General features: G+C 71.3%; 53 protein-coding genes and 3 pseudogenes (1 of these 56 cut by a window edge). 35 read left to right on the top strand and 21 right to left on the bottom strand.

The window, feature by feature from the left end; all coding sequences use genetic code 11:
* A protein-coding gene (locus AB0472_RS40010) for an endonuclease/exonuclease/phosphatase family protein (RefSeq protein ID WP_366364279.1) crosses the window boundary here: on the bottom strand, positions 1–1,198 show its 5' portion. 629 nt of this gene lie to the left of the window's left edge; only the first 1,198 of its 1,827 coding nucleotides appear in the window; it begins with the start codon at positions 1,196–1,198; its stop codon lies beyond the left edge, outside the window.
* Between the two features lie 342 nt (positions 1,199–1,540).
* On the opposite strand from AB0472_RS40010, the gene AB0472_RS40005 reads away from it, so the two are divergent.
* The 5 genes and pseudogenes from AB0472_RS40005 (at position 1,541) to AB0472_RS39985 (ending at position 7,974) form a co-directional block, all read left to right on the top strand.
* A complete protein-coding gene (locus AB0472_RS40005; protein ID WP_366364278.1) occupies positions 1,541–2,971 on the top strand; it encodes a hypothetical protein in 1,431 nt (476 codons plus the stop codon).
* Positions 2,972–3,372: 401 nt separating this feature from the next.
* Positions 3,373–4,106 (top strand): annotated as a pseudogene (locus AB0472_RS40000) (alkaline phosphatase PhoX); the annotation flags it as partial.
* Between the two features lie 493 nt (positions 4,107–4,599).
* Entirely contained in the window at positions 4,600–6,189 is a 1,590-nt protein-coding gene (locus tag AB0472_RS39995) for a TROVE domain-containing protein (protein WP_366364277.1), read from the top strand.
* A gap of 106 nt (positions 6,190–6,295) precedes the next feature.
* Entirely contained in the window at positions 6,296–6,943 is a 648-nt protein-coding gene (locus AB0472_RS39990; protein ID WP_366364276.1) for a GntR family transcriptional regulator, read from the top strand.
* Positions 6,944–6,957: 14 nt separating this feature from the next.
* Positions 6,958–7,974: a 1-aminocyclopropane-1-carboxylate deaminase gene (locus AB0472_RS39985; protein ID WP_366364275.1), complete on the top strand. Its 1,017-nt coding sequence runs from the start codon at positions 6,958–6,960 to the stop codon at positions 7,972–7,974.
* A 44-nt stretch (positions 7,975–8,018) separates the two neighbouring features.
* Here AB0472_RS39985 and AB0472_RS39980 read toward each other — a convergent pair.
* The 8 genes and pseudogenes from AB0472_RS39980 to AB0472_RS39945 all read right to left on the bottom strand — a co-directional run.
* Positions 8,019–8,420: pseudogene (locus AB0472_RS39980) on the bottom strand (alpha/beta hydrolase); the annotation flags it as partial.
* Between the two features lie 27 nt (positions 8,421–8,447).
* Positions 8,448–9,629 (bottom strand): TerD family protein, encoded by a 1,182-nt coding sequence (locus AB0472_RS39975; protein WP_366364290.1) that lies wholly within the window; start codon positions 9,627–9,629, stop codon positions 8,448–8,450.
* 69 nt (positions 9,630–9,698) lie between these two features.
* A complete protein-coding gene (locus AB0472_RS39970) occupies positions 9,699–10,688 on the bottom strand; it encodes a zinc-dependent alcohol dehydrogenase family protein (protein ID WP_366364274.1) in 990 nt (329 codons plus the stop codon).
* A complete protein-coding gene (locus tag AB0472_RS39965) occupies positions 10,685–11,521 on the bottom strand; it encodes a carbohydrate ABC transporter permease (RefSeq protein WP_366364273.1) in 837 nt (278 codons plus the stop codon). The genes AB0472_RS39970 and AB0472_RS39965 overlap by 4 nt, the downstream gene beginning before the upstream one ends.
* Positions 11,518–12,459 (bottom strand): sugar ABC transporter permease, encoded by a 942-nt coding sequence (locus AB0472_RS39960; RefSeq protein ID WP_366364272.1) that lies wholly within the window; start codon positions 12,457–12,459, stop codon positions 11,518–11,520. The genes AB0472_RS39965 and AB0472_RS39960 overlap by 4 nt, the downstream gene beginning before the upstream one ends.
* Positions 12,456–13,826 (bottom strand): sugar ABC transporter substrate-binding protein, encoded by a 1,371-nt coding sequence (locus AB0472_RS39955; RefSeq protein ID WP_366364271.1) that lies wholly within the window; start codon positions 13,824–13,826, stop codon positions 12,456–12,458. Before AB0472_RS39955 ends, AB0472_RS39960 begins: the two co-directional genes overlap by 4 nt.
* A 118-nt stretch (positions 13,827–13,944) precedes the next feature.
* Positions 13,945–14,715 (bottom strand): DeoR/GlpR family DNA-binding transcription regulator, encoded by a 771-nt coding sequence (locus tag AB0472_RS39950; RefSeq protein WP_366364270.1) that lies wholly within the window; start codon positions 14,713–14,715, stop codon positions 13,945–13,947.
* A 254-nt stretch (positions 14,716–14,969) separates the two neighbouring features.
* The gene (locus AB0472_RS39945) at positions 14,970–15,779 is read right to left on the bottom strand and encodes an NAD(P)-dependent oxidoreductase (protein ID WP_366364269.1); all 810 of its coding nucleotides are present in this window, start codon (positions 15,777–15,779) and stop codon (positions 14,970–14,972) included.
* A gap of 251 nt (positions 15,780–16,030) precedes the next feature.
* On the opposite strand from AB0472_RS39945, the gene AB0472_RS39940 reads away from it, so the two are divergent.
* Both AB0472_RS39940 and AB0472_RS39935 read left to right on the top strand, forming a co-directional pair.
* Positions 16,031–16,972 (top strand): 5-dehydro-4-deoxyglucarate dehydratase, encoded by a 942-nt coding sequence (locus AB0472_RS39940; RefSeq protein ID WP_366364268.1) that lies wholly within the window; start codon positions 16,031–16,033, stop codon positions 16,970–16,972.
* 29 nt (positions 16,973–17,001) lie between these two features.
* Positions 17,002–18,159: a hypothetical protein gene (locus tag AB0472_RS39935; RefSeq protein ID WP_366364289.1), complete on the top strand. Its 1,158-nt coding sequence runs from the start codon at positions 17,002–17,004 to the stop codon at positions 18,157–18,159.
* On the opposite strand, the gene AB0472_RS39930 is transcribed toward AB0472_RS39935, so the two are convergent.
* A complete protein-coding gene (locus tag AB0472_RS39930) occupies positions 18,102–19,337 on the bottom strand; it encodes an MFS transporter (RefSeq protein WP_366364267.1) in 1,236 nt (411 codons plus the stop codon). The two genes, AB0472_RS39935 and AB0472_RS39930, sit on opposite strands and share 58 nt — an antisense overlap.
* A gap of 186 nt (positions 19,338–19,523) precedes the next feature.
* On the opposite strand from AB0472_RS39930, the gene AB0472_RS39925 reads away from it, so the two are divergent.
* From AB0472_RS39925 to AB0472_RS39915, 3 genes and pseudogenes are all read left to right on the top strand, one after another.
* Positions 19,524–19,964 (top strand): DUF6010 family protein, encoded by a 441-nt coding sequence (locus AB0472_RS39925; protein WP_366364266.1) that lies wholly within the window; start codon positions 19,524–19,526, stop codon positions 19,962–19,964.
* Positions 19,961–20,542 carry a TIGR03086 family metal-binding protein gene (locus AB0472_RS39920; protein WP_366364265.1) on the top strand — a complete coding sequence of 194 codons (582 nt, stop codon included), beginning with the start codon at positions 19,961–19,963 and terminating at the stop codon, positions 20,540–20,542. Before AB0472_RS39925 ends, AB0472_RS39920 begins: the two co-directional genes overlap by 4 nt.
* Positions 20,543–20,555: 13 nt before the next feature.
* Positions 20,556–20,651: pseudogene (locus AB0472_RS39915) on the top strand (MBL fold metallo-hydrolase); the annotation flags it as partial.
* 65 nt (positions 20,652–20,716) lie between these two features.
* On the opposite strand, the gene AB0472_RS39910 reads toward AB0472_RS39915, so the two are convergent.
* On the bottom strand, positions 20,717–20,893 hold the full coding sequence (locus AB0472_RS39910) for a hypothetical protein (protein WP_366364292.1): 177 nt from the start codon (positions 20,891–20,893) through the stop codon (positions 20,717–20,719).
* Positions 20,890–21,252 (bottom strand): hypothetical protein, encoded by a 363-nt coding sequence (locus AB0472_RS39905; RefSeq protein ID WP_366364291.1) that lies wholly within the window; start codon positions 21,250–21,252, stop codon positions 20,890–20,892. The genes AB0472_RS39910 and AB0472_RS39905 overlap by 4 nt, the downstream gene beginning before the upstream one ends.
* Positions 21,253–21,588: 336 nt before the next feature.
* On the opposite strand from AB0472_RS39905, the gene AB0472_RS39900 reads away from it, so the two are divergent.
* From AB0472_RS39900 to AB0472_RS39845, 12 genes are all read left to right on the top strand, one after another.
* Complete coding sequence (locus tag AB0472_RS39900; protein ID WP_366364264.1) at positions 21,589–22,317, top strand: GntR family transcriptional regulator; 729 nt, start codon at positions 21,589–21,591, stop codon at positions 22,315–22,317.
* Positions 22,314–23,225, top strand: a complete 912-nt coding sequence (locus AB0472_RS39895; protein WP_366364262.1) for a dihydrodipicolinate synthase family protein — start codon at positions 22,314–22,316, stop codon at positions 23,223–23,225. The genes AB0472_RS39900 and AB0472_RS39895 overlap by 4 nt, the downstream gene beginning before the upstream one ends.
* Positions 23,222–24,967 carry an L-arabinonate dehydratase gene (gene araD, locus AB0472_RS39890; protein WP_366364260.1) on the top strand — a complete coding sequence of 582 codons (1,746 nt, stop codon included), beginning with the start codon at positions 23,222–23,224 and terminating at the stop codon, positions 24,965–24,967. The genes AB0472_RS39895 and araD overlap by 4 nt, the downstream gene beginning before the upstream one ends.
* 105 nt (positions 24,968–25,072) lie before the next feature.
* On the top strand, positions 25,073–26,008 hold the full coding sequence (locus AB0472_RS39885; protein WP_366364258.1) for a sugar ABC transporter permease: 936 nt from the start codon (positions 25,073–25,075) through the stop codon (positions 26,006–26,008).
* Positions 26,005–26,889 (top strand): carbohydrate ABC transporter permease, encoded by an 885-nt coding sequence (locus tag AB0472_RS39880; RefSeq protein ID WP_366364256.1) that lies wholly within the window; start codon positions 26,005–26,007, stop codon positions 26,887–26,889. Before AB0472_RS39885 ends, AB0472_RS39880 begins: the two co-directional genes overlap by 4 nt.
* 70 nt (positions 26,890–26,959) lie before the next feature.
* Entirely contained in the window at positions 26,960–28,108 is a 1,149-nt protein-coding gene (locus tag AB0472_RS39875; RefSeq protein WP_366364254.1) for a Gfo/Idh/MocA family oxidoreductase, read from the top strand.
* A 98-nt stretch (positions 28,109–28,206) separates the two neighbouring features.
* Positions 28,207–29,541 carry a sugar ABC transporter substrate-binding protein gene (locus AB0472_RS39870; protein WP_366364252.1) on the top strand — a complete coding sequence of 445 codons (1,335 nt, stop codon included), beginning with the start codon at positions 28,207–28,209 and terminating at the stop codon, positions 29,539–29,541.
* 108 nt (positions 29,542–29,649) lie between these two features.
* Positions 29,650–30,423 carry a rhamnogalacturonan acetylesterase gene (locus AB0472_RS39865; RefSeq protein ID WP_366364250.1) on the top strand — a complete coding sequence of 258 codons (774 nt, stop codon included), beginning with the start codon at positions 29,650–29,652 and terminating at the stop codon, positions 30,421–30,423.
* Positions 30,424–30,475: 52 nt separating this feature from the next.
* Complete coding sequence (locus AB0472_RS39860; RefSeq protein ID WP_366364248.1) at positions 30,476–31,759, top strand: pectate lyase; 1,284 nt, start codon at positions 30,476–30,478, stop codon at positions 31,757–31,759.
* A gap of 109 nt (positions 31,760–31,868) precedes the next feature.
* On the top strand, positions 31,869–32,990 hold the full coding sequence (locus AB0472_RS39855; protein ID WP_366364246.1) for a pectinesterase family protein: 1,122 nt from the start codon (positions 31,869–31,871) through the stop codon (positions 32,988–32,990).
* Between the two features lie 22 nt (positions 32,991–33,012).
* Positions 33,013–34,125 (top strand): chondroitinase-B domain-containing protein, encoded by a 1,113-nt coding sequence (locus AB0472_RS39850; RefSeq protein WP_366364244.1) that lies wholly within the window; start codon positions 33,013–33,015, stop codon positions 34,123–34,125.
* A 130-nt stretch (positions 34,126–34,255) separates the two neighbouring features.
* Positions 34,256–35,053, top strand: coding sequence for an HAD family acid phosphatase (locus tag AB0472_RS39845; RefSeq protein WP_366364242.1), 798 nt, complete (start codon positions 34,256–34,258; stop codon positions 35,051–35,053).
* 120 nt (positions 35,054–35,173) lie between these two features.
* Here AB0472_RS39845 and AB0472_RS39840 read toward each other — a convergent pair whose 3' ends face one another.
* Positions 35,174–36,004 carry a hypothetical protein gene (locus tag AB0472_RS39840; protein WP_366364240.1) on the bottom strand — a complete coding sequence of 277 codons (831 nt, stop codon included), beginning with the start codon at positions 36,002–36,004 and terminating at the stop codon, positions 35,174–35,176.
* Positions 36,001–36,573: a SigE family RNA polymerase sigma factor gene (locus tag AB0472_RS39835; RefSeq protein ID WP_366364238.1), complete on the bottom strand. Its 573-nt coding sequence runs from the start codon at positions 36,571–36,573 to the stop codon at positions 36,001–36,003. The genes AB0472_RS39840 and AB0472_RS39835 overlap by 4 nt, the downstream gene beginning before the upstream one ends.
* Positions 36,574–36,856: 283 nt before the next feature.
* Between AB0472_RS39835 and AB0472_RS39830 the strand changes: the two genes are divergently transcribed.
* Positions 36,857–38,308, top strand: a complete 1,452-nt coding sequence (locus AB0472_RS39830) for an NCS2 family permease (protein WP_366364236.1) — start codon at positions 36,857–36,859, stop codon at positions 38,306–38,308.
* Positions 38,309–38,389: 81 nt separating this feature from the next.
* Here AB0472_RS39830 and AB0472_RS39825 read toward each other — a convergent pair whose 3' ends face one another.
* A complete protein-coding gene (locus AB0472_RS39825; protein ID WP_366364234.1) occupies positions 38,390–39,847 on the bottom strand; it encodes a penicillin-binding transpeptidase domain-containing protein in 1,458 nt (485 codons plus the stop codon).
* Positions 39,848–39,941: 94 nt separating this feature from the next.
* The gene (locus AB0472_RS39820) at positions 39,942–40,715 is read right to left on the bottom strand and encodes an IclR family transcriptional regulator (protein ID WP_366364232.1); all 774 of its coding nucleotides are present in this window, start codon (positions 40,713–40,715) and stop codon (positions 39,942–39,944) included.
* Between the two features lie 167 nt (positions 40,716–40,882).
* Here AB0472_RS39820 and AB0472_RS39815 point away from each other — a divergent pair, with 167 nt between their 5' ends.
* From AB0472_RS39815 to AB0472_RS39795, 5 genes are all read left to right on the top strand, one after another.
* Complete coding sequence (locus AB0472_RS39815) at positions 40,883–42,412, top strand: aldehyde dehydrogenase (NADP(+)) (protein WP_366364230.1); 1,530 nt, start codon at positions 40,883–40,885, stop codon at positions 42,410–42,412.
* Between the two features lie 155 nt (positions 42,413–42,567).
* Positions 42,568–43,176: a DUF1349 domain-containing protein gene (locus tag AB0472_RS39810; RefSeq protein ID WP_366364228.1), complete on the top strand. Its 609-nt coding sequence runs from the start codon at positions 42,568–42,570 to the stop codon at positions 43,174–43,176.
* A gap of 73 nt (positions 43,177–43,249) precedes the next feature.
* A complete protein-coding gene (locus tag AB0472_RS39805) occupies positions 43,250–43,747 on the top strand; it encodes a GNAT family N-acetyltransferase (protein ID WP_366364227.1) in 498 nt (165 codons plus the stop codon).
* A gap of 80 nt (positions 43,748–43,827) precedes the next feature.
* A complete protein-coding gene (locus AB0472_RS39800; RefSeq protein ID WP_366364225.1) occupies positions 43,828–44,544 on the top strand; it encodes a DsbA family oxidoreductase in 717 nt (238 codons plus the stop codon).
* A 96-nt stretch (positions 44,545–44,640) separates the two neighbouring features.
* Entirely contained in the window at positions 44,641–45,702 is a 1,062-nt protein-coding gene (locus AB0472_RS39795; RefSeq protein ID WP_366364223.1) for an aminotransferase class V-fold PLP-dependent enzyme, read from the top strand.
* Between the two features lie 60 nt (positions 45,703–45,762).
* Here the strand turns inward: AB0472_RS39795 and thpD are convergent, their stop codons facing one another.
* The 5 genes from thpD to AB0472_RS39770 all read right to left on the bottom strand — a co-directional run bounded on the left by thpD (position 45,763) and on the right by AB0472_RS39770 (position 50,269).
* Positions 45,763–46,650, bottom strand: a complete 888-nt coding sequence (thpD, locus tag AB0472_RS39790) for an ectoine hydroxylase (protein WP_366364221.1) — start codon at positions 46,648–46,650, stop codon at positions 45,763–45,765.
* Between the two features lie 2 nt (positions 46,651–46,652).
* Positions 46,653–47,051, bottom strand: coding sequence for an ectoine synthase (locus AB0472_RS39785; RefSeq protein WP_366364219.1), 399 nt, complete (start codon positions 47,049–47,051; stop codon positions 46,653–46,655).
* 31 nt (positions 47,052–47,082) lie between these two features.
* The gene (gene ectB, locus AB0472_RS39780) at positions 47,083–48,354 is read right to left on the bottom strand and encodes a diaminobutyrate--2-oxoglutarate transaminase (RefSeq protein ID WP_366364217.1); all 1,272 of its coding nucleotides are present in this window, start codon (positions 48,352–48,354) and stop codon (positions 47,083–47,085) included.
* Between the two features lie 11 nt (positions 48,355–48,365).
* Complete coding sequence (gene ectA / locus AB0472_RS39775; protein ID WP_366364215.1) at positions 48,366–48,881, bottom strand: diaminobutyrate acetyltransferase; 516 nt, start codon at positions 48,879–48,881, stop codon at positions 48,366–48,368.
* Positions 48,882–49,171: 290 nt separating this feature from the next.
* A complete protein-coding gene (locus AB0472_RS39770; protein ID WP_366364213.1) occupies positions 49,172–50,269 on the bottom strand; it encodes an aminotransferase class V-fold PLP-dependent enzyme in 1,098 nt (365 codons plus the stop codon).
* A gap of 218 nt (positions 50,270–50,487) precedes the next feature.
* On the opposite strand from AB0472_RS39770, the gene AB0472_RS39765 reads away from it, so the two are divergent.
* The 7 genes from AB0472_RS39765 (at position 50,488) to AB0472_RS39735 (ending at position 55,780) form a co-directional block, all read left to right on the top strand.
* On the top strand, positions 50,488–51,342 hold the full coding sequence (locus AB0472_RS39765) for an ABC transporter substrate-binding protein (RefSeq protein ID WP_366364211.1): 855 nt from the start codon (positions 50,488–50,490) through the stop codon (positions 51,340–51,342).
* Positions 51,339–52,175 (top strand): amino acid ABC transporter permease, encoded by an 837-nt coding sequence (locus AB0472_RS39760; RefSeq protein ID WP_366364209.1) that lies wholly within the window; start codon positions 51,339–51,341, stop codon positions 52,173–52,175. Before AB0472_RS39765 ends, AB0472_RS39760 begins: the two co-directional genes overlap by 4 nt.
* On the top strand, positions 52,172–52,945 hold the full coding sequence (locus tag AB0472_RS39755) for an amino acid ABC transporter ATP-binding protein (RefSeq protein WP_366364207.1): 774 nt from the start codon (positions 52,172–52,174) through the stop codon (positions 52,943–52,945). The genes AB0472_RS39760 and AB0472_RS39755 overlap by 4 nt, the downstream gene beginning before the upstream one ends.
* A 43-nt stretch (positions 52,946–52,988) precedes the next feature.
* Positions 52,989–53,294: a hypothetical protein gene (locus AB0472_RS39750; protein ID WP_366364205.1), complete on the top strand. Its 306-nt coding sequence runs from the start codon at positions 52,989–52,991 to the stop codon at positions 53,292–53,294.
* A complete protein-coding gene (locus AB0472_RS39745; protein WP_366364203.1) occupies positions 53,291–53,572 on the top strand; it encodes a hypothetical protein in 282 nt (93 codons plus the stop codon). The genes AB0472_RS39750 and AB0472_RS39745 overlap by 4 nt, the downstream gene beginning before the upstream one ends.
* A 5-nt stretch (positions 53,573–53,577) precedes the next feature.
* Positions 53,578–54,669 carry an amidohydrolase family protein gene (locus tag AB0472_RS39740; RefSeq protein WP_366364201.1) on the top strand — a complete coding sequence of 364 codons (1,092 nt, stop codon included), beginning with the start codon at positions 53,578–53,580 and terminating at the stop codon, positions 54,667–54,669.
* Positions 54,670–54,811: 142 nt separating this feature from the next.
* On the top strand, positions 54,812–55,780 hold the full coding sequence (locus AB0472_RS39735) for an SCO1860 family LAETG-anchored protein (RefSeq protein WP_366364199.1): 969 nt from the start codon (positions 54,812–54,814) through the stop codon (positions 55,778–55,780).
* The last annotated feature ends 36 nt before the right edge of the window (positions 55,781–55,816 follow it).

Raw genomic sequence — 55,816 nt, 5'->3', positions numbered from 1 at the left:
AGACCTGGCGGATGTTGCCGCCGGGCTCGCCGCCGTCCTGGTCGTTGACCGGGTCGATGGAACGCCACTGGTACGTCGGGCCGCCGGCCGCGACGATCGCGTCGATCAGCTTGTTCACCGTCACGTCGGCGGCGACCGTGCCGTCGTCCGTCGCGCCGTTGTCGTCCTGGATCTCCTCCAGGGACACGATGTCGGGCGACCGGAGGTTGTTCACGATCGCGGCCGCGTGCGCGGCGAAGGTGCCGTCCGAGGGGTCGAGGTTCTCGACGTTGTAGGTCGCCACCGCCAGCTGGCCGGGCGACTGCTTCTTCGTCGTCTCGCGCTGCAGGCCACCGCTCTTCAGGGTGCCCAGCGAACTTGCGACGAGGGTGTAGCCGCCGAACTGGTTGTAGTCCAGCGGGCCGGTCGTGGCGCCGGTCAGGGTGTCGCCGACGTTCGCCGCCGGGAAGTCGGCGGTCGGGCCGAGGGACTGGATCTGCAGGCGGCCGGTGTTCTGGTCGCGGTAGGAGCGGTAGAGCGAGCCGCCGCGGTCGGTGCGGTTCTCGTGCGGCTTCACGGTGACCCACAGCTCGGCGTACGGGTCGGTGGCGGTGACCACGCGGGCGTCCTCGACCTGGACGTTCATGCCCTCCAGGGACTCGTAGTAGTCCAGGGCGTACTTCTCCGGCTGCAGGGTCAGGCCGTTGATCGAGTTGCTCGCGGCCGTGTCACCCGTGGGGGTGTACGCGCTCGGCACCGACTTCTTGTCGATCACGACGGGTGCCGGGACCGCGTTGCCGGTGGAGACGGTGGTGACCGTCGGCTTGGTGATCTCGGTCAGCGACTGGTTGCCGGTGGTGGCGCCGCCCGGGACGTACTCGGAGACCGTGCCGGTGACCGTGACGGAGTCGCCGACCGCGACCTTCGGGACGGAGCTGGTGAAGACGAAGACGCCCTCGCTGGTGGCCGGGTTGTCGTCCGGCGTGGGGTCCTGGATCCAGAAGCCTCTGGAGGAGCCGTAGGTGCGCGTGCCCGTGACGATGCCGGGGACGTCCGTCACCTTCTGGCCGGCGTACGGCGAGGTGCGCGTGGTGCCCTGGACGTCGTGGATGCGCAGTCCGTCGGCCTGGGCGGGCGAGGTGAGGGCGACGGTGGACGCCGCGCTGCAGACGGCGGCGACGGTGAGCGCGGCGAGACGCGCGGAAGACCTGCTCGGCAAGGGAATCCCTCCGGGGACATACGGAAGCGCCGGGACGAGGGCGTTTTATGGAGCGTTCATGACATGTCCATGAGCGCTGTATGACATGTATATGACACACGAAGACGTCGAGTGAACAGTTGTCCCCTCGTTTTCTACGCGCGTCAATCTCCAGCCTGGCCACGGCAGTTGTCAAGGTTTCAGCCAGGCGCGAGGCCGGGCGGGGAGATGAACCGGTCGGCATGGGTGGAAATCCGTCTAGGCTGAGCGGCTGAGCCGTACGGCGTCCAGGTGGTCGTACGGCCGTCGATACGGTGTCCATGTCGCCGTACGACCGTTGAGGCGTCCGAGGAGAACCAGCCGATGTCTGACAGCGCCCCCCTGCCCCCGGTGCGGTTGCGTTCCGAAGCGGAGCTGGCGCACGCCGCGCTGTCCACGCCGCTGCTCACCCGGGCCGCCCGGCTCGCCCGCTGGGCCGGGCCCGACACCCGCGTGGACGCGGGCGGCGAACTGGTCGAGGAGCAGCTCCCGGCCGCCGCCGAGGCGCTCGGGCTCACCGGCGAGGACGCCGTCGCCCACGCCGGTGAGGCCTGGCGGGTCGCCGTGGACGCGGGACTGGTCGAGATCGCCGACGAGGAGGCCGGGACGGTGGCGGCGGGGGAGGAGCTGGCGCTGCTCACCGGGGGCTCGCCGCACGACGTCCTCGCGGTGTGGCAGGCCGCGCTGGAGACCGTCATCGCCGACGCGAGCGTGCCCGACCTGGACGGAATTGTCGGCGCGCTCGACGAGGGCGGCGAGGTCGATTTCTCGTCACTCGGCTGGGACCCCGAGGCGGAGGCGGACTTCCTCGACGGCGTCCTCGGCAACCTGTACCTGCTGACCGTGAGCGAGGGCGGTCCCGGCGAGGCACCGGTGCCGCTGCCCGCGCTCGCCGCGTCGATGATCGTGCCCAGCGACATGGGGGAGCCGACCAACGACGTCCTCGAACAGGTCTCCGACGCGATGATGCGGCTCGACGACCAGTTCCGGCTGCTCGAACCGGTCGGACTCGTCGAGTACCAGCCGGTGGACGAGGCGCTGATGGCCGACGCGGAGGAGGAACCGGCGGCGGGGCCGGTCGACGACGCCGACGTCTCCCGGTACGGCATGGTGCGGCTCACCCCGCTCGGCGCGTACGGGCTGCGGGCGCGGCTGCTGGAGGCCGGCTTCCAGGCGCCGGCGGTCGGGGAGCTCGCCGACAAGGGCGCGGACGCGCTGCTCGACGGTACGGCGACGTTTCCGCAGGGGGCCGCGCAGGCCGAGACGGAGCAGTGGCTGGCCCGCCGGGAATCCCTCGCGGCGGCCCGCGAGCTGCTGGCCGCCGCGCGGGGGGCGGACGCGGGTGCCCCGCTGCGGCGGCTGCGCTGCCAGCAGGCGCTGTCCCTGCTCGGCGCCGAGGCCGAGCCCGCCCTCCGTGAGGTCCTCGACGACCCCGAGCTGGGCGGCCTCGCGAGGGTCTGGCTGGCCGAACGCGGCGCCGCCGACGTGCCGGCGCCCTCCCAGGACCTGATCTTCTGGCTCACCATCGACACGGTGGCCGCGCAGCTGGCCGCCGAAGGGAACTCCGAGGAACTCCAGGCGCTGGTGGAGGGCCTGGCCCGGCAGCACAGCGGCTTCTTCGCCGAGGCGTGGCGGGTCGGCCACCCCGACACGGCCGACGTCCTGGAGGCGATGGGCCGTCTCCACCCCGACAAGAAGGTGGCCAAGGAGGCCCGCAAGGCGGCGTTCAAGGCACGGTCGCAGCACGGGGGGTAGGGGCCGGCGGGGCGGGGGTGCGTGGAGGTCGGGCACCGTCGGCCGCGCGGTGTCCGGCTGAGCGCCGTCGCGGCGGGCCATGAGGATGCGGCGGGGCGCGGTGTTGTGGTGCGTGCCGGTGCGACGGGGCGCTGGGGGGCGGGCACCGCGGGGCAGCGCCGCCTGGGCCGAGCGCCGTTGCGGCCGGAAAGAAGGTCGGCCCGGGAAGGGACGTCGTAACCCTCTGCGGGGTGTTCTTGGGGCGGCCTGTGGGTTGGCGTGGGGCGGGGATTGCGGATTCATGGAAGAGACGTCCGCGATGTCGCCCCGTGTTCAACCGGCCTTCAGGGGTGGGCGGGAGCGCGTGCGCCGAGTTGAGGTTCGCCACCCTCCACGGCACTCCGACCGGCACAGGAGACACCATGTCGCTCACCCGCAGGGACTTCGCCGCGAGATCCGCGATCACCGGTGCCGGTGTCGCGCTGGCCGGCAGCGTCGGCGCGCTCGCCACCGCTCCGAACGCCCTCGCCGCCACCGAGGCCGGTGCGGCCGAGGCGGCGCACGGGCACGGCCACGGGCACGGCGGCGTCGGCTACGGGCCGCTGCTCCCCGACCCCGACGGCATCCTCGCGCTCCCCGCCGGCTTCAAGTACCGCGTCATCACGTACCGCGGCAGGACCAGGCTGGGTCGGGCGAGTTCACCCCCTCCCACCACGACGGCACGTCCGCCTTCGACGGCTCGCGCGGCGCCACCCTCCTCGTCAACAACCACGAACCGGCCGGCCCGCGCGCCGACTGGGAGTGCCCGGTCCCGCTCACCGAGGGCCTCGTCTACGACCCGGCCGCGGCCGGTGGCTGCACCGTCGTCGAGGTCCGCCCCGGCGGACCCGTCGCCGAGTGGGTCGGCATCGCCGGCACCGCCACCAACTGCGCGGGCGGCAAAGCCCCGTGGGGTACCTGGCTCACCTGCGAGGAGACCGAGGACAAGGCCGGCACCGACGGCTTCACCAAGGACCACGGCTACGTCTTCGAGGTCGACCCCGAGGACCGCCGGGCCGACCGGGACCCCAAGCCGGTCAAGGCACTGGGCCGCTACGCCCACGAGGCCGTCGTCGACGCCGAGCGCGGCCACCTCTACCTGACCGAGGACGCCTCCAACGCGAACGGCCCCGGGCCCTGGAAGCGCCGGCAGCGCGGCTGGTTAATTCACTCGCTCGGCCCGCGGAACGCCTCCTAGAGTTGTGCATGTCCAGGTGCGAAGGCAGGACCTACTTCCACTCATAATGGGGCGGCCGCGGGTTCGAGTCCCGCCACCGGTACAACGCGCCGGTGTAGCTCAGGGGTTAGAGCACCTACGTCGGTTCCGCCGACTTCGATCTCTGGACATCGAAAACTTCATGCACCTCCCGGTGCGTGTGCTTGATCTCGGGAGGCGCAGCTCATGGTGGGTGTCCGGTGCGCAGGCAGCGGTTACTTCAGGTTCTGGTCCCCGAAAGGGGGTGCGGGTTCGATTCCCGTCATCGGCCTGCGGCCGGTGTGGCGAAATGGCAGACGCGCCAGTTTACGGTCCGTCGCCGATCCCTGAACTCGGACACCCTCCTTCTGCTGCGCCTCCTCCGAAACTCCAATGAATTCGGGGGGAATTCACCATGGCGCGATTCAACACCAAGGCGGCCCGGGCCCAGCCGATTTCCCGGGTCACCTCCACGGGACGCGTGCTCCGTACCTTCCAGGGCGGGCTCGGCCGGGAGCGGGACGCGCGGTCTGAGCTCTTCCTGCTCGCCGTCGCCAACTTCGTCTCGCAGCAGACCTTCTACGAGTCCGGCGCGGCCCGCGACGACCGGTTCACGGGGCTCCTGCGCGAGCTCGCCGTCACCGACCCGGCCTGGACGGCCGGTCTGCTCGGCTGGCTGCGCGGCGAGGGCAACATGCGGACCGCCTCGATCGTGGGTGCCGCCGAGTACGTGCACGCCCGCCTGGCCGTGGGGGCCACCGGCGGCCCCTCGAACCGTCAGGTCGTCGCCTCCGTGCTCCAGCGGCCCGACGAGCCCGGCGAACTGCTCGGCTACTGGACGGCGACGTACGGCCGTGCCGTTCCCAAGCCCGTCAAGCGCGGGATCGCCGACGCCGTACGACGCCTGTACCACGGCAGGTCGCTGCTCAAGTACGACACCGCGTCCAAGGGGTACCGCTTCGGCGACATCCTCAACCTGGTGCACGCGGCGCCGGACCCGGACAAGCCGTGGCAGGGCGAGCTGTTCCGGTACGCGCTGGACCGCCGGCACAACCCGGACACCGCCGTTCCGCCCGCGTCGAGCCCGGTGCTCGGCGCGCACCGGGAGCTGATGGCGCTGCCCGTCGCCCGGCGGCGCGCCGTCGTCACCGGGCCCGGCGGCGCCGAGCGGCTCGCGGCGTCCGGTCTCACCTGGGAGGCACTGGCCGGCTGGCTCCAGGGCCCGATGGACAGGGCCGCGTGGGAGGCGGTCATCCCGTCCATGGGGACCATGGCACTCGTCCGCAACCTCCGGAACTTCGACGAGGCCGGCGTCCGTGACGAGGTCGCGGCCACCGTCGCGGCCCGGATCGGCGACCCGGCGGAGGTGGCGCGGTCGCGGCAGTTCCCGTTCCGGTACCTCGCCGCGTACCAGCACGCGCCGTCGCTGCGCTGGTCGTACCCGCTGGAGCAGGCGCTCGGCCACTCGCTGGCCAATGTGCCCGCGCTGCCGGGGCGGACGCTGGTGCTCGTCGACCGCTCGGGCTCGATGTTCTACTCGCGCCTGTCCGACCGCTCGGAGCTCAACCGGGCCGACGCGGCGGCGATCTTCGGTACGGCGCTCGCGCTGCGGGCGGCGGAAGCGGACCTCGTCGAGTTCGGTACGACGAGCCGGCGGCTGACGTTCGGCAGGGGCGAGTCGGTGCTGAAGGTCCTGGGCCGCTTCGGCGACCTGGGCGGCACCGACACCACCTCGGCGATCCGCTCCCACTACCGGGGACAGGACCGGGTGCTGATCGTCACCGACGAGCAGTACGCGTTCAGCCGGCACGGCGACCCGACCCACCAGGTCCCGGCGCACATCCCGGTCTACACCTGGAACCTGGCCGGCTACCGGGTGGGCCACGGACCGACCGGCACGGGCAACCGCCACACCTTCGGCGGCCTCTCGGACGCGGCTTTCCGGATGGTGCCGTTGCTGGAGGCGGCCCGGGACGCCGCCTGGCCGTGGGAGACGGCGGCCTGAGGGCCGCCTTCCGAACGTGACCCGCACCTTCACGGGGGGTGCGGGTCACACCCCTGCCCGCCGCCCCCTTGCCCTCGCCGGTCACTGATATCTAACATTTCAGTTCATGGAGGCCCTGCGACCCGTCACCCGCACCCTGCTCCGCGACCGCGCCTGTGCCGCGATCCGGGACGCCATCGTCGCCGGTGAGATCGAACCGGGCGCGGTGGTGCGCGACGCCGAACTCGCCGAGCGGCTCGGGCTGTCCCGGGCGCCCGTGCGGGAGGCGTTCGCGCGCCTCGTCGACGAGGGGCTCCTGGAGAGCAAGCCGCAGAGCTACACCCGGGTCACTCCGGTGGTGGCCGCCGACGTACGGGACGCGGCGGCCGTGGTCGGCGCCATGCACGAACTGGTCACCCGGGCCGCCGTACCCCGGCTGCGGGACACCGACCTGGAACTGATGCGGGTGTCCAACGTCCGGTTCGCCGCCGCCGTACACGCCGGTGACGTGGACGGGGCCCTGCGCGCCGACGACGAACTGCACGACGTACTGGTCCGGGTGGCCGGCAATCGCGCGGCCGCCGCCACCGTCGCCCGCTACACCCCGCTCATCCGCCGTCTGGAACGCCGCCGCTTCGGCGAGGGCGGCTCCTGCCGCTCGGCCGGACTGCACGAGAGGCTGATCGAGGCCTGTGCCGCCGGTGACACGGAGGCGGCGGTCCGCGTCACGGCGGACATCTGGCGCGGCCTCGCAGACCCGGTCGCCCCCGACTGACCCCAGGAGCTCCCATGTCCCTGTCCTCCTACGACCGTTACCCCCTCCTCTTCGGCCCCTCGCCCGTGCACCCCCTGGAGCGCCTGACCGCCCGTCTCGGCGGTGCCGCGCTGTGGGCCAAGCGGGAGGACTGCAACTCCGGGATCGCGTACGGCGGGAACAAGACGCGCAAGCTGGAGTACCTGGTCGCGGACGCGCTCGCCAAGGGCTGCGACACCCTCGTCTCCATCGGCGGGGTGCAGTCCAACCACACCCGCCAGGTCGCCGCCGTCGCCGCCCGCGCCGGGCTCGGGTGCGTGCTGGTGCAGGAGAGCTGGGTGGAGTGGCCGGACCCGGTGTACGACAAGGTCGGCAACATCCTGATCAGCAGGCTGGCAGGCGCCGACGTCCGCCTGGTCCGCGCCGGGTTCGGCATCGGCTTCAAGGAGAGCTGGGAGCTGGCGCTGCGCGAGGTCGAGGAGTCCGGCGGCAAGCCGTACGCCATCCCGGCCGGCGCCTCCGACCACCCGCTCGGCGGCCTCGGCTTCGCCGGCTGGGCGTACGAGGTCGCCGAGCAGGAGGAACGGCTGGGCGTCTTCTTCGACACGGTGGTCGTCTGCTCGGTGACCGGGTCCACGCAGGCCGGGATGGTCGCGGGGTTCGCCGCGCTGGCGGAGGCGGGCGGCCGGGCGCGCCGGATCATCGGCATCGACGCCTCGGCGAAGCCGGCCGAGACCCGTGTACAGGTGGCGCGCATCGCCCACCGGACCGGGCAACTGATCGGAGTGAAGCGGGAACTGACCGTCGACGACGTCGAGTTGGACGAGCGCTACCACGCGGGCGTCTACGGCATCCCGGACGACGCCACCCTGGAGGCGATGCGCCTGGCCGCCCGCACGGAGGGGATGGTGACGGACCCGGTGTACGAGGGCAAGTCGATGGCGGGGCTGATCGACCTGGTCGAACGCCGTGAGATCGGCGCCGACTCCACCGTGCTCTACGCCCACCTGGGAGGGCAGCCGGCGCTGAACGCGTACAGTGCGCTCTTCTAGGAGATCGCTTCCAGGGCTGTTCCGGCAGCGGGCGAGCGAGAGCCCTACGTGGCGAGGAACGACAGCAGAGCGGCGTTCACCTCTTCGGCGTGCGTCCACAGCAGGCCGTGCGGGGCGCCCTCGATCTCCACGTACTCGGCCGACGGCAGCAGCGCGTGGAACGGACGCCCGGTCGCGTCGATCGGCAGGATCCGGTCGCCGGTGCCGTGCAGGATCAGCGCCGGGACGTCGACCTTCGCCACATCGGCGCGGAAGTCGGTCATCCACGTCGCCACGCAGGCCACGGACGCGTGGGCGGAGGCGCCGGCCGCGACGTTCCAGCTGTTGCGGACGGCCTCCTCGCTGATCCGGCTGCCCAGCGTTTCGTCGAGGTTGTAGAAGTCCTGGTAGAACGCGGTGAAGTAGGCGTACCGGTCCTTGCCGACCGCGTCCAGGATGCCCTCGAAGACCGCCTGGTCCTCGCCGCGCCCGGGTCAGAGCGCCTCCGCCCCCGGCTTCACCATGTTCCGTACCGTCCGGGCCTTCACGAACGAGCCCATCGCCGTCATGTCCCACTCGCCGGTGAACTGGCGGATCAGCTTCGCCATCATCACGCCCGTCTGCGCCTCGGCGTTGGTGAGGTCGAAACGGACCAGCTCCTCGCCGGTCGCGGCGTCCAGCAGACGGCAGTACGCCTTGGCGACCTCGGTGAACTTCTGGCCGGAGAACGAGTTGACGGTGAAGACCAGGCCGGTGACCTCCGGGGGGATCCGGCCGAGGTCCACCGCGATCACCTCGTCGTCACCGCCTCCCTCACCGGTGAGGTTGTCACCGGAGTGCTTGATCGCGCCGCCCAGGATGGACAGCTTGCCGAAGTAGCAGCTGTCGACATGGTCGCGCTGCGGGCCGTACGCGATGACCGACGCGTCCAGGTCGATGTCCTTGCCGCGGAACGCCGGCTCCCAGCCCAGGCCCATCTTGACCTGGGAGAGCAGCGGGCGGCCGTCCTTGACCAGGGACACGGTCTGGTTCTTCTGGAGGCTGACCCGGCCCTTGTCGAGGTTGATCTTCCCGGCGCCGGGGGCCGGCGTCGCGGGCGGGGCGGGCGGGGCGGGCGGTGCCGGGGGAGCGGCGGGCGTGACGGGCGCGGCGGGCTGGGCCGCGGGGGCCGGCGCCGGGGTCGGTTCCTCCACCGTCACACCGAAGTCGGTGGCGATGCCGGCCAGTCCGTCGGCGTACCCCTGGCCGACCGCACGGGCCTTCCACGCGCCGCCCCGCAGGTAGATCTCCACGACCACCAGGGCGGTCTCCGTGCCCAGCTGCGGCGGCGTGAAGGTGGCCAGCACCGAGCCGTCGTCCGCGTTGCGGATGGTGGCCGTCGGCTCGATGCCCTGGAAGGTCTGGCCCGCGGCGTCGGGGCTCGCGGTGACGACGATCTTCTCGATGCCGGGCGGCACGGCCGCCGTGTCGACGGTGATCGCGTCCGGGGCCGTACCGCCGCCGGAGCGGTACGTCACACCCGGGCCGCCGGGCTGGTTGTAGAAGATGAAGTCGTCGTCGGAGCGCACCTTGCCGTCGCCCGTGAGCAGCAGGCCCGACACGTCGAGCCGCACGGGGGCGGCGACGTCCACCGCCACCCGGGAGACCGGAAGAGGGATGTTCGAGCCAGGGGTCATAGCTGTCATGCCTGGTGAACGAACGACCCCGCTTTACCGTTCCCTTAAACTTCTCGGGCACCACAACGTCTACGGCACCACAACGATCTTCCGTCCCACGCCCGCCGCGAACTGTTCCAGCGCCTGCGGGTAGCTGTCGAGGGGCAGCCGGTCGCTGATGAAGACCTCCGGGTCCAGGACCCCGTTCGCGAACAGCTCCGCCGCCCGCTCGTAGCTGTGCAGCACGGCCATGGAGCCGGTGATGGTGATCTCCTGGTTGTAGATGCGGTACGGGTCGATCGTCACCCGGGCCGCGTAGTCGGCGACGCCGAACTGCAGGAACGTCCCGGCCTTGGCGACCCGGCCCAGGCCGTCCTGGATCGCGGCCGCGTTCCCGGTCGCGTCGATCACCACCTCCCAGCCCCGCGGCCGGTCCAGCTCGTCCGCGTTCGCGGCGGCCGCCGAGACGCCCAGCCGGCGGGCGGTCTCCAGGCGGGCCGGGTTCAGGTCGACCACGTCGACGCTCGCCGCGCCGGTCCGCTTGGCCAGCTCCAGCATCATCAGGCCCATGGTTCCGGAGCCGTAGATGAGCACGTGCGCGCCCAGGCGGGAGTTGAGGATGTCGTAGCCGCGCACCGCGCACGACAGCGGCTCGACCAGGGCCGCGTCCTGGGTGCGGACGTGCTCGGGGAGCTTCACGCAGTTGGCGACGGGGGCGACGGCGTACTGCGCGGCACCGCCGGGTACCGTCACACCGATCGCGGCCCACCGCTCGCACAGGTTGTTGTGGCCGTCGCGGCAGTAGCGGCACTCGTGGCAGTACAGGGACGGGTCGACCGCGACCCGGTCGCCGACCGCCACCTCGGTGACCTGGGCGCCGACGCCGACCACCTCGCCGGCGAACTCGTGGCCCGGCACGATCGGCAGCTTGGGCGCGAACTCGCCCTGGAGGATGTGCAGGTCGGTGCCGCACAGCCCGCAGGCGGCCACCTCGACGACGACGTCGCGGGGCCCCGGCGTGGGGTCCGGGACCTCGGTGACGACGGCACGGCCCACGGACTCGATGACGGCGGCCTTCATTTCACGGCTCCCAACGACAGGCCCTGGACCAGTTTGTCCTGGGCGGTGAACCCCGCGGCGAGCACCGGCAGGGAGACGACGAGCGACGCGGCGCACACCTTCGCCAGGAACAGGCCCTGGCTGGTGATGAAGCCGGTCAGGAAGACGGGGGCGGTCTCGGCGACCACGCCCGTCAGCACGCGCGCGAAGAGCAGTTCGTTCCAGCTGAAGATGAAGCAGATCAGCGCGGTGGCGGCGACGCCCGGGAGGGAGATGGGGGCGACCACGCGCGCGAGGATCGTCGGCAGCCGGGCCCCGTCCACCCGTGCGGCCTCGATGACCTCGACCGGGACCTCGGCGAGGAAGGACTGCATCATCCACACCGCGATCGGGAGGTTCATGGAGGTGTAGAGGATGACCAGGAGCCAGATGTTGTCGAGCATCCCGGCGTTCTTCGCGAAGAGGTAGATCGGCAGCAGGCCCGCCACGGCCGGCAGCATCTTCGTGGAGAGGAAGAAGAACAGGACGTCCGTCCACTTCCTGACCCGCCGGATCGACAGCGCGTACGCCGCCGGGAAGGCCAGCAGCAGGACGAAGAGCGTCGAGAACACCGACGCCATCGCCGAGTTGATCAGTGCGGGCCACGGGCTCGCGCCACCGCCGACGCCGAAGAACTCGCGGTAGCTGTCCAGGGTGAGGGCGGCGGTGAAGGACGGCGGGTTGGTCGCCGCGTCCGACTCGGAGTGGAAGGACGTCAGCGCCATCCAGGCGATCGGCAGGAAGAACACGATCCCGGTCAGCCACGCGACCAGCCCGAGTCCGCCTCGCCGTACGGCGTTCAGGGCGGTGTTCATGCGCGCGCCACCTCCTCGCGGAACAGCGACGACACCACACGCAGGGCGAAGGTCGCGATGATGATCGAGCCGATGACCACCACGACGCCGGCGGCCGAGGCGAGGCCGTTCTCGTGGGCCTGGTAGAAGCTCTGGTAGACGGTGTAGGGGAGGTTGGCGGTGCCCAGGCCGCCGGAGGTGATCGTGAAGACCGCGTCGAAGTTCTGCACGATGTAGATCGAGCCCAGCAGGCCGCCGAGTTCGAGGTAGCGGCGCAGATGCGGGAGGGTCAGGTAGCGGAAGATCTGCCAGTCGCTCGCGCCGTCCACCCGGGCCGCCTCCAGCTGCTGCTGGTCGCGGCTCTGCAGTCCGGCCAGCAGGATCAGCATCATGAACGGCGTCCACTGCCACACCAGCGCGGCTTCGACCGCGAGCAGCGGATTGTCCGAGATCCAGTCCGGCTGGGGGCCGCCGACGTAGTGCAGCAGGCCGTTGAGCAGGCCGTACTCGGGGTTGTAGAGGACGTGCTTCCACAGCAGTGCGGCCGCGACCGGGACGATCAGGAACGGCGCGATCATCAGGGTGCGGACCGCACCGCGGCCCCGGAACCTGCGGTTCAGCAGCAGCGCCACCACCAGGCCCAGGACCAGGCTGGCCAGCACCACGGTGACCGTCAGCAGGACCGTCGTCCACACCGAATGGCGCAGGTCCGGGTCGGTCAGGACCTGGCGGTAGTTGTCGAAGCCGGTGAAGTGGCGGTCCTTCGGGTAGAGCGCGTTCCAGTCGAAGAACGAGATCACCACGGTCGCCACGAACGGCAGCTGGGTCACCACGATCATGAAGACCAGCGCGGGCAGCAGCGGGGCCCGGGTGGCCCAGGCCCGCAGACGGTCGGACGGGAGCCGGGGCGCCGGCCGCGCGGAGGCGGCGGCGACCCGGGGGGAGACGGTGGCGGTCATGATCCCTCGTACTTCTTGCCGACGGCCTCGGCGAGCTTCTGGGCCTTCTTCAGCGCATCGGCCACGGACTGCTGCCCGGCGACGGCGGAGCTGATCTCCTGGGAGACCTTGGTACCCAGGTCGGTGAACTCGGGGATGTCGACGAACTGGATGCCGGGCGCGGGCCGCGGCTGCACGCCCGGGTCGTTGGGCTTGGCACCGGCGATGGCGTCCCGGGTGACGTCCGCGAAGGCAGCAGCCTCCTTGCGGTACTGCGGGATGTCGTACGTCGAGGTGCGCTTGCCGGCCGGCACGTTGGCCCAGCCCGCCTTCTCGCCGACGAGCTTCTCGTAGTCCTTGCTCGACGCCCACGAGATGAACTTCCAGGCGTCGTCGGGGTTCTTGGAGGCCTTCTGGATGCCCCACGCCCAGGTGTAGAGCCAGCCGGAGCTGTCCGTCCTGTCGACCGGCGCCGGGACGTAGCCCATCTTGCCCTTCACCGGGGAGCCGGTGGCCTCCAGCGAACCCGCGCCGGAGGTGGCGTCGTACCACATCGCGGTCTTGCCCTGGGTCGTGTCGTTCAGGCACTCGGCGAAGCCGGACTGCGCGGCGCCTGCCTCACCGTGCTGCCGGACCAGGTCGACGTAGAACTGCGTGGCCTTCTTGAACTCCGGGGCGTCCAGCCGCGCCTTCCAGTCCTTGTCGAACCAGGTGCCGCCCATGGTGTTGACGACCGTGGTCAGCGGCGCCAGCATCTCGCCCCAGCCGGGCAGCCCGCGCAGACAGATGCCCTTCATCCCGGGCTCCGCGCCGTCCGCCTTGGCGGCCAGGTCGGCGACCTGCTGCCAGGTGGGGTGGGCCGGCATGGTCAGCCCCTTCTTCTGGAAGACGTCCTTGCGGTACATCAGGAAGGACGACTCGCCGTAGAAGGGCTCGCCGTAGAGCTTGCCGTCCGCCGCGGTGAGGGCCTGCTGCATCGGCTTGAGGATGTCCTGCTGGTCGAAGGCGGTGTCCTTTTTGACGTACGAGTCGATCGGCTCCAGCCAGCCGTTCTTGGCGTAGATCGGGATCTCGTAGTTGGAGAGGGTGGCGACGTCGTACTGGCCGGCCTGGTTGGCGAAGTCCTGGCTGATCTTGTCGCGGACGTCGTTCTCCGGCAGCACGGTGAAGTTCACCTTGATCCCGGTGTCCTTGGTGAAGTTGTCCTTGGTGAGCTTCTGCAGCTCCACCATCTGCGGGTTGTTCACCATCAGGACGTTGATGGAGTGGGCGGAGGAACCGCCGCCGGCGCCGGCGCCCGAGCAGCCGGCGAGCAGCGAGGTGGTCAGCGTTCCTGCGGCGGCCACCGCAAACAGGGTGCGAGGCGTTCGTCGGCTCTGGGTTCGCATGGGGTGCTCCTGGAGAACTGATGGGTGGATCTGAAGAACATATGGGTACATAAGGGGCGCGCCTGGGTGGGCGGGTACCGTTCGGGGACTGCGGACGGACGGTTCGGTCGGCTCGGTGTCAGACGCGGAGGACCTGCGGGCCCTGGAGCGAGTAGCGGTGGGCCTCGGAGGCGGGCAGCAGGGTGCTGGTGACGATGGTCTCCAGCTCGCCGATCTCCGCGAACCGGCAGAAGCTGACCGCTCCGAACTTGGTGTGCACGCCGGCGAACACGGTGCGGCGCGCGGCCCGGATCGCCTGTGCCTTCACCTCGCTGACCGCCGGGTCGGGCGTGGTGAGACCGTGGTCGCGGGAGATGCCGTTGGCGCCGATGTATGCCAGGTCGATGACGAAGCCGGCGAGCATCTTCGTCGTCCAGTGGTCGACGGTGGCGAGGGTGCCGGAGCGGACCCGGCCGCCGAGCAGCAGGACGGAGACGTTCTCGGACTCCGCGAGCGCGCCCGCCACCGGCAGGGACGCGGTGACCACGGTCAGCGGCCGGTCCGTGGGCAGCGCCTCGGCGATGAGCTGGGGGGTGAAGCCCTCGTCGACGAAGACGGTCTCCGCGTCGCCCAGCAGTTCGGCGGCGGCGGACGCGATCCGGCGCTTCTCCGGGACGTGGCTGGTCGACCGGAACGCGAGGGTGGTCTCGAAACCGGCGCTCTCCACCGGGTAGGCGCCGCCGTGGGTGCGCCGCACCAGCCCGTGGTCCTCCAGGGCGCGCAGATCGCGCCGGATGGTCTCCCTGGCCACGCCCAGTTCCGCGGCGAGCGCGGTGACGTCCACGGAACCGGTGGTCCGGGCGGCCCGCACGATCTCGCGCTGGCGCTCTTCCGCCGTCCTGGTGCTCATGCCGTCACCCACCTCCCTGTGGAACTGCCCGTTCGGGCCATGGGGGAAGTTGTACCTCCGGCGCACGTCGCTGACCAGGCCTGTTGCAAACCCGATGCTGCCCGTATGTGCCCGGTTGTGCCGGGGCGTGCCCGTCTCGGACCTGGGGCGCTGCTGTGGCTGACGTGAGATCGGGCATGATCCGTGCCCGAATACGGCGGCGGGCGGGCCCGTTCGGTGCCCGCCCGCCGCCGTGTCCGGCATCCCGTACGCCGTCAGTACGGCCAGACGGGCGGGTCGTTGACGAACCGGCCGCCCAGATGGGTGTGGGCCGGGTTCTCCGGGTCCAGCTCGCCGTGCTCGGCGATCAGCTTCTCCGCGAACCGCTCGGAGTCGTCGCGCGGCTCGTAACCGAGGGCCCGGGCGCCGGCGAGGTCCCACCACAGCCGGGTGTTGGCGGAGGAGCCGTAGACGACGGTGTGGCCGACGTCCTCGGCGGTCAGTGCCGCGTGGAAGAGGCGGGCGCCGTCGGCAGGGCTCATCCACACCGAGAGCATCCGCACGTCGGCCGGCTCGGCGAAGCAGGAGCCGATGCGGACGGAGACCGTCTCCAGGCCGTGCTTGTCCCAGTACAGCTGGGCGAGGTCCTCGCCGAACGACTTGGACAGGCCGTAGAAGGTGTCCGGGCGGCGCGGGGTGTCGACCGGGATCAGCGGATCGCCCGCGCGCGGGGCCGGGGTGAAGCCGACGGCGTGGTTGGAGGAGGCGAAGACGACGCGCGGCACGCCGGCCTCGCGCGCGGCCTCGTACAGGTTGTAGGTGCCCTCGATGTTCGAGCGGAGGATCTTCTCGAACGGTGCCTCCAGAGAGATCCCCGCCAGGTGCAGGACCGCGTCCACGCCCTGTACGGCGGCCCGCAGCGCCTCCCTGTCGCCGAGGTCGGCGGTGATCGCGTCCGGCGCGCCCTCGACCGGGCGCACGTCGAACAGGCGCAGCGCGTAGCCGTACTCCGGGAGCAAGGACCGCATCAGGGTGCCGAGTCCGCCGGCGGCACCGGTGAGCAGTAGCGTGCGGGGCGTGGGCATGCACGGTCTCCTTGGATCGACACCGGTCGCGTACGTGTCTGGCATTCACATTCATGGACACGCTAGGGAGGGGCGGCGCGCCGAGTCAAGTGTGCCGTGGAGTGCGGCAATCCGCTCGACTGTTGGTCGTTTGTCGCCTTGACCGGCACTAAGGGCGCCTCGTAACGTGGTCGCGTTCATGAATATGGACGCCGATCAGGGACATGCATCAGCAGCACGATCTGCGTCGACCGCCTCGACAGGGAGCGCCCGTGACGCCAGCACCTCTCGCCGCCCGGCTCCGTGACCCGCGCGGGCCGCTCTTCTTCCCCGTCACCGCCTACGGCCCCGACGGCTCCCTCGACCTCGACGCCTACCGCGAGCACGTCCGCCGGGGCGTCGAGGCCGGTGCCGCCGCCGTCTTCGCCTGCTGCGGCACCGGGGAGTTCCACGCGCTGCTCCCGGAGGAGTTCGAGGCCTGCGTGGGCGCGGCCGTGGCGGCGGCCGGCGGACGGGTACCGGTGGTGGCCGGCGCCGGCTACGGCACCGCACTCGCCGTACGCTACGCGCGTCTCGCCGAGGCCGCGGGCGCCGACGGCCTCCTCGCCCTGCCGCCCTACCTGGTGGTCGCCGGCCAGGAGGGACTGCTCCGGCACTACCGCGAGGTGGCGGCCGCCACCGGCCTCCCGGTGATCGTCTACCAGCGCGACAACGCCGTGTTCACCCCGTCCACCGTCGTCGAACTCGCCCGCACCGAGGGCGTCATCGGCTTCAAGGACGGCCTGGGCGACCTGGACCTCATGCAGCGCATCGTCAGCGCGGTCCGCACCGAGGCCCCCGGCGACTTCCTCTACTTCAACGGCCTGCCCACCGCCGAACAGACCCAGCTCGCCTACCGGGCCATCGGCATCGACCTCTACTCCTCCGCCGTCTTCTGCTTCGTCCCCGAGATCGCCCTCGCCTTCCACGCCGCCCTGCGCGAGGGGGACCGGGCGACGGCCGACCGCCTGCTGGACGGCTTCTACCGTCCGTTCGTCGAACTCCGCGCCCAGGGCCGGGGCTACGCCGTCTCGCTGGTCAAGGCGGGCGTACGGATGCGCGGCCTGGACGTCGGCGAGGTCCGCCCCCCGCTGCACGAGCCGGCCGAGGACCACGTGAAGCAGCTCGCCCAGCTGATCGAGCGCGGGTACGCACTGCTGGAGGAGGACGCGTGAAGCACTCCGGAGCGAGCCGGGCGGGGCGCCTGAAGACGTCGGCGTTCGTGTACCCCTGGGACGTCAACGGCGACCCGGCGGCCCCGGAGCGCATCGCCCGGCTCGGCGTCGACCAGGTGACCCTGGCCTCCGCCTACCACTCCACCCGCGCCCTGACCCCCCGCCACCCCCGCCACCGCATCGTCACCGCCGAGCACGCGGCCGTCTACTACCCGGTCGACGACCGCTGGTCGGGCCGCGCGCTGCGCCCCTTCCCGGCCGGCGACTGGGCCCCCGGCGACGCCCACGGCGAGGCGGCCGACGCCCTGCGCGAGGCCGGCCTCGACGTCCACACCTGGGTGATCCTCGCCCACAACTCCCGCCTGGGCGCCGAGCGTCCGGACACCTCCGTCGTCAACGCCTACGGCGACCGCTACCCCTGGGCACCCTGCATCGCCCAGCCCGCCACGCGCGCGTACCTGGCCGACCTCGCCGCCGAGGCCGCCGTCCGCCCCGGTGCGGCCGGCACCGAACTGGAGTCCCTCGGCTGGTACGGCCTCCAGCACCTGCACGCCCACGACAAGACTGCCGGGGTCGGCCTGGGCGATGCCGGCCAGTACCTGATGGCCCTGTGCTTCTGCCCCGCCTGCCGGACCGGGTACGGCGAACAGGGCCTGGACGCCGACGAACTGGCCGCCGCCGTACGGGACGCCCTGGAACCGCTGTGGCGGGGCACGGGCGACGACGCCGGGTGGCCGACGGTGGCGAAGCTGCTCGGCGAGCCGGTCGCCGCGGCCACGCGCGCATGGCGCGACGGACAGGCCCGCACGCTCCAGGAGTCGGCCGTGGCCGCGGTCCGGGCGGCGGCCCCCGAAGGCTTCCAGGTACTGCTGCACGCCGACCCGGTGACCTACCACTGCGGAGCCAACGCGGGCGTGGACCCGGCCCGGATCCTGTCCGTCGCGGACGGCGTCGTGGTCCCCTGCGCCTCCGGCACGGCCCTGCTCGCACCCTTCGCCGCACACGCGCGCCCGGACACCGTCCTGGCCGCCAACTTCACGGTGGTCTCCGGCATGGGCGGCAGCCCCGCGACCCTCGCGGCCGACGCGGACCGCGCCCGCGCCCAAGGTGCGACCGAACTGCGGCTCTATCACGCCGGGTTGGCGTCCGACGGCGACCTGGCGGCGGTGCGGGAGGCGCTGCGCTGACCGAGTGACCCGGCGGTGAGGAGCAGCGCCCCGCCGAGCACGGGCAACAGCTGCCGGTGGTCGACGAGTTCGACGAGGGCGGCCCCGACGGCCAGTCCCAGCACGTTCGGTGTGAACATCAGCGTGTCGGCCGTCGCGGTCGCCCGCCCCAGCGCGGCGGCCGGGATCTCGCGCTGCACGGCGGTGTAGGCGGCGATCAGGACGCAGGGCAGGCCGAGACCGCCGGCCAGACAGCAGGCGAGCAGTGTCATGTCGCACGGGACCGCGCGCCCCGCCACCGCCACCCCCGTGAGCGCGATCCCGCACGCCGCGAACCGCCGCTCCCCGAGCCGCCGCAGCGCGGGCCCCGAGACCAGCCCGACGCCCACCGAGCCGACGCCCTGGACGGCGTACAGCACCCCCAGGTAAGCGGGGGAGTGGCCGAGGGCGGCCACGACGGCGTAGTTCAGGCTGCTGCCGAGCGAGGCGAGGCACATGGTGGCGCCGCCGGCCCGCACCAGCGACCGCACGGCCGGGTTCGCCCGGACCAGCCGGACCCCTTCGGCGGTCTGCTCGCGCCAGCCGCCGCGCGGTGCCCGTCCGGGCCGTTCCTCCCGTACCCGGAGCAGCGCGCACAGCCCCGCCGCCAGCACGAAGGTGCCGGCGTCCAGCAGCGCCACGCCCGGCCCGCCGTACGCCGTGTACAGCGCGGCGCCGGTCAGCGGGGCGACCAGCTTCATGCCTTCGCGTGCGGTCATCCGCAGCCCGTTGAAGTCCGCGAGAAGGGCCGGGTCGACGGCGGCGACGACCAGCGCGGAGTTGGCCGCGTCCTCGACGACGCCCACCGCGCCGTAGAGGACGAGGACCGCGAAGAGCAGCCACACGGAGGCGGCGGAGCGGACCGTCCCGAGCGGGAGCAGCAGGAGCGCGAGCGCGAGGTTCGTTCGGACCACCAGCGGTCTGCGGCGGACGCGGTCGGCGAGGGTGCCGAGGACGGGGCCGAGGAGGGTGGGGGCCCAGAGGGCGGCGGTGCACAGGGCGGCGAGGCCGTCGGAGCCGGTGAGGTCCTTGACCCAGACGCCGGACACGAGCCAGAGCGCGGAGGTGCCGAAGCCGGACACCACGACGCCGGTGAGGTACAGAGCCGCGTTGCGGTCGCGGAGCAGGCGGGCCACGGCCCAGGAGGTGGCGGTCGTCATGCCTGCTCATCGTGGGTCCAAGGCGGTGGCCGGGGGATCGGGAAGGTGCCTTAGAAAGAAGCGGGCGAAGCGGGCGCGGCACCGGCAGGGCGTAAGTTCCCCGGGCGGCCCGCCCGGCGGAAATCCGTCGGAACCTGTCGCCGGCGCCCATGGGGCGGCCGCGGCCGCGACCCTACCGTCGGCCCCATGCGCTCCATCGCACCGATCCTCATCGGCCTCGGCTACGTCCTCCTCATGTCCCTCGTCCGCGAACCGCACCGGCGCCGCCTCAACGCGGTGACGGTGGCCGGCGCGGGTGCCGCGTACCTGAGCGGCGGTGGCCTGGGCGGCTGGGAGTTCGCGTTCACCGCACTGGCCACGTACGTCGCCTACCGGGGCCTGGGCTCCTGGACCTTCGTCGGCGTCGGCTGGCTGCTGCACACGGCGTGGGACGTCGTCCACGACCTCAAGGGCTCGCCGCTGATCCCGTTCTTCCCCGACTCGTCGTTCGGGTGCGCGCTCTGCGACCCGGTGATCGCCCTGTGGTGCTTCCTGGGCGGGGTGTGCGTGTGGCGGACCGATGAGTTTCGCAAGGCCGTGCGGTCCACCCTCCTGAAGGCGACGACGCACCGGGAGGCAGCACGATGACTGGCACGACCATGATCGACCTCGGCCCGCAGGCGAGGATCGTGGCGGAGCTCGCGGAGCGGGTGACGGACCGGCAGCTCGCGGTGGCGACGCCCTGTCCCGACTACGCCGTCCGCCACCTGCTGGGGCACGTGGCGGGCCTGTCCGTGGCCTTCCGCGACGCGGCCCGCAAGGAACTGGGGGCCACGACCGACCACCGCCCGGGCGCGGCACTGCCGGTCCTCGGACCCGAGTGGCGGCAGGAACTGTCCGAGGCGCTGGACGCGCTGGCGGAGGCCTGGCGGGACCCGTCCGCGTGGGACGGCATGACGCGGGCGGGCGGGATCGACCTGCCCGGCGGGGTGGCGGGCGCGGTCGCCGCCGACGAACTGGTGATCCACGGCTGGGACCTGGCCCGCGCCACCGGCCAGGAGTACGTCCCCGATCCCGCGGCCCTGGAGGCGGCGCACGGCTTCCTGCGGATGGCGGCGGAAGGCGACCGCGGCCCGTTCGGTCCGCTCGTGCCGGTCCCGGAGGGCGCGCGGCTGCTGGACCGGACGGTGGGGCTGAGCGGCCGGGACCCGGGCTGGAAGCCGTAGCAGGACACAAACGGTGAGCGGGCGGGGACGCACCGGTCACCTGGTGCGGGGCGGCGGCGAGGTGTGGGCGGACGCGGGGACCGGGACCTTCGCGGAGCCGCGGCGGCACCGACCCGGCGCGGCACGGGGAGGGGGAGGCGAGGAGGTTCCGGGACGGCGGCGGACGACGCCGCGTCACCCTTCGCGGGCCCACTCTCCCCGCTCCGCCAACCACGGCCGCAGCCTGCGTTCCGCAGTGCTCAGCACCTCGCCCGGGGACAGTTCGTCGGCCCGCTCGACCACCACGAGGTGCCACCCGTTCCGGGCGACCGCGTCGAGGGTCACCGCACGTTCGCGCGCCAGGTACGTCACCGCCGACGCGACGTCCTCACCGGAGGGCTCACCCCGCAGCGGGCCGGCCTTGCGACGTACCGGTCCAGCCATGGGCCGCCTTCCCGGCCGGCGGCTCGGGACAGGGCGGATCCGGCGTTCCCGTCGAGGAAGACCATGACCGGGGAGACGCGCGCGAACACCTCGGTGAGGTCGGCCAGGAACGCGTCGATCACCTCCTCGTCGTGGCCTGTGGCCGGCAGCGTCGGCACGAACGGCACCAGGGCGTCGGCGATCACCACGTCGTCGCCGCTCGCCAGGACCGGGTCGACGAACTCGGCGGTCGCCGCAAGCAGCAACCCCGGGCCGACGGTGCCGGTGGTCCGCAACGCCTCGGCCACCGCCGCGAACCGCGACCCGGTCAGGACCTCCTCCTCTGGAAGTGGTCCACCCGCAGTCCGGCGCCGGCCGGCCGGCGGGCCGGCCCGCCGCACGACGTCGACTTGCCCACCCCGGGAGACACTCCCCACACGCTGATCAGAACCGTCACGGCCGCCGAGTCTGCGATCCGGGTTCCCTCCCTCCAACCACCTTCTTCGTCAGAAGCATTGACGAAACACAGCCGTCCTCCTACCTTCATCCGCGTCGCACCTCGTACGTCATATATGAGACGCGATACGCGAGATCAGATACGTCAGATCAGGTCCCGCACCTGATCGGGACCCCGAGAGGCGCGCATGACCTCTGTGCCCGTGCCGATTCCGTCGCGCACGCAGTTCGTGCTGGACGCGATCAAGCACCGCATCCTGACAGGGCGGCTGACGCCCGGTCAGGCCCTGGTGGAGACCGAGCTCGCCGCGCAGTTCGGGGTGTCCAAGACGCCCGTGCGGGAGGCGCTCAAGACCCTCGCCGGGACCGGGCTGGTCGTGATGAGCCAGTACAAGGGCGTCACGGTGCGCATGGTGGACGCGGACATGGCGCGGGAGGTCTACGACGTGCGGCTGCTCCTGGAGCCCGAGGCGCTGCGCCGGGCCGTGCGGCGAGGCGCCTCCCTCGACGCCGCCCGGGACGCCCTCACGCGCGCCGATGGTGCCACCGACACCGCCGAACGCTCCCTCGCCAACCGCGACTTCCACCGTGCCCTCTACCTCCCGTGCGGCAACCCGCTCCTCGGCCGGATGCTCGACGAGGTCCGCGACCAGGCCGCCCTCGTCTCCGCCGTCGCCTGGGCCGCCTCCCCCTCCTGGGAACGGGAGGCGGGCGAGCACCGGGAGATCCTCCGGCTGGCGCTGGACGGCGACGCCGACGGTGCCGCCCGCGCCCTGCACACCCACATCGCGTCCTTCGTCGACCGGGCGTTCCCCCGCGCGGCAGACCGTGCAGACCAGGCGGACCAAGCAGACCAGGCGGACCAAGCAGACCAGGCGGACCAGGCGGACCGGGCAGACCAGGGAGGCCGGGAATGAGCAGCGTGGTGTTCGAGAGCCAACGGGCGGCGCTGGCCGACGTGGTGGCCATCCCGGTGACCCCGTTCGCCGCGGACGGCGGCATCGACCGGGACGCCCACCGGGCCCTGCTGCGCCGGCTCCTGGACGGCGGCGTCCGCACCCTCACCCCCAACGGCAACACCGGCGAGTTCTACGCCCTCGCCCCGCAGGAGCGGCAGCTGGTCACCGAGCTGACCCTCGACGAGGCCGGGGACCGGGCGGCCGTCCTGGTCGGGGTCGGGCACGACATCGCGACCGCCGTCGCCACCGCCCGGCACGCCCGTGAGCACGGCGCGCAGATGGTGATGGTCCATCAGCCCGTCCATCCGTACGTGTCGCAGGCGGGCTGGGTCGACTACCACCGGGCCGTCGCCGCGGCCGTACCCGGGCTCGGCGTCGTCCCGTACATCCGCAACGCCCAGCTCCCCGGCGCCCGCCTCGCCGAACTCGCCGACGCCTGCCCCAACGTGATCGGCGTCAAGTACGCCGTCCCGGACGCCGCCAGGTTCGCCGCGTTCGCCCGGGACGCGGGGCTCGACCGCTTCGTCTGGGTCGCCGGGCTCGCCGAGCCCTACGCACCCTCCTACTTCTCGGCCGGTGCCACCGGTTTCACCTCGGGACTCGTGAACGTCGCCCCGGCCGTCTCGCTGGCCATGATCGAAGCGCTTCGATCCGGGGACTACCCGGCCGCCATGAAGGTCTGGGAGCAGATCCGCCGGTTCGAGGAACTCCGGGCCGCGAACGGCTCCGCCGACAACGTCACCGTCGTCAAGGAGGCCCTCGCCGCGCTCGGCCTGTGCCGCCGCGACGTCCGCCCGCCCAGCAGGCAACTGCCCGAGGAGGAGCGTGCCGAGGTCGCCGCCATAGCCGCCGGGTGGTCCCTGTGAGCCCCGGCGGGAACGTCCCGCGCAAGCGCCCCGAGGAACTGCGGAGCCATCAGTGGTACGGCACCGAGGGGCTCCGCTCCTTCAGCCACCGCGCCCGCACCCGCCAGCTCGGCTACCTCCCCGAGGAGCACCTCGGCAAGCCGGTCGTCGCCGTCCTCAACACCTGGTCGGACATCAATCCATGTCATGTGCACCTCCGTGACCGGGCGCAGGCGGTCAAGCGGGGTGTGTGGCAGGCGGGGGGATTCCCGCTGGAGTTCCCGGTCGCCACCCTCTCGGAGACCTTCCAGAAGCCGACCCCGATGCTCTACCGCAACCTCCTCGCCATGGAGACCGAGGAACTGCTGCGGTCGTACCCGGTCGACGGGGCCGTGCTGCTGGGCGGCTGCGACAAGTCCACCCCGGCCCTGCTCATGGGTGCCGCCTCCGTCGACCTGCCCGCCGTCTTCGTGCCCGCCGGGCCGATGCTCCCGGGGCACTGGCGGGGCGAGGTCCTCGGTTCCGGCACCGACATGTGGAAGTACTGGGACGACAAGCGCGCCGGGCTCGTCGGCGACTGCGAGATGGCGGAGCTGGAGAGCGGGCTGGCCCGCTCGCCCGGTCACTGCATGACCATGGGAACGGCCTCCACCCTCACCGCCGCCGCCGAGGCGCTCGGCGTGACCGTCCCGGGCGCGTCCAGCATCCCGGCCGTCGACTCCGGGCACGACCGGATGGCCGCCCGGTCCGGGATGCGGATCGTCGACCTGGTGCACCGGGGCCGCAAGCTCTCCGAGCTGCTCACCCGCGACGCCTTCGAGGACGCGGTCACCACCGTCCTCGGGCTCGGCGGCTCCACCAACGCCGTCATCCACCTCATCGCCATGGCCGGCCGGGCCGGCGTACGACTCACCCTCGACGACTTCGACCGCATCGCCCGCACCGTGCCCGTCCTCGCCAACGTCCGCCCCGGCGGACAGCGGTACCTCATGGAGGACTTCCACTTCGCGGGCGGCCTGCCCGGCTTCCTCTCCCGCATCCCCGACCTGCTCCACCTCGACCGGCCCACGGTGTCCTACGACACCTACCGCGAACAGCTCGCCGGTGCCCGGGTGCACGACGACGACGTCATCAGGACCCGTGACAACCCGGTGGCGGACGAGGGCGGGGTCGCCGTGCTGCGCGGCAACCTCTGCCCGGACGGCGCGGTCGTCAAGCACATCGCCGCCGAACCGCGGCTGCTCAGGCACACCGGTCCCGCCGTCGTCTTCGACGACTACCGGACCATGCAGCGCACCATCGACGACCTCTCCCTCGGGATCACCGCCGACAGCGTGCTCGTCCTGCGCAACGTCGGGCCGAGGGGCGGTCCCGGCATGCCGGAGTACGGCATGCTGCCGATCCCGGAACACCTCCTCAAGCAGGGCGTGCGGGACATGGTGCGGATCTCCGACGCCCGGATGAGCGGCACCAGTTACGGCGCCTGTGTGCTGCACGTCGCTCCCGAGTCGTACGTCGGCGGGCCGCTCGCGCTGGTCCGCACCGGGGACTCCATCACCCTCGACGTCGAGGCACGCACCCTCCGACTCAACGTGGACGACGGGGAGTTGGCGAGGCGCAGGGCGGAGTGGACACCACCGCCCGCGCGGTTCGAGCGCGGCTACGGCGCGCTCTACGACCAGCAGATCACCCAGGCCGACACCGGCTGCGACTTCGAGTTCCTGGCCCGGCCGGGCGAAGTCCCGGACCCGTACGCGGGCTGACCCGTCCCGACTTCCCCCCCCGACGACTGTCGAAGCGCTTCAACCACGCCCATGGAGCAAGCGCTTCCTGTACGCGCTGTAACCGATGCGAACGGAGAACAGGTCATGGCCCAAGCCGCAGCCGTGGCGAAACCGCCCGCGCCGCCCCGGCGGCGCCGTGCCTCCGCGACGCCGCGCAGGCTGCCGTACCTGCTGATCGCCCCGGCGGCCCTGCTGATGCTGGGCTTCATCGCCTATCCGGTGCTCAGCGTCTTCTACTACAGCCTGCAGAACTACAACCCGACCAAGCCCTGGCGGAACGGGTTCGCGGGCTTCGGCAACTTCACCCGGGCCTTCGCGCACGACCCGCAGTTCTGGGACACGCTGACCTTCAGCGCCAAGTGGGTCGTGGTGGAAGTCGGGCTGCAGCTGCTGTTCGGGCTCGCGCTCGCGCTGATCGTCAACCGGACGTTCGTGGGGCGGGCCCTGGGGCGGGCGCTGGTCTTCTCGCCGTGGGCCGTCTCCGGCGTGCTGACCTCCGCGATCTGGGTGCTGCTCTACAACTCCCAGACCGGCGTCACGCGCTACCTCGCCGACGCGGGCATCGGCTCGTACGGCACCAGCTGGCTCTCCGACCCCTCGACGGTCTTCCCGGCGGCCGTGGTCGCCGACCTGTGGCGGGGCGTGCCGTTCTTCGCGATCCTCATCCTCGCCGACCTGCAGTCCGTGTCCAAGGACCTGTACGAGGCGGCGGAGGTCGACGGGGCGAGCCGCCTCAAGCAGTTCTGGCACATCACGCTGCCGCACCTCAAGGACGCCATCGTCCTGTCCACGCTGCTGCGGGCGGTGTGGGAGTTCAACAACGTGGACCTGCTCTACACCCTGACCGGCGGCGGCCCGGCGGGGGAGACCACGACCCTTCCCCTCTACGTCGCCCACACCAGCGTCGACGCCCACGACTTCGGCTACGCCTCCGCGCTGACCACGGTGGCCTTCGTGATCCTGCTCTTCTGCTCCGTCCTCTACCTGCGGCTGAGCAAGTTCGGAGGCGGGGCCAGGTGATCACCGAGCTCGCCCCCGAGGCCGAACCCGTCGTGTCCGCCCCCACCCGGCCGCACCGGCGGCGCCGCGCCTGGGACGAGGTGCCCCGCTGGCAGATCTACCTCCCCCTCGGGATCTACCTCCTCTTCACCCTCGTCCCGTTCTACTGGATCCTGCTCTTCGCCCTCCGCCCGGCCGGCTCCACCTCCCTCGTCCCCTGGCCGGTCACCTTCGACCACTTCCAGAAGGTGTGGACCGAGCGCAGCTTCGGCACCTACTTCACCAACAGCGTCTACGTCGGTGTCTCGACCCTGCTGCTGACCACGGTCGTCGCGCTGGCCGGCGGCTACGCCCTCGCCCGCTTCGACTTCAGGATCAAGCGCGGCTTCATGCTGGCCCTGCTCTGCTCGCAGTTCGTGCCGGGCGCGCTGCTCCTGGTCCCGCTCTTCCAGATCTTCGCCAGGCTCCAGATGATCAACTCGCTCGGCAGTGTCGTCATCGCCGAGACCGTCTTCCAGCTCCCGCTGTCGATGATCCTGATCAGCGGCTTCATCAGGAACGTGCCGTACTCCCTGGAGGAGGCCGCCTGGGTCGACGGCTGCAACCGGTTCACGGCCTTCCGGATCGTCGTCCTGCCGCTGCTGCGGCCGGGGCTGGTCGCGGTCGGCTCCTTCGCCTTCGTGCATGCCTGGAACCACTTCCTGTTCGCCCTGATGTTCCTGTCCGACCAGAGCAAGCAGACCGTCCCGGTCGGCCTCAACACCCTGATGAGCGCCGACAGCGTGGACCTGGGCGCGCTGGCCGCGGGCGGGATCATCGCCGCCGTACCCGTCGTGATCGTCTTCGCCTTCATCCAGAAGTGGCTGATCACCGGCTTCAGCGCGGGGGCGGTGAAGGGATGAGACACCTCGCGGGCGGACCGGGGCAAACGCTTACCCTGCTCGCAAAGATCGACGACGCAGGGAGGACGCTGTGAACACTTCGCCCATCGACCTCGTTCTGGCGGGCGCGCGCGGCCACGGCCGCTGGCACCTGGAGAACATCCGGCGGCTCCAGGAGAAGGGGGTCGTACGGCTCGCCGGGATCTGCGAGCTGACCCCGCTGGGCGCCGACGAACTGCCGGAGGGGCTCGGGCAGCCCGCCCAGTCGGCGGACTTCGGCGCCCTGCTCGATGCGACCGGCGCCCGGATCGCCGTGATCTGCACGCCCATCCCCACCCACACCGACCTCGCCCTGACGGCCGCCGAGCGGGGCGTGCACCTGCTCCTGGAGAAGCCGCCGGCGCCGTCCTACGCCGAGTTCCGGCGGATGGCCGACGGGGTCGCGAAGGCGGGCGTGGCCTGCCAGATCGGCTTCCAGTCGCTGGGCTCGCACGCCGTGCCCGCGATCCGGCGGCTGATCGCCCAGGGCGCCATCGGCGACGTGGTGGGGGTGGGCGGCGCGGGTGCCTGGGCCCGCCCCGAGGCCTACTACCGGCGGGCGCCCTGGGCCGGCAAGCGGCGGCTGAACGGCGTCGACGTCGTCGACGGGGTCCTCACCAACCCCCTCGCGCACGCCGTCGCCACCGGACTCGCCCTGCTCGGCACGGACCGCGCCGAGGACGTCACCGGCATCGAGACCGAGCTGCTGCGCGCCAACGACATCGAGTCCGACGACACCTCCTGCGTCCGCGTCTCCACCCCGCGCGGCCCGGTCACGGTCGCGGCCACGCTCTGCGCGGAGGAACCCGGGGACCCGTACGTCCTGGTGCACGGCACCGGCGGCCGGATCACCCACTGGTACAAGCAGGACCGGGTGCTGGTGCAGCGGGCCGGCCACGGCCCGGAGGAGACCGAGTACGGCAGCACCGACCTGCTGGAGAACCTCGCCGACCACCTCACCACCGGTGCCGACCTGCTGGTGGAACCGGACGCCACCGGCGCCTTCATGAAGGTCGTCGAGGCGATTCGACTGGCCGGCGACCCGGTCGCGCTGCCTGCCGGTGCCTGGCACCGCCTCCCCGAGGACGGCCGCCGGGTCGTGACCGGCATCGACGCCCTGGTCACGGCCAGTGCCGACACCCTCTCCCTCTACTCCGAACTGGGCGCCCCCTGGGCCCCGCCCAAGGAGGTGAGCCCATGAGGGGCGACCGTCGGCCGGGTGCCGCGGACGCTGCCGGGGCCACCGCCACGCACGTCCGCGTCACTCCCTGCTGACCCCAGACAGAAGAGAGCCGATCGATGAAGAGCAGCATCCGCAGAAGCAGGCGCGCGGCCGTCGCCGTCGCCCTGGGTTCCGTGCTCGCCCTGACCGCCACCGCCTGCGGCGACGACGGCAGCGGCAGCGCGGGGGACAAGGGCGGCGAGGGCTCCGGGAAGGGCACGATCACCTTCTGGGACAACAACGGCGGTGTCCGCACCGACGTGTGGAAGGAGATCATCGCCGACTTCGAGAAGCAGAACCCGGACATCAAGGTCAAGTACGTCGGGGTGCCCGCCGCCGGCGTCCAGTCCAAGTACGACACCGCCATCCAGGGCGGCGGCCTGCCCGACGTCGGCGGGGTCACCACCGCGATGCTCGCGGAGGTCGCCGCGCAGGGCGCGCTGGAGCCACTGGACGGCCGGCTCGCGAAGAGCCCCCTCAACGGCAAGCTCAACGAGAAGTTCCTGGAGAGCGTGAAGTCCGCGGGCGGCGACGGGAAGACCTACTCGGTGCCGACCTCCGCGAACAACGGCACGCTCTGGTACCGGACCGACCTGTTCGGCGCGGCCGAGCTGGACCCCCCGGCCACCTGGACGACGTTCTACGCGGCCGCCGCGAAACTCACCGACCAGGCGAAGAACAGGTTCGGCTACACCATCCGGGGCGGCGAGGGCTCCATCGCCCAGGCGCTGGACGCCACGTACGGGCAGAGCGGGATCACCTCCTTCTGGAACGGCGACAAGACCACCGTCAACGACCCGAGGAACGTCGCCGCACTCGGGAAGTACGTCGGGCTGTACAAGAAGGACACCCCGTCCGCCGACGTCAACAACGACTTCACCAAGATGGTCGCGCAGTGGGATTCCGGGACGATCGGGATGCTGAGCCACAACCTCGGTTCCTACGCCGACCACGAAAAAGCGCTGAGCGGGAAGTTCAAGGGCATTCCGAATCCCACGCTGGACGACGGGATTCGGGTGCAGGTGTCCAACCCGGTCGACGGTCTCGGTCTTTTCAAGGCGAGCAAGAACAAAGCGGCTGCCTGGAAGTTCATCGAGTTCGCCGCCTCGCACGAGTCCAACAGCAAGTGGAACGAGTCGGCGGGGCAGGTGCCGGCGAACAACGAGGCGGCGCAGGACGCGTGGGTGCAGGCGTCGGAGCCGACGAAGCTGGCCGCCGAGGCACTCAACGGAGCGTCGACGAAGATCGTGCAGCTTCCGTACTACCTGCCGGACTGGAACACCATCTCCAAGGCCGACAACGAGCCGAACTTCCAGAAGGTGCTGCTCGGGAAGATGACGGCGAAGGAGTTCCTGGACACGTTGGCCGATCAGCTCGACACGGCGCAGGCCGACTGGAAGCAGCACCACTGAGATCGGGTGGTTGCGGTCGTGGGGGACTGCGGGTCCGTCGTGGCCGGTCGCACAGTCCCCCATGACCCCAAGTGGGAAACCCCATCCCCTGTTTGAAAGGTGACCTACGTGTCCCTTACGCGCAGACAGGTAACTTCCGCGGCCCTTGCCGCAGTTCCTCTCGCCGGTCGTTCTCCGGGCGGACAACGCACGCTCCACATCGCCGGGGACTCCACCGCCGCCCAGAAATACGCCGACGCTGCTCCGGAGACCGGATGGGGAATGGCGCTCCCCTTCTTCCTCAGGCGAGGAATCGCCGTATCCAACCAGGCCGTCAACGGGCGGAGTTCCAAGAGCTTCGTCGACGAGGGACGGCTCGACGCCCTCCTCGCCACCGTCCGGCCGCACGATCTGCTGCTCGTCCAGTTCGCGCACAACGACGAGAAGAGCGACGACCCCACCCGGTACACCGAGCCCTGGAGCACCTACCAGGACTACCTGCGGCGCTACATCGAGGGCGCCCGCGCGCACGGCGCCCGGCCGGTGCTCGCCACGCCCGTGGAGCGGCGGCGGTTCGACGCCGACGGCAACGCCGTTCCGACGCAGGGCGACTACCCGGCGGCGATGCGCGCGCTCGCCGCGCGGGAACGGGTCGCCCTGCTCGACATCGAGGCGCTGTCGCTCGCGCTGTGGCAGGCGCTCGGGGCCGAGGCGACCAAGACGTACTTCAACTGGACGGACACCGAGCAGGACAACACGCACTTCAACCCGCCGGGGGCCATCGCGGTGGCCCGGCTCGTGGCGCAGGAACTGCTGCGCACCCGGGTGCTGGCCCGGCACGACGCCGTCCGGCTGCACGAGGACATCCCCGCCTCATGGATCACCTGGCCACCCGCAAGCTGAGGAGACCCGCACAGTGCACACCTATATATGTCATGGACGCGTCATTGTGACGATGGCGGTCGTCGGCTGCACGGCTCTCGTGCCGGCCGTGACCGGAACCGCCCAGGCCGCCACCCCCCACCGGGTCGCGCTCGACCGGCAGGTGCCGGCCGCGAACGACGGCTGGGGCGCCGCCACCACCGGGACCACCGGCGGGGCCGCCGCCGACGCCGCGCACGTCTACACCGTCACCACCTGGGACGGGTTCAAGGCCGCCCTCGCCGACGGCGGCAGCGCGCCGAAGATCATCAGGGTCAGGGGGACGATCGACGCGGACGGGCCGAGCTGTGACTCGTTCGCCGCGCCCGGCTACGACTTCGCCGCCTACCTCGCCAAGTACTCGCCCGAGGCCTGGGGCCACTCCACCAACCTCGACAGCGAGCCCGACGACAGCCCCGAGGGGCTGCGCCGCGCCTCCGCCGCCGCCCAGGACGCCTACATCAAGGCGTACGTCCCGGCCAACACCACCATCGTCGGCGTCGGCAAGGACGCCGGCTTCAAGGGCGCCAGCCTGCAGATCAAGGCCGTCGACAACGTCATCGTCCGCAACCTCGGTTTCGAGAGCCCCCTCGACTGCTTCCCGCAGTGGGACCCGACCGACACCGCCGACGGCAACTGGAACTCCGAGTACGACAGCGCGGTCGTCTACGGGTCCACCCATGTGTGGATGGACCACAACACGTTCACCGACGGTGATCACCCCGACAGCACGCTCCCTTACTACTTCGGGCGGATCTACGAGCAGCACGACGGAGAGCTCGACATCGTCAAGGGCGCCGACTACGTCACCGCCTCCTGGAACGTCTTCGCGGACCACGACAAGACGATCCTCATCGGCAACAGCGACAGCGCGTCCACCGCGGCCGTCGACCGGGGACACCTCAAGGTCACCTTCCACCACAACCTGTTCTCCGGCCTGGTGGAGCGGGCACCCCGGGTGCGGTTCGGGCAGGTCGACTCCTACAACAACCACTTCGTCGCCGAGGACGGCTACGGCTACAGCTACGGCATCGGGATCGAGTCCCAACTCGTCGCCGAACACAACGCGTTCACCCTCCCCGACACCGTCAGGGCGGGCTCGATCCTGAAGAAGTGGAACGAGTCGACGCTGACCGCCGACGACAACTACGTCAACGGTGAACCGACGGACCTGATCGCCGTCCACAACGCCCAGATCCCGGCCGAGACCCTCACCGCCGGCGCCACCTGGACCCCGACCCTGCGCACGAGGATCGACCCGGTGCGGGCCGTGCCACGCGTCGTCGACCGCGGCGCGGGCGCCGGTCGCCTGCGCTGACGCGCGTCCGCCGCGGCCGGGGCGCACACCGGGTCCGCCCCGGCCCCACCCCCCCCACGGCAAGGAGCACCGTCACCCCTCACCCCCTCCCTCTCCAAGGAGCACCCGCATGTCCTCGCCCCACCTCCCCCTGCCCCGGCGGGGCTTCCTCGCCGCGGGCGCCGGGGCGGCCGCCACGCTCGCCCTGACCGCCCTTCCCGGGCCCGCCGCCGCTCGCCCCTTCGGGCGGTACGGCTCCCCGGAGCGCCGCCGCACCCCGCGGACCCTGTATGTCGACCCGCACGGCCGCGGTGACTTCAGCACCGTCCAGGCCGCCGTCACCGCCGCCACGGGCAGCGGCTGGACCCTGGTCCTCGCCCCGGGCGTCTACCGGGAGACGGTCGCCGTCGACACCACCCGCACCGAGGCCACCTGGATCGGCGCCGCCGAGAACCCGGGTGCCGTGGTCATCGTGTACGACAACGCGGCCGGCACCGCCAAGCCCGGCGGCGGCACCTACGGCACCACCGGCTCCGCCACCACCACCGTGCAGGCCGACGGGTTCACCGCCCGCTGGATCACCTTCGCCAACGACTGGCTGCGCGCCGACCATCCCGGCATCACCGCCACCCAGGCCGTCGCCCTCAAGGTGCAGGGCGACCGCAGCGCCTTCCACCACTGCCGGTTCCTCGGCCACCAGGACACCCTGTACGCCGACTCGACCGCACTGGGTGTGGTCGCCCGGCAGTACTTCGCGCACTGCTATGCCGAGGGCGACGTCGACTTCGTCTTCGGGCGGGCCACCGCGGTGTACGAGGGGTGCCACTTCCGCACCCTGAACCGGACCGACCTCGCGGCCGCTCCGTACGGGTTCGTGTTCGCCCCCTCGACCGCCCGTGCCAACCCGCACGGGTTCCTCGCCGTCCGCTGCCGGTTCTCCTCCGGCGCGGAGGACGGGGCGTACAAGCTGGCACGGCCCTGGGTGCCGACGTACGAGACCACCGCCTGGCCCTCGCTGGTCGTGCGGGACAGCCTCATCGGCCCCGGGATCGACCCCGTCGCGCCCTACACGAACATGCGGGACGCCTTCCCGTGGCAGTCCATGCGGTTCGCCGAGTACCGCAACTCCGGTCCCGGCGCGGTGATCACCGTCCCCGGGAACCGGCCCCGGCTCACCGCCGCCGAGGCGGCCTCGCACACCCCCGCGACCTACCTCGGCGACTGGCAGCCCCGGCAGTACCACTCCCTCTGATCGACGAAAGGACCCGCACGTCATGCGTCGCATCAGCACCTTCACCGCTCTCGCCGTGACCACGGCATCGCTCGGCCTCGCCGTGCTCGCCACCCCGGCACACGCGGCGACCGTCGTGGTCAGCAACTCCACCGACCTGTCCAACGCCGTCAAGAACGCCACCCCCGGCACGGTCATCCAGGTCCGCGGCGGCACCTACCACCCGACGGCCACCCTCCAGTCCACCGCCGACGGCACCTCCTCCGCTCCCGTCACGCTCACCGCGTACGGCTCGGAGACGGTCAAGATCGACGGCTCCTCGCTGCCCTCCGGCCAGTGGATCTTCAAACTGACCGCGGACTACTGGAACGTCTCGAACATCACCTTCCAGAACTCCCCGGACAGCGCGGTGGTCTGCCAGTCCTGCACCGGCACCGACTGGAGCAACATCAAGACCATCGACGGCGGCGACTCCGGCTTCACGCTCACCGGGGACGGGACGGTGAACAACACGGTCAGGAACCTCGACTCGTACGGCAACTACGACGCCGCCACACACGGCCAGAACGCCGACGGCGTCGCCATCAAGTTCGGCTCCGGCACCGGCAACCTCGTCACCGGCGCCCGGCTGTACAACAACTCGGACGACGGCATCGACCTCTGGTCGTTCTCGTCCCCGGTCACCGTCGAGCACACCTGGTCCTTCGGCAACGGCGTCAACCGCTGGGGCGACTCCGCCTTCGAGGGCAACGGCAACGGCTTCAAGCTGGGTGGCAACGGGGTCACCGTCGCGCACGTCGTCAACAACTCGGCCGCCTGGGGCAACTCGGGCAACGGCTTCACCGAGAACTCCGACACCGGCGCGATCGTCATCAACCGCACCACCGCCTACGCCAACGGCGGCTGGGGCTACTACTTCGCGACCAGCGCGGCCCGGCTCGGCAAGAACCTCGCGGTGAGCAACGGCAGCGGGCCGGTCAGCAAGGGCTCCTCGGTGGTGTCGGCCGGCAACAACTGGGACAGCGGCACCGGCACCCCCGCCTTCAGGTCGACGGACGCCTCGACGACGTACAACGCCCGGCAGTCGGACGGGTCGCTGCCGGCGACCACGTTCCTGACGACGGGGAGCACGACCATCGGGGCCACCATGAACTGAGCCGGAGGCAGCCACCGGCAACCGGAGGGGCTCCTTCCAGGGCGCTTGACCCGTTTTTTGCCCGCCGATGAGATATCGATCGGGCAACGGGTCTCGCGCCCACCCCGGTGACGCGCGTAGAACTCCTGTCATGCATAAGTCACTTCGTCTCGCCGCGATCGCCACGGCCTGTGCGCTCGCCGGCGGCGCCCTCTACGGCGCCGGTGCCGCCACGGCCGGCCAGTCGACCGCGAACTCCACCCACGAGCCGTACAACATCGGGCTCCTGGTGAAGGACATCGACACCTACTACGGCACCGCCGCCGACGCCAACGGCGTCTACCAGGCCTCGCCGACCAGCCCCTACGCCAAGGACCTGGCGCGCATCGACGCGGACGCCAAGCGCTACATCGACCGGGCCGCGCGCAAGGCGCACCGCAAGGGCGAGAAGCCCGCGGTCGTCTTCGACATCGACGACACGCTGCTGCTCAGCCTGGACTACGAGAAGCGCTACAACTACACGTACAACAGCGCCACCTGGGCGGCCTACGTCAACAGGGCCGACCGTCCGGGCGTCTTCGGCAGCGCCGACCTCGTCCAGTACGCGGCGAAGGCGGGCGTGGAGGTCTTCTACAACTCCGGGCTCAGCGAGGCGCAGCGCACCGCCGCGGTCGAGAACCTGAAGAAGATCGGCGCCGACGTCAACCTCGACAGCGCGCACATGTTCCTCAAGGACGCGGCCAACCCGCCGTCGTACCTGAGCGGTTGCGCCACCGCGGGCAGCTGGACCTGCACGACCGTGCAGTACAAGTCCGGCACCCGAGAGCACATCGAGAAGGACCTCGGGTACGACATCGTCGCCAACTTCGGCGACCAGTACTCGGACCTGGACGGCGGCCACGCGGACCGTACGTACAAGCTGCCGAACCCGACGTACTTCGTGTCGTAGCAGGGAAGGGCGGCAACCCTTTCCGGTCACGGCGGCGACCTGGAGACAGAGACGGGCCGGGGCGGCCCCTCCGGCCCGTTTCGCTCCCCCGCCGGACACGTCCGTGCAGCACCGCTGCAGTTACCGGACCGTCGCGAAGTTCCCCGTCACCGCGTACTGCTTGCCGTCCGCGGTGCCCGTGATCGTGTAGCCGTCGTCCTTGGCGTCGCGGCCGCCCTGTTCGTGGTTGTACTGGCCCGCGAACACCCACTCGCCGACGGCGACCGTGCTGCCCGGCCTGAGCGTCCACGTGTAGACGAGGAAGCCGTCCTGTTCGGTGACCGACTGGGTGAAGTCGGCCTCCGGCAGGGAGCGCCAGGCTCCGGTGTCGGACACCCCGCCGGTCTGGGCCACCTTCAGCCGCACCGTGAGTGCCGTCAGCTGCCCGGAGGTCTTCAGGGTCACGTCGGACTGCGCCCAGAAGTCGTTGCTGTGCGGGTCCACCGAGCCGTCCGACCGGAGCGGGCCGTCCTGTTCGCCCTTCGCGACGGGGGCCGCGGGGGTGGCGGAGGCCTTCGGGGTCGACGAGGGCGCCGAACCGGCCTCGGAGGTGCGGGCCGTGGGTGAGCCGGCGGCCGGCGGGGCTGCCCGGTGGGACGGCGGGCGGCTGGTCGCCTCCGGGGACGCGGAGGCAGTGGGCGACACCGCGACCGTCTTCTCGGTGGGCGGGTCCTTCACGGCCGATGCGACCGCGTAGCCGCCGAAGCCGAGGACCGCGGCGACCGCGGCCGTGGCACCGGCCACCCGGAACCAGCCGAACACGGGCGGCAGCGTGGCGCGATGGTCCGGGCGGCCCGGTGCGGACATGCCCCGCTCGACCCGGGCCAGGATGCGGGCGCGGTCGGGTTCGTGTGCCTCGGCCGCCTCGTGCAGCCGGGCGCGCAGCTCGTCGTGCACGTCCTGCTGCCTCATCGCTTCCTTCCTCCGCTCTCCCCGGTCCGCGGTGCCATCGCCGCGTGCACCCGCTGCGGAACACCCCGGGAGTCGCCCAGCAGCCGCTGCAGCTCCGCCATGCCCTTCGAGGTCTGGCTCTTAACGGTACCCACCGAGATCCCGAGGGCGAGCGCGGTGTCCTTCTCCGACAGGTCGAACGCGTGCCGGAGCACCACGCACGCCCGCTTGCGGAACGGCAGACGGGCCAGCGCACCCTGGACGTCGACCACTGCGGCGACGTCCGGGTTCTCGGTGGTCTCCGCGCGGTGCGACCAGAACAGGGCGATACGCCGCCGCTCGCGCACGGCGCCGCGGATGCGGGTGCGGGCCAGGTTGGCGACGACGCCCCGGGCGTAGGCCACCGGGTGGTCGGCGGCCCGCACCCGGTCCCAGCGGTGCCACAACGCCAGCAGGGCGTCGGCGGCCAGGTCGTCGGCGGCGTCCGCCTCACCGGTCAACAGATGGGCGAGACGCGAGAGTTCGGCGTAGTGGCGCTCGAAGAAGGCATGGAACTCCACGGAGGCGGCGTCGTCGACGACTGTGCCCACGGGTGACCTCTTCTGTCAGGGAATCCGTGTCATGGAGATGCCATGCGATGACATGGGGATGTCCGGAGGAACGTTCCGGCGAGATCCGGAGCGTAGCAGTGATCATTTCGTGTGCGTCGTACGGGGGTTCGACGTGTTTCGTGCGAGGAGCCGGACGCGGTGTGGTCCACCGAACCACACCGAGCCCGATTCCGTAACACGGGGAAAACCTGAAACCGGTTCGGCGCGGGAACAATCCAGCCAGCATCCGCACACGCACGCTCAGGGGACGAGGAGTTCGACCATGTCCGAGACGCAGAAGGCGGCCCGGCCGCAGGGGGCCGCGCCACCTGCCGGGAACGGCGTCGACCGGTTCTTCAGGATCTCCGAACGAGGATCCACCTTCGGCCGGGAGATACGCGGCGGCTTCGCCACGTTCTTCACCATGGCCTACATCCTCGTCCTGAACCCCATCATCCTCGGCAGCGCCAAGGACAAGTTCGGCCACACCCTCGACACCGGCCAGCTCGTCACCGCCACCGCGCTGGTGGCCTGCGTGATGACGGTCGTCATGGGCGTCGGCGGCAACCTGCCCCTCGCGATCGCGGCCGGACTCGGCCTCAACGCCGTCGTCGCCTTCCAGCTGGCGCCGCTGATGAGCTGGGCCGACGCGATGGGCCTGGTCGTCCTCGAAGGCCTGCTGATCTGCGTCCTGGTCCTCACCGGCCTGCGCGAGGCGATCATGAACGCCATCCCGCACCAGCTGAAGCAGGCGATCGGCGTCGGTATCGGCCTGTTCATCGCGTTCATCGGCTTCGTCGACGCGGGCTTCGTCAGCCGGATCCCGGACGCCGCGGACACCACCGTGCCGGTGCAGCTCGGTGCCGTCGGGCGGCTCACCGGCTGGCCCGTGCTCGTCTTCTGCGTCGGTGTGCTCCTGACCATCGCGCTGGTCGCGCGGAAGGTGAAGGGCGCGATCCTGATCAGCATCGTCACGATGACCGTGGTGGCGATCGTCATCAACTCCGCCGCGGACATCAAGAGCTGGGGCCTGACCACGCCGAAGATCCCCGACAAGGTCGTGGGCACGCCCGACTTCGGGCTCATCGGTCACTTCAGCCTGTTCGGCGGCTTCGGCAAGGCCGGTGTGCTCACCGCCGTCCTGCTCGTCTTCACCCTGATCCTGTCCGACTTCTTCGACGCCATGGGCACGATCGTCGGCATCAGCGCGGAGGCCGGGCTGCTCGACGAGCAGGGGCAGGTGCCGGGCATCGGGCGGGTGCTCTTCATCGACGGCGCGGCGGCGGTGGCCGGCGGCCTCGGCTCGGCCTCCTCCAACACGGCGTACATCGAGTCGGCGGCGGGCGTGGGCGAAGGGGCCCGCACCGGGTTCGCCAACCTGGTCACCGGCGGCCTGTTCGGTCTCGCCCTCTTCCTGACCCCGCTGCTGACCATCGTCCCGCTGCAGGCGGCGGCGCCCGCCCTGATCGCCGTGGGCTTCCTGATGATGACCCACGTCAAGCACATCGAGTGGGACAGGTACGAGATCGCGATCCCGGCGTTTCTGACGATCGCCGCGATGCCGTTCACCTACTCCATCACCGACGGCATCGGGGCGGGGTTCCTGGCGTACGTCGTGATCAAGGCGGTGCTGGGGAAGGCCAAGGAGGTCAACTGGCTGTTGTGGGCCGTGTCGGCGTTGTTCCTGGTCTACTTCGCGATCGATCCGGTGGAGCAGGTGCTGGGCGTGAAGTAGGGGGTGGGGCGCGAGGGTGCGTTGCCGGCCGCGGGTCCGCCGTGGCCGGTCGCGCGGTTCCCCGCGCCCCTTGCCGGGCGCCTACCTGAGCGCCGCCTCCATCATCGCCTTGGCCACCGGCGCCGCCAGCCCGTTGCCGCTGACCTCCGACCGGGCCGCGTCCGACTGTTCGACCAGGACCGCCACCGCGACCTCCTTGCCGGTGCTGTCGGACTTGCCGTACGACGTGAACCAGGCGTACGGCGTCTTGCTGTTGTTCTCGCCGTGCTGGGCCGTGCCCGTCTTGCCGCCCACCGTCACGCCGTCGATGAGCGCGTTCGTGCCCGTGCCCTCCTTGACGACCGTCTCCATCGCGGACTGCAGCTGCTCCGCGGTCGAGGAGCTGATGATCTCCTTGCTGTCCGCCTCGTCGTCGTAGTTCTTCAGCACGTCGCCGCCGCTGTCGGTGATCTGCGAGACCATGTGAGGGGAGACCAGCTTGCCGCCGTTGGCTATGGCAGCCGACACCATGGCCATCTGGAGCGGGGTCGCCGTCACGTCGAACTGGCCGATGCCGGAGAGACCGGTCTGGGCCTTGTCCATGTCCGACGGGTAGACGCTGGCGTAGGCGCGCACCGGGACGTCCAGCCTGTCGTCGTTGAAGCCGAACTTCTCCGCCATCGCCCTGACCTTGTCCTGGCCCAGGTCGACGGCCATCTTCCCGAAGACGTTGTTGCAGGAGTAGCGCAGGGCCGTGCGGATCGATGCGTTCTCACAGGGCGCCGAGGCGCTCTCGTTCCGCAGCGGGGTCGTGGTGCCCGGCAGGGTGTACGGGTTGGGGCTGTCGGTCCTGACGTCGACGTTCGCGTAGAGGCCGTCCTCCAGGGCCGCCGCCGCGACCACCAGCTTGAACGTCGAGCCCGGCGGCAGCGGCTGGCGCAGTGCCCGGTTGGTGAGCGGCTTGTCGCTGTCGGCGGTCAGCCGCTTCCAGGCCGTGCCGGCGCTGTTGGCGTCGGTGAGCGAGGTGGGGTCGTACGACGGGGTCGACACGACCGCCAGGATCCTGCCGGTCTTCGGGTCGATCGCGACCGCCGCGCCCTTCTTGTTCCCGAGCGCGTGGTAGGCGGCCTTCTGTACCGCCGGGTCGATCGTCGTGATCACGTCGCCGGGTTCGGCGCGCTCGCCGGTGACCGTGTCCATGACCGTTTTGAGTCTGCTGTCGGTGCCGTTCAGCAGGTCCTGGTAGATCCCCTCCAGCTGGGTCGGGGCATAGCTCTGCGAGGCGTAGCCCGTCACCGCGGCGTACAGCTTGCCGTTCGTGTACGTGCGCTTGTACCTGAGGTCGCTGCCGTCCGAGGACCTCGCCGAGCCGGTGATCGACTCACCGGCCACGACGATGTTCCCGAGCGGCTGCGAGTACGTCTCGATGGCGTTGCGCCGGTTGTCCGTGTCGTCCGCGAGGGCCTGGCCGTCGTAGAACTGCACCCATGTCGCCCTGGCCAGCAGAGCGAGCACGAGCAGCAGCGCGAAGACGGACGCCCGCCTGATCGTCTTGTTCATCCCGCTCAGACAGACGAGCGAGGACGGGGTGTACGTTCCCCTTCGGCCGCATTTCTCATCGTCTGCTCATGCGGGCGGCCAGGCCCCGCCGGGGTCAGAGCCGCCGGGTGGCCAGCGTCAGACGGTCCCGCGCGTCGAACAACGCGTCCTTGATCATCTGCTCGTGGGCGGCGGTGAGGCGGGCCACCGGCACCGAGCAGCTGATCGCGTCGCGGGCCGGCGTGCGGTAGGGGATCGCGATCCCGAAACAGCGCAGCCCCAGCGTGTTCTCCTCGCGGTCGATGGCGAAGCCCTGCTCGCGGATCTGGTGCAGTTCCCCGATGAGCTTCTCGCGGTCGGTGAGGGTGTGCTCGGTGAGCGCCGGCAGGGTCTCCGGCAGCAGCTTGCGGACCTGCTCGTCGGTATGGGTGGCGAGCAGCGCCTTGCCGAGCGAGGTGGAGTGCGCGGGCAGCCGGCGGCCGACCCGGGTGAAGGGGCGCAGGTAGTGCTGCGACTGGCGGGTGGCGAGGTAGACCACGTTCGTGCCGTCGAGGCGCGCCAGGTGGATGGTCTCCGTGGTGTCGTCGGAGAGCCGGTCCAGGGTCGGCCGGGCCGCCGCGACCACCTCGTCGCCGTCGATGTACGAGGTGCCGACCAGCAGGGCCCGCACCCCGATGCCGTACCGGGTGCCGGTCGCGTCCGTCTCCACCCAGCCCAGCTCCACCAGGGTGCGCAGCAACATGTAGAGGCTGGACTTGGGATATCCGACGGCCTCCTGGACGGCCGCGAGGGAGTGCATACCGGGCCGGCCGGCGAAATACTCCAGCAACTCCACGGTCCGCACCGCGGACTTGACCTGTGCCCCGCCGCCTGTCTCGCCTGCCGACATCGCCCTTGACCCCTTCGTTGGACGAGAAACCGAGGTTATAGTCTCCAACAGCATATTCATCATCAGAGACAGCGTTCAGTATATCGAACGTCGCTGGTGAACGACCCGGATATGACCTGAATATGATCCGGACAATGCGGCAGAACGCAATCATGGAGGGACCCGCGGTGGCAGCAGCACCAGTCTGGAGCGTCGACCCGCGCACCGGGAAGCAGCGTGAACAGGTTGCGGTGGAGGCCACGGCCGAGGAGGTCGACGCCGTCGTCACGGCCGCGCACGCCGCCCGCGCCTCCCTCGCCGACCGCACCGTCCGTGCGGCCTTCCTGCGCTCGGCCGCCGCCGGACTCGACGCGGCCAAGGACCGGCTGGTCGAGGCCGCCGACGCGGAGACCGCGCTCGGCCCCGTCCGGCTGACCGGCGAACTCGCCCGTACCGTCTACCAGCTGCGGGCGTTCGCGGACATCGTCGACGAGGGCGCCTTCCTCGACGTCATCATCAACCACCCCGACGCCACCGCCACCCCGCCCGTCCCGGACCTGCGCCGCTACAAGGTCCCGCTGGGCGTCGTCGCCGTCTACTCGGCCTCCAACTTCCCCTTCGCCTTCTCCGTCGCCGGCGGCGACACCGCGAGCGCGCTGGCCGCCGGCAACCCGGTCGTCGTCAAGGCCCACCCCGACCACCCGGCCCTGTCCGAACTGGTCGCCAAGGTGCTGCGCCGGGCCGCGGCCGGGCACGGCATCCCCGAGGCCGTGCTCGGTCTCGTGCACGGCTTCCAGGCCGGCATCGAGCTGATCGGGCACCCGCTGATCGCCGCCGCGGGCTTCACCGGTTCCGTCCGGGGCGGGCGCGCGCTCTTCGACGCGGCCGCCGCGCGTCCGGTGCCGATCCCCTTCCACGGCGAGCTGGGCTCCCTGAACCCGGTCCTCGTCACGGAGGCCGCGGCCACCGAGCGGGCCGAGGAGATCGGCACCGGGCTCGCCGGGTCGATGACCTTGGGTGTCGGGCAGTTCTGCGTGAAGCCGGGCCTGGTGCTGGTGCCGGCCGGCGCCGCCGGTGACGGCCTGGTCAAGTCTCTGACGGACGCGGTCAGCAACACCGACGCGGGCGTGCTGCTCGACCACCGGATGCGGGACAACTTCGTCGCCGGGGTCGCCGAGCGCGCCGGACTCCCCGACGTGGAGAGCCCGGTGACGCCGGGAGCGGGCGGCGAGCACACCGTGAGCGCCGGGTTCCTGACGGTCCCGGCGGGCCGGCTGGCCGAGGCCGGGGCGTACGACCTGCTCCTGGAGGAGTGCTTCGGGCCGGTGACCGTGGTGGTCCGCTACGAGGACCGGGCTGAGGCGACGGCGGTGCTGTCGCGGCTGCCGGGGAACCTCACGGCGACGGTGCACGTCTCCGCCGAGGAGGCCGCGGGGGAGGGGTCGGGGGCGGAGATCCTGGCGGAGCTGACGCCGCTGGCGGGGCGCGTACTGGTGAACGGATGGCCGACGGGGGTCGCCGTGGCCCCGGCCCAGCATCACGGCGGGCCGTACCCGGCCACCACCTCCACGTCGACCTCCGTGGGCGGCACGGCCATCGAGCGGTGGCTGCGGCCGGTGGCCTATCAGGGGGTGCCGGAGGCTCTGCTGCCGGCCGAGCTGAAGGACGGCAATCCGCTGGGGCTTCCTCGACGGTTCAACGGGGTTCTGGAGCGGTAGCGCCGTAGGGGCGTGGGATGCGTCGCGGAGTGCCGGTTCGCTGTGGTTGCGTCGCGCAGTTCCTCCGCCGGCCTTCGGTCGGGGGTACCCCCAGCGCCCCTTCGGGGGCGCTGACCCGCGCGCGCACCGAAAAGTCCTGCTGACACAATCCGACCATGGACGTCGAACTTCCCGAACTTCCTTTTCCGCTCCGTACCTACGGGCCCGACGGGCACTGGTTCCAGGAGGACGGGGTGCTCACCGGGTGGGCCGGGGCCCGGCAGGACCGGTTCGTGTCGCCCACCGGTGAGGCCCTGGACCCCGCCTCGGACGCGCCCCGGCTGCTGGGGGCTCCCGAAGGGGACTTCCAGCTGATCGCCCGGGTCACCGTCGGGTTCGGTGCCGCCTTCGACGCGGGTGTGCTGTACGTGCACGTCGGCGACCGGGCCTGGGCCAAGCTCTGTCTGGAGAACTCCCCGGACGTGCCCACCGTCTGCACGGTGGTCACCCGGGGGCACTCCGACGACGCCAACGCCTTCACCGTGGAGGGCAGTTCGGTATGGATGCGGATCAGCCGGACCGGCCGGGCGTTCGCCTTCCACGCCTCCCGGGACGGCAAGAGGTGGGTCTTCGTCCGGCTGTTCACCCTGGGCGGCGAGAAGGAGACGGAGAACGCGCTGGTCGGCTTCATGACCCAGTCGCCGATGGGCGAGGGCTGCGTGGTGACCTACGACCACATCGAGTTCAGGCCCGACTGGCCGGCCGACCTGCGCGACGGAAGCTGAGAGCGGAACTCCCCGGGGGCGCTCCGCTTCGCCGGCTCGGAACCGGTGCGGGCGCGGGCTCGTCCTCCCTTGCATGATCAGTAACCGTGGGAAGGGGCTGCGGGTGATCCGTACCGCCCTGTCCGCCGAGGCGGAGACCATCGCCGCGCTGCACCACCGGGCCCGGTCGACCTACTACCCGGACGGCCTCCCGGACGACGGCGTGGACTGGGCGGCCGCCTGGCGCGGTGCCGTCGAGCGGCCGGACGGGCAGGTGCTCTGTGCGGTGGAGGCGGGGTCCGTCATCGGGGTCGCCTCGTTCCGCACCCCGGAGGGCGCCGGTGCCGAAACGGTCAAGCTGTTCCAGTTCCACGTCGACCCCGGGCACTGGCGGGCCGGGGTCGGCACCGCCCTGCACGCCGCCTGTCTGGAGCAGTGGCGGGCCGAGGGCAGGCGGACCGCCGTGCTGGACGTGCACGTGGACAACCGGCGGGCCCAGGCCTTCTACGCCCGCCAGGGCTGGGTGCCGGACCCGGAGAACCCGCCGGCCGAGGGGGACCACCACCTGTACCTGCGGTACGCGGTGGGGTAGGAGCGAGGGGAATGAAGGCGGCTGTTTGAAGGTTCATGCAGTTGTAGGAGTTCCCTGTCGCTACCTGGAGAGCCGAGAACATGCGCGTCGAGATCTGGTCCGATATCGCTTGCCCCTGGTGCTATGTCGGAAAGGCGCGCTTCGAGAAGGCGCTCGCCGCGTTCCCGCACCGCGACGACGTCGAGGTCGTGCACCGCTCCTTCGAGCTGGACCCCGGCCGCGCCAAGGACGACGTCCAGCCGGTGCTGGCCATGCTCAGCAAGAAGTACGGCATGAGCGAGGCCCAGGCGCAGGCGGGCGAGGAGAACCTGGGCGCGCAGGCCGCGGGCGAGGGCCTCGCGTACCTGACCCGGGGCCGCGACCACGGCAACACCTTCGACATGCACCGGCTGCTGCACTTCGCCAAGGAGCAGGGCCGCCAGGACGAGCTGATCCAGATCCTCTACCGGGCGAACTTCGCCGAGGAGCGGTCCCTGTTCACCGAGGGCGAGGACCGGCTCGTGGAGCTGGCCGCGGAGGCCGGGCTGGACGCGGCGGCCGTGCGCGCGGTGCTCGCCGACCCGTCCCGCTACGCCGACGAGGTCCGAGCCGACGAGCGCGAGGCCGCCGAGCTCGGTGCCAACGGGGTGCCGTTCTTCGTCCTCGACCGGAAGTACGGGGTCTCGGGGGCCCAGCCCGCCGAGGTGTTCACGCAGGCCCTCACCCAGGCCTGGGGTGCGCGTTCCCCGCTGAAGCTGATCGACCAGGGCGGCGCGGAGGCCTGCGGGCCGGACGGGTGCGCGGTCCCGCAGAACTGAGAAGGCCAGGTCAGGGTCGTCGTATAAGCATCGCTTGGCGTATCCGCGTAGAAATCCGCAATGGACGGGGAGTTCCCCGGGCCGCAGAGTGGACGCATGGAGACCACGGAGACGTTCGAGAGCCTCGTCCGCGCCGAGTTCGCCCCGAAGACCATCTACCTCAACACCGCCAGCAACAGCCTGCTGCCCGCCCGTACCGTGGCCGCCCTGCACGAGGCGGCGCTGCTGCGGGCGGAGGGCCGGCCGCTGACCCCGCTGTACGAGGACGTGGAGGCGTGCCGGGCCGCCTACGCCCGGCTCGCCGGCGTCCCGGTGACCCGGGTCGCGGCGGGCGCCTCGGTCGCCGCGCACTCCGGCGTGATCGCCGCCTCGCTGCCGGCCGGCGCCGAAGTCCTCACCGCCGAGGACGACTTCACCTCCGTACTGAACCCGTTCCACGTCCGCGGCGACCTGAAGGTCCGCGCGGTGCCGCTGGAGCGCCTCGCGGACTCCGTCCGCCCGGACACCGCACTCGTGGCGGTCAGCGCGGTCCAGTCGGCGGACGGCCGGCTCGCCGACCTGCCCGCGCTCCGGGAGGCCGCCGGTGCGCACGGGGCCCGCACCTACGTCGACTTCTCCCAGGCGGCCGGCTGGCTGCCGATGGACGCCGACGGGTACGACTTCACCGCCTCCGTCTCCTTCAAGTGGCTGCTCGGACCGCACGGTGTGGCCTTCCTCGTGCTCCCCGAGGACTTCGGCGGCCTCACCCCGCTGCTCGCGGGCTGGGTCGCGGGCGAGGAACCGTGGCTCAGCTGCTACGGACCGGTCGCCGAACTCGCCCACTCCGCACGCCGGTTCGACCTCACCCACGCCCTGTTCACGTTCGCCGGCCTGCGCCGCTCGCTCGACCTGATCGAGGAGCTCGGCATGACCGCCGTGCACGCCCACGACGTGGGCCTCGCCGACCGGTTCCGCGCCGGTCTCGCGGCCCTCGGGCACGAACCGGTGCCCGCGCCCGGCTCGGCGATCGTCTCGGTCCCCGGGCTCGGCGGCCGGCAGCCCGCACTGAGCCGGGCCGGCATCGAGGTCTCCGACCGCGCGGGCAACCTGCGCGCGGCCTTCCACCTCTTCAACACCCCCGCCGACGTGGACCGGCTCCTCGACGCCCTCGCGGGCTGAACCGGCTCAGGGGCCGCCACGACGGACGTGACGGCCCCTGAAGGGGAGCGGGTTGAACGCTCAGCGGATCGGCGTGAAGTCCCGCGCCCCGATGAACTCCGGCCGGCGTACCGGTGCGGCGAACGGTTCCACCGCGGTGTTCTCCACGCTGTTGAACACGATGAAGACGTTGCTGCGCGGGAACGGCGTGATGTTGTCGCCGGAGCCGTGCATGCAGTTGCAGTCGAACCAGGTCGCCGACCCGGCCCTGCCGGTGAACAGCCTGATGCCGTGCCGCGAGGCCAGTTCCGTCAGCGCCTCGTCCGACGGGGTGCCCGCGTCCTGCATCTGCAGCGACTTCTTGTAGTTGTCCTCGGGCGTGGCGCCGGCGCAGCCCAGGAACGTCCGGTGCGAGCCCGGCATGATCATCAGGCCGCCGTTGGTGTCGTGGTTCTCGGTCAGGGCGATCGAGACGGACACCGTGCGCATGTTCGGCAGGCCGTCCTCGGCGTGCCAGGTCTCGAAGTCCGAGTGCCAGTAGAAGCCGCTGGCGCCGAACCCCGGCTTGACGTTGATCCGGGACTGGTGGACGTACACGTCCGAGCCGAGGATCTGCCGGGCCCGGCCGACCACCCGCTCGTCGCGCACCAGGTTCGCGAACACCTCGCTGATCCGGTGCACCTCGAAGACGGACCGTATCTCCTTGGACTGCGGCTCGACGATGGAGCGTTCGTCGGCCCGGATCGCCGGGTCGGTGATCAGCCGCTCCAGCTCCCGCTGGTACACGGCGACCTCGTCGTCCCCGATGAGCTGGTCGACGGTGAGGAAGCCGTCGCGCTCGAAGGCCTCCAGCCGGTCCGTCGCGATCGGCCCGGGACCGCCGGGCGCCGACCAGACGACCGGGTCCTTGCGGGGGACGGCGACCTCGACGGGGCCGCGGCTCGGGTAGAGGTCGGTGATGGTGGTCATGGTCAGCCCTCCTCCGTCAGCAGGGGATAGACGCCGTTCTCGTCGTGGTCCTCCCGGCCGGTGACCGGCGGGTTGAACACGCAGATGCAGCGGAAGTCCTCCTTGACGCGCAGCGAGTGCCGCTCGTGCCCGTCGAGGAGGTACATGGTCCCGGGGGTGATCGTGTACGACGTCCCGGTCTCGTGGTCGGTCAGCTCGGCCTCGCCCTCGACGCAGACGACGGCCTCGATGTGGTTGGCGTACCACATCGACGTCTCGGTGCCCGCGTACAGGATCGTCTCGTGCAGCGAGAAGCCGACCCGCTCCTTCGCGAGGACGATGCGTTTGCTCTCCCAGGTCCCGGACGCGGACTTCACATGCCGGTCGGTGCCTTCGGTCTCCTTGAACGAACGGACGATCACGGTGGTGTACAGCCTCCTCGGTTCTGATCGGTCAGACGGTCTCGCGGACGGCGCGGGCGAGGACGCTCAGTCCCTCGTCCAGCTCGTCCGGGGTGACGGTCAGGGCGGGCAGCAGCTTGACGACCTCGCTCTCCGGCCCCGACGTCTCGATGAGCAGCCCGAGTTCGAAGGCGCGCCGGGCGATCCGCCCGGCCCGTTCCTTGTCGTGGAACTCCAGGCCCCACACCAGGCCCCGCCCCCGGTACTCGCGCACGTCGGCCAGGTTCTCCTCGACGATCGCGATGAGCCCCTGCTCGACCTGCTCGCCCTTGGTCCGGGTCTGCTTCTCCATCGCCGGGCCGTCGGTCCAGTAGCTCTCCAGGGCGGCGGCCGCGGTGACGAAGGCGGGGTTGTTGCCGCGGAAGGTGCCGTTGTGCTCGCCCGGCTCCCACACGTCCAGCTCGGGCCGGAACAGGCACAGCGACATCGGCAGCCCGTAGCCGCTGATGGACTTGGACACGGTGACGATGTCCGGGACGATCCCCGACTCCTCGAAGGAGAAGAAGGCACCGGTACGTCCGCAGCCCATCTGGATGTCGTCGACGATCAGCAGCATGTCCTGCCGCTCGCAGAGCGCCTTCAGGGCGCGCAGCCACTCGGGCCGGGCGACGTTGATGCCGCCCTCGCCCTGCACGGTCTCCACGATCACCGCGGCCGGCTTGTTGAGTCCGGACCCCTGGTCCTCGAGGAGTCGCTCGAACCACAGGAAGTCCGGCACCGTCCCGTCGAAGTAGTTGTCGAACGGCATCGGCGTCCCGTGCACCAGCGGGACCCCGGCCCCGGCCCGTTTGAACGCGTTGCCGGTGACGGCGAGCGAGCCGAGGGACATCCCGTGGAACGCGTTGGTGAACGACACGATCGCCTCGCGCCCCTTCACCTTCCGGGCGAGCTTGAGCGCCGACTCGACGGCGTTCGTCCCCGTCGGCCCCGGGAACATGACCTTGTACGGCAGCTCGCGCGGCCGCAGCACCAGGTCCTGGAACGTCTGCAGGAACGACCGCTTGGCCGTCGTCGACATGTCGAGACCGTGGGTGACGCCGTCCCGTTCCAGGTAGTCGAGCAGCGCCCGTTTCAGTACCGGGTTGTTGTGGCCGTAGTTGAGTGATCCGGCGCCGGCGAAGAAGTCGAGGTACTCGTGGCCGTCCTCGTCGTACATGCGGCTGCCCCGGGCCCGGTCGAACACGGTCGGCCAGCCGCGGCAGTAGCTGCGGACCTCGGACTCCAGGGTCTCGAAGACGCTGAGGTCGGGCTGGATGATGGTCACGGCGGGGCTCCTCAGTGTGATGTGGGGGTCAAGGGGCCGATGCGGTACAGGACTTCGGGGTCGTGCGGACCGTCGGGGAACTCACCTGCCTCGAACAGCACCGTGCGCTCGACGACGGCGCCGTGCCGGGCGGCGTACGCGGTGAACAGGCGCTCGGAGGCGGTGTTGCCGGGCGTGATGGTGGTCTCGACGGCGGTCAGCGGCCGGTCGGCGGCCACCCGTGCCGTGAGTCCGTCCAGCAGCCGCGCCGCGATGCCGCGCCCGCGCTGCGCGGCATCCACGGCCACCTGCCAGACGAGCAGCGTGTCCGGTCGGTCCGGCCGGGTGTATCCGGTCACGAACCCGACGGGCTCGCCGTCCGCGCCCCGCGCCACCGCCGAGGTGCCGGCGAAATCCCGGCACCACAGCAGATAGCTGTACGAGGAGTTGAGATCGAGGCTTCCGGAATCCTTGGCGATTCGCCAGAGAGCGGCACCGTCGGTCACCAGCGGGCGGTCGACGACCAGGTCTGCTTGTGGGGCAGTCATGCGAATTGAATTTAGCGAGGCAAATGCGAAAACGCACGGCGGGTGCGACCGGTGGCTGAATCTGCGCTGCCTGTATGTCCATATATATCCCGCCGCAAAGCGGGCAAATTACCCCACCGTGTGGAGTGTGTCACAGGGTTGAAACCTGGACGAAATTCCCTCTGTTTAGTTGCGCAAAAAGCGGGCAGAAGAACTCGGGTAAGCCATCCACCGAAAACCAATTCGGGATTTCCTTGAATTCAGGCGCCGGGAACACCGACTGCCCGCTCCCGCAACCGTCCGGCCTGCTGTCACCAGGCGGACTCGACCGCCCGCCCGGCACCCTCCGGGTCCACCGCCAGCCCCCGCCTCGCCAGTCCCGCGCCGATCGCCGCCAGGCTCGACCGGACGGCGCCGACCGTCGCGTCCACTCCGTAGTGGTTGACCCGGATCATCTCCCCGGCCAGGGCGCCCCCGCCCGCGGCCAGCGGCAGGGCGCCGTCGCCCGCCAGGGCCTCGGCGACCAGCTCCGACGCCACCACGCCCGGCGGCACCCGCAGGGTCGTGGCGACCGGCGCCGCGTCGGACTCCGCGTACACGTACGGCTCCAGGCCGCCGCCGAGGGCCACCGCCCCGGCCCGGGTGGCCAGCGCGGCCCTACGGTGCCGGGCCATCACGGTCTCCGGGCCGTCCGCCTCGATCCGCTCGACGCACGCCTCCAGCGCCAGCATCTCCAGCTGTGCCGGCGCGTGCAGCAGCACCTTGCGGCCGCCGTCGACCCAGCGCTCCTTCCAGTCCAGCAGGGAGAGGTAGGAGCGGCGCGGGGCGTTCGGGTTCGCCGCCATCCGGGCCCACGCCCGCTCGCTCACCGACACCGCCGAGACGCCGGCCGGGCCGCCCATCGCCTTCTGCGCCCCGATCACGCACAGATCCACGCCCCACGCGTCCGGCAGCACCGGCTCGGCCCCCACCGAGGCGACCGCGTCCAGGTAGAAGAGGGCGCCGTGGGCCCGTACCGCCTCGCCGATCTCCGCGACCGGGTTGGTGTTGCCGGTCGCCGCCTCCGCGTGCACCAGGGACACGAAGTCGATCTCCGGATGTTCGGCGAACGCCTCGCGGACCTGTGCGGCCGTCACCGCCGTGTGGAAGGGCACCGCGAGGTCGATCACCGTCGCACCGCAGTCCCGCAGCCAGTTCCCGAACGTCTGCCCGTACGGGCCGGTGATCACGTTCAGTGCGGTCGTCCCCGGCCCCGCCGCCGCCCTGATCGCGCCCTCCAGCGGCAGCAGTGCCTCACCCTGCATGATCACGACGTCCTGGCGGGTGTCCAGCAGCCGGGCCACCCGGTCCTCGATCGCGGCGAAGCGGGCGGCGGTCAGCGGGGGCAGGTCGAGGAAGGGGTGGGTCACGGCAGGGCTCTCCTCAGTCGCGGCAGGTGGATCAAGACGAGCGTAACCGCCGCCCCTTCACCGCTCCGACCGGCGACTTCCTAGGTCGGGCGGTCCCTCAACCCTCGGTTTGGTTTGGGGAACTCAAACATCTCCTTATAATCGGAACCCGTAGAACCGGAATCCAAAGCTCCCCCACAGATCATCGGGAGCTTCCCCACAGACTCACGGGAGGTCTCGTGACCACGCTCCTCGGGCGCCGCCGGGCTCGCGCCCTGGCCGCCGTCACCGCCGCGGCCGGGCTGGCCCTCGTGGCCGGCTGCACGTCGAGCGGCAACGGCTCCAGCGCCTCCAGGACGGCCGCCGGCGGGGTCGAACTCGTCAAGGCCGGGCAGCTCACCACCTGCACCCACCTGCCGTACCCGCCGTTCCAGTCGGAGATCGACGGCAAGGTGCAGGGCTTCGACGTCTCGATGATCGACCTGGTCGCCAAGAACCTCGGCGTGAAGCAGCAGATCCTCGACACGCCGTTCGAGAACTTCAAGACCGGCGCCTTCCTCAACTCCGGCGAGTGCGACCTGGCCGCGGCCGGCATGACCATCACCGCCGAACGGAAGAAGAACGTCGACTTCTCCGACCCGTACTTCGACGCCACCCAGGCCCTCCTCGTCGACAGGAACAGCGGCATCACCTCGCTCGCCGACGCCAAGGCCAAGAAGGTCAAGCTGGGCGCCCAGGCGCAGACCACCGGCGAGGACTACGTCAGCAAGCAGGGCTTCGACCCGGTCTCCTTCGAGTCCTCCGACGCCGTCCTCAACGGTCTGCGCACCGGCCAGGTCAAGGCCGTCGTCATCGACTACCCGGTGGTCCAGGGCTGGCTGAAGGACAAGGCCAACGCGAACGCCTTCCAGGTCGCCGGCAACATCAACACCGGCGAGCAGTACGGCTTCACGGTGAAGAAGGGCAACACCAAGCTGCTCTCCGCCGTCAACAAGGCGATCGCCGACGCCAAGGCCGACGGCACGTACAAGAAGCTGTACGAGAAGTGGATCGGCCCCTACGACGCCTCGGCCGCGTCCCCCGCCGCCTCATGACCGCAGGCACGGACACGGAACTCCAGCCGCGCCGCAAGGGCCTGTCCCGGCGGCAGCGGCGCCGGCTGTCGCGCGGGGCGCAGTACGTCGTCTTCGTCGCCGCCGTCGTCGCCTTCGCCGTCGGCGCCGACTGGGGACGGCTGCAGAACCAGTTCGCCCAGTGGGACATCGCCAAGCAGATGTTCCCGGACGTCATCACGCTGGCGCTGAAGAACACCGTGCTCTACACCCTGTCCGGCTTCGTCGTCGGACTGGCCCTCGGCATGGTGATCGCGCTCATGCGGCTGTCGTCGGTCGGCCCCTACCGCTGGCTGGCCGGCATCTACATCGAGATCTTCCGCGGCCTGCCCGCCCTGCTGATCTTCATCTTCATCGGCGTCGCCGTCCCGCTCGCCTTCCCCGGCACCGAGATCGTCGGCGGCACCTACGGCAAGGTGGCCCTCGCGCTCGGCCTGGTCGCCGCCGCCTACATGGCCGAGACGATCCGGGCGGGCATCCAGGCGGTCCCCAGGGGACAGCTGGAAGCCGCCCGTTCACTGGGCTTCTCACCCGCCCGCGCCATGGTCTCGATCGTCATCCCGCAGGCGTTCCGCATCATCCTCCCGCCGCTGACCAACGAACTGGTGCTCCTCTTCAAGGACTCCTCCCTGGTCCTCTTCCTCGGCGTCACCCTGGAGGAGCGCGAACTGTCCAAGTACGGCCGCGACCTGGCCAGTACGACCGCCAACTCCACGCCGATCCTCGTCGCCGGCCTGTGCTACCTGCTGGTCACGATCCCGCTCGGCTTCGTCGTGCGCCGCATGGAGGCGAAGGCCCAGGAGGCCGTCAAGTGAGCCGACCCGAGATCGAGGTGAAGGGCCTGCACAAGTCCTTCGGCGACAACGAGGTGCTGCGCGGCATCGACCTGGAGATCGGCCAGGGCGAGGTCGTCTGCGTCATCGGCCCCTCCGGCTCCGGCAAGTCCACCCTGCTGCGCTGCGTCAACCTCCTGGAAGAGCCCACCCAGGGGCAGGTGTTCGTCGGCGGTACCGAGTTGACGGACCCGGACGTCGACATCGACGCCGTGCGCCGCCGGATCGGCATGGTCTTCCAGCAGTTCAACCTGTTCCCGCACCTCACGGTCACGGAGAACCTCACGCTGCCGCAGCGCCGCGTGCTGCGCCGGGACAGGGCGACGGCGGCACGGGTCGCCGCCGAGAACCTCGCCCGCGTGGGTCTGACCGAGAAGGCGGACGCCTACCCCGCCGCCCTCTCCGGCGGCCAGCAGCAGCGGGTGGCGATCGCCCGCTCGCTCTCCATGGGCCCCGAGGTGATGCTCTTCGACGAGCCGACCTCGGCCCTCGACCCGGAACTGGTCGGGGACGTCCTGGCGGTGATGCGGATGCTGGCCCGGGAGGGCATGACCATGATGGTGGTCACCCACGAGATGACCTTCGCCCGCGAGGTCGCCGACCGGGTCGTCTTCATGGACGGCGGGGTCGTCGTCGAGGACGGTGCCCCGGACCAGGTCATCGGCAACCCCACCCACGCCCGCACCCGCCACTTCCTCTCCCGCCTCCTGGACCCGGCCATGGCCCAGGTGGAGGAGGAGACCACGGAGTAGCCGCGCCGGACCGGCTGTCGGTACCGCGTGCGAGGGTTCGGGCATGGACGCACAGCACGCGGAACGCGGTGGGGACGAGACCGTCGCCTTCTTCGAGCGGCGGGGACTGCCCGAGTCGTCGTACGGGAACCTCCACGAGGAGTCCTACGACGTGCACCCCGGCCCGCTCGCGGTCGCCGGCGGCCTTGACCTGGACCTGGACGCGCCGGCGCCGGCATCGTCGTCGACGACGGCCGCCCGGCGGTGGTCGTCCTCGGCGATCTGCGGGCCGCCTACAGCTGCCTCGAAGGCGACGCCGAACCGCTGGTGCCGGGCAGCGTCACCGTGGACGCCTTCCCAGGCGCCATGACGGACAAACTCGTCCTGATCCACGGTGACCTGCGGGCCAGGGCGACCGTCCTGTCCGGCGAGTTCGGCCCAGACCTCGTCGGCGCCACCCTGCACGGCGCCGTCGTCGCGCCCGCCTGCCCCGACCTCGCCCGGGACGTCGACCCGGCCTCGGTCCTCGTGCCCGAGGTGCTGCGCGCCGAAGGCGAGGAGGACTGGCGTTCCCTCGACGCCCCGCGGGTGCACGGCGGCCGGCTGCAGAGCCGCATCGATGAGGGTCTGCCGGTCGTCCTAGGCTGAGCCCCATGAGCGATCAGGCGGTGCTGCACGTGAAGGGCAGGGTCCTCGTGGGCCCCGAGGACGTCCGCGACGAGCTGTGGGTGGTGGACGGCCGGGTCTCCTACGACCGCCCCGCCGGCGCCCGTGACACCAGGACCGTCGAGGGCTGGGCGCTCCCCGGTCTCGTCGACGCCCACTGCCACGTCGGCCTCGGCCCGCACGGCCCGGTCGACGCGGCCACGGCCGAGAAGCAGGCCCTCACCGACCGCGAGGCCGGCACCCTCCTCATCCGGGACGCGGGCTCGCCGTCCGACACCCGCTGGGTCGACGACCGCGACGACCTCCCGAAGATCGTCCGGGCCGGCCGGCACATCGCCCGCACCCGCCGCTACATCAGGAACTTCGCCCACGAGATCGAGCCCGCCGACCTGGTCGCGTACGTCGCAGAGGAGGCCCGGCGCGGCGACGGCTGGGTCAAGCTGGTCGGCGACTGGATCGACCGCGACCTCGGCGACCTGGCCCCCAGCTGGCCCCGGGACGCCGTCGAGGCGGCCATCGCCGAGGCCCACCGGCTCGGCGCCCGGGTCACCGCCCACTGCTTCGCCGAGAACTCGCTCCAGGACCTGGTCGAGGCCGGCATCGACTGCATCGAGCACGCCACGGGACTGACCGAGGACCTGATCCCCCTCTTCGCCGAGCGCGGCGTCGCGATCGTCCCGACCCTCGTCAACATCGCCACCTTCCCGGACCTGGCGGCGGGCGGCGAGGCCAGGTTCCCCCGCTGGTCGGCCCACATGCGCCGGCTGTACGAGCGCCGCTACGACACCGTCCGGGCCGCCTACGACGCCGGGATCCCGGTGTACGTCGGCACCGACGCCGGCGGCTCCCTCGCCCACGGCCTGGTCGCGGGCGAGGTCGCCGAACTCGTCACCGCCGGGATCCCGCCCCGCGACGCGCTCGCGGCGACCAGCTGGGCGGCCCGCGCCTGGCTGGGCAGGCCTGGTCTGGAGGAGGGCGCACCGGCGGACCTGGTGGTGTACGAGAGCGACCCGCGCGCGGACGTGCGCGTCCTCGCATCCCCCCGGAGAGTGGTGCTGAACGGGCAGGTCGTGGAGTAAGGGAACTCCTGTGCCGACCGAGTCGAATACGTGCGCGGAAAGTCCACTATTGAGTGAAGTGACGCAGGATTGCTGCCCGTTCACCCACAGTGCGTAATTCTTGGCGGGTCCCGAGCAAGTTTCCTCTGGGGGTCCCACCACCTTGAACACCGACGCATTCCGTACGCCCGCACGCCGTCTCGCGACCCTCGCGACGGCCACGGCCCTGGCCGCCGGTCCCGCGGCCCTGGCCGGCGCGGGCACCGCACACGCGACCACCGACCACGGTCGCGCGAGCGCGGTCGTCCTGCGCACCGGCCTCGACGTCTCCCTCCTGAACAAGACCGTGAACGTCCCGCTCGCGGTCTCCCTCAACGAGGTCCAGGCACCGCGGAGCGCCGACCGGACGGCGCTGACCGCGACCCTCGACGGAGTCGACGGCGGCAAGCCGTTCAACGTCCTCGGTGCGGACGTCGCCTCGGCGAGGGCCACCGCCTCCGCCGACCGCGCCGAGGCCGCCGTCCACCTCGCCCACGCCCGGCTGCACCTGCCCGGCCTGCCCCTGCTGTCCCTCGTCGAACTCGACACGGTCACCTCCAGGGCCACCTGCGAGACCGGCGGACGGCCGGAGGCCGACGCCGACGTGCTCGGCGCCGTCACCGTGCTCGGCAAGCGCGTGACACTGAGCGCGGGCGGCCCCACCGACGTCAAGGTCCCCGGCGTCGGCGAGGTCCGCCTCGACCTGTCCAAGCGCGAGACGACCTCGACCACGGCGGCGGCCAGCGCCCTCGAACTCAGGGTCTCCATCAACCCGCTGAAGCTCAACGTGGCCGAGGTGACGGGAACCGTGACCCTGGCGAGGACGACCTGCGAGACGCCACCCGACCCCGCGGCGGCCCCGGCGGACCCCGCCCACCCGTCCGACCCGTCCGACCCGGTGTCCGACGTGAAGGTGCAGGGCGCCCCGGAGAAGGAGACGAAGCTGGCGGAGACGGGCGGCAGTTCGGTGACGCCGTACGTGGCGGGCGGCGCGCTCGTACTCGTGGTCGCCGGGGGAGGCGCGTTTGTGCTGACGCGCCGCAGCTGCGGCCCTCGACCAAGTTGTTCCGCCGGATCGTGTTGTCCCGGATGACCGCGTTGTAGCTGGTCTCGTAGATCAGCGCGGCAC

Origin of the sequence: Streptomyces sp. NPDC086777, assembly GCF_040702065.1 — a bacterium.
In the GTDB taxonomy this organism is placed as follows: Bacteria; Actinomycetota; Actinomycetes; order Streptomycetales; family Streptomycetaceae; genus Streptomyces.
This window is presented reverse-complemented; position numbering and strand designations above follow the sequence as displayed.

Excerpts from the sequence above, each read along its gene's own strand:
- AB0472_RS39950 (WP_366364270.1), bottom strand. The coding sequence starts at position 14,715 with ATGAGCACCAGGACGGCGGAAGAGCGCCAGCGCGAGATCGTGCGGGCC.
- AB0472_RS39965 (WP_366364273.1), bottom strand. The coding sequence starts at position 11,521 with ATGAACACCGCCCTGAACGCCGTACGGCGAGGCGGACTCGGGCTGGTC.
- AB0472_RS39745 (WP_366364203.1), top strand. The coding sequence starts at position 53,291 with ATGACGGACAAACTCGTCCTGATCCACGGTGACCTGCGGGCCAGGGCG.
- thpD (WP_366364221.1), bottom strand. The coding sequence starts at position 46,650 with ATGACCACCATCACCGACCTCTACCCGAGCCGCGGCCCCGTCGAGGTC.
- AB0472_RS39970 (WP_366364274.1), bottom strand. The coding sequence starts at position 10,688 with ATGAAGGCCGCCGTCATCGAGTCCGTGGGCCGTGCCGTCGTCACCGAG.
- AB0472_RS39985 (WP_366364275.1), top strand. The coding sequence starts at position 6,958 with ATGTCCCTGTCCTCCTACGACCGTTACCCCCTCCTCTTCGGCCCCTCG.
- AB0472_RS39795 (WP_366364223.1), top strand. The coding sequence starts at position 44,641 with ATGGAGACCACGGAGACGTTCGAGAGCCTCGTCCGCGCCGAGTTCGCC.
- AB0472_RS40005 (WP_366364278.1), top strand. The coding sequence starts at position 1,541 with ATGTCTGACAGCGCCCCCCTGCCCCCGGTGCGGTTGCGTTCCGAAGCG.
- AB0472_RS39740 (WP_366364201.1), top strand. The coding sequence starts at position 53,578 with ATGAGCGATCAGGCGGTGCTGCACGTGAAGGGCAGGGTCCTCGTGGGC.
- AB0472_RS39860 (WP_366364248.1), top strand. The coding sequence starts at position 30,476 with ATGGCGGTCGTCGGCTGCACGGCTCTCGTGCCGGCCGTGACCGGAACC.
- AB0472_RS39995 (WP_366364277.1), top strand. The coding sequence starts at position 4,600 with ATGGCGCGATTCAACACCAAGGCGGCCCGGGCCCAGCCGATTTCCCGG.
- AB0472_RS39990 (WP_366364276.1), top strand. The coding sequence starts at position 6,296 with ATGGAGGCCCTGCGACCCGTCACCCGCACCCTGCTCCGCGACCGCGCC.
- AB0472_RS39930 (WP_366364267.1), bottom strand. The coding sequence starts at position 19,337 with ATGACGACCGCCACCTCCTGGGCCGTGGCCCGCCTGCTCCGCGACCGC.
- AB0472_RS39975 (WP_366364290.1), bottom strand. The coding sequence starts at position 9,629 with ATGACCCCTGGCTCGAACATCCCTCTTCCGGTCTCCCGGGTGGCGGTG.
- AB0472_RS39850 (WP_366364244.1), top strand. The coding sequence starts at position 33,013 with ATGCGTCGCATCAGCACCTTCACCGCTCTCGCCGTGACCACGGCATCG.
- AB0472_RS39920 (WP_366364265.1), top strand. The coding sequence starts at position 19,961 with ATGACTGGCACGACCATGATCGACCTCGGCCCGCAGGCGAGGATCGTG.
- AB0472_RS39820 (WP_366364232.1), bottom strand. The coding sequence starts at position 40,715 with ATGTCGGCAGGCGAGACAGGCGGCGGGGCACAGGTCAAGTCCGCGGTG.
- AB0472_RS39830 (WP_366364236.1), top strand. The coding sequence starts at position 36,857 with ATGTCCGAGACGCAGAAGGCGGCCCGGCCGCAGGGGGCCGCGCCACCT.
- AB0472_RS39810 (WP_366364228.1), top strand. The coding sequence starts at position 42,568 with ATGGACGTCGAACTTCCCGAACTTCCTTTTCCGCTCCGTACCTACGGG.
- AB0472_RS39800 (WP_366364225.1), top strand. The coding sequence starts at position 43,828 with ATGCGCGTCGAGATCTGGTCCGATATCGCTTGCCCCTGGTGCTATGTC.
- AB0472_RS39760 (WP_366364209.1), top strand. The coding sequence starts at position 51,339 with ATGACCGCAGGCACGGACACGGAACTCCAGCCGCGCCGCAAGGGCCTG.
- AB0472_RS39895 (WP_366364262.1), top strand. The coding sequence starts at position 22,314 with ATGAGCAGCGTGGTGTTCGAGAGCCAACGGGCGGCGCTGGCCGACGTG.
- AB0472_RS39870 (WP_366364252.1), top strand. The coding sequence starts at position 28,207 with ATGAAGAGCAGCATCCGCAGAAGCAGGCGCGCGGCCGTCGCCGTCGCC.
- ectA (WP_366364215.1), bottom strand. The coding sequence starts at position 48,881 with ATGACTGCCCCACAAGCAGACCTGGTCGTCGACCGCCCGCTGGTGACC.
- AB0472_RS39900 (WP_366364264.1), top strand. The coding sequence starts at position 21,589 with ATGACCTCTGTGCCCGTGCCGATTCCGTCGCGCACGCAGTTCGTGCTG.
- AB0472_RS39750 (WP_366364205.1), top strand. The coding sequence starts at position 52,989 with ATGGACGCACAGCACGCGGAACGCGGTGGGGACGAGACCGTCGCCTTC.
- AB0472_RS39825 (WP_366364234.1), bottom strand. The coding sequence starts at position 39,847 with ATGAACAAGACGATCAGGCGGGCGTCCGTCTTCGCGCTGCTGCTCGTG.
- AB0472_RS39805 (WP_366364227.1), top strand. The coding sequence starts at position 43,250 with ATGATCAGTAACCGTGGGAAGGGGCTGCGGGTGATCCGTACCGCCCTG.
- AB0472_RS39840 (WP_366364240.1), bottom strand. The coding sequence starts at position 36,004 with ATGAGGCAGCAGGACGTGCACGACGAGCTGCGCGCCCGGCTGCACGAG.
- AB0472_RS39945 (WP_366364269.1), bottom strand. The coding sequence starts at position 15,779 with ATGCCCACGCCCCGCACGCTACTGCTCACCGGTGCCGCCGGCGGACTC.
- AB0472_RS39925 (WP_366364266.1), top strand. The coding sequence starts at position 19,524 with ATGCGCTCCATCGCACCGATCCTCATCGGCCTCGGCTACGTCCTCCTC.
- AB0472_RS39955 (WP_366364271.1), bottom strand. The coding sequence starts at position 13,826 with ATGCGAACCCAGAGCCGACGAACGCCTCGCACCCTGTTTGCGGTGGCC.
- AB0472_RS39845 (WP_366364242.1), top strand. The coding sequence starts at position 34,256 with ATGCATAAGTCACTTCGTCTCGCCGCGATCGCCACGGCCTGTGCGCTC.
- AB0472_RS39855 (WP_366364246.1), top strand. The coding sequence starts at position 31,869 with ATGTCCTCGCCCCACCTCCCCCTGCCCCGGCGGGGCTTCCTCGCCGCG.
- AB0472_RS39960 (WP_366364272.1), bottom strand. The coding sequence starts at position 12,459 with ATGACCGCCACCGTCTCCCCCCGGGTCGCCGCCGCCTCCGCGCGGCCG.
- AB0472_RS39885 (WP_366364258.1), top strand. The coding sequence starts at position 25,073 with ATGGCCCAAGCCGCAGCCGTGGCGAAACCGCCCGCGCCGCCCCGGCGG.